Here is a 57,671-nt window from a genome sequence, read left to right as displayed (position 1 = left end):
TTACGTGTAAATTCGACAATGTTCGTTTTATCTGAAACACTTAATATTGCATTTTTCATTTTGTAAAGACTCCTTTATTTTATGATTTCTTTAATGACGCGCGGATATAGTTCATATTCTAAGTTCTGTATTCTCAGCTGTAGTGTGTCTCTTGTATCGTCTGGATAAACTGGGCAACTTAGTTGGTCTATAATTTCTCCTGTATCCATACCACTGTCTACGTAATGTACAGTTGCTCCTGTAACTCTTACACCATAATCTAGTGCTTGACCAACTGCATCTTTACCAGGAAAGCTTGGTAATATTGAAGGATGTATATTTAAAATTTTTCCTTCATATTGACTAAGTAAAGTTGGACCTACAAGTCTCATATAACCAGCTAAAATAATCCAACTCACTCTTTCTTGAGATAATCTTGTAATTAGAGCTTCCTCATATTCCTTTTTATTATCATATGTTCTAGGATCAATGATATATACAGGTAGATTAAACCTTCTTGCTCTTTCAACACAAAATGCATTCGGGTTATCTGTAAATAAAGCAGTAACTTCGATATGACTTAAATGACCATATTCAATATTTTCCATAATTTTTTCGAAATTAGAACCGTTACCTGAAGCAAAAATAGCAGTTTTTATCATAATTGAACCCCCGATAAATTCACGTTACCAGAACCTTTTGTAATTTCCCCAATAACGTAAGCTTCTTCGTTCTGTTCTTTTAATGTATTCAATACTTCATCTTTATCATTTTGATCAACTATTAATACGAAACCAATACCCATATTGAACACGTTATACATTTCAGTTGCATCAATCTCGCCTTGTTCTTGCAACCATTTAAATATTTTAGGAATTTTATAAGTATTCACATCAATATTTGCATCCATATTATCTGGAATAGCTCTTGGTATATTTTCTATAAAACCGCCGCCAGTAATGTGCGACATAGCTTTTACTTTCACTTTATTCAATACAGAAAGTACAGGTTTTACATATAATTTAGTAGGTTCTAAAAACACATCTAAATAACTATGTTGATCATCAAATTGGTCCTCTAGATTAATACCACTTGTTTTGATTAAGTTTCTTACCAAGCTATATCCGTTCGAATGAATACCACTTGAAGTTATACCAATAATGACATCATTTTCAGACACATTACTGCCATCGATATATTCATCTTTTTCAACTGCGCCTACACAGAAACCAGCTATATCATACTCACCTTCATGATACATTTCGCCCATTTCTGCAGTTTCTCCACCGATTAAAGCACAGTTTGTTTCTTTACAAGCAACAGATACACCAGAAACGATATTCTCAATCGTTTCCGGATTTACTTTGTTTGTTGCAATATAGTCAAGGAAATATAATGGCTCTGCCCCAGTTGTTAAAATATCATTTACGCACATAGCGACTGCATCTATACCTATTGTGTCATGTTTATTATTATCGATAGCTAATTTTAATTTTGTTCCTACACCATCAGTACCCGAAACTAAAACTGGTTTCTTCATATTTAATTGGGATAAATCAAACGCTGCTCCGAAACCACCTAGACCACCAAGTACCTCTTTTCTCATCGTACTTTGTACGTGAGATTTCATTCTATTAACTGCTTCATAACCTGCTTCAATATCAACACCGGATGCTTTATATGCTTTCGACATTAAGATTACCCTCTCTATCAAAGTATTGTTTGTGTTCACTTAAATATTCTTTTTGTCGTTTACTTAAGTTTTCGAAATAACGTGTTTCATAGTCATACAAACCTGCTGGATAATCACCAGTGAAACTTTCAACACATAATCCGTTGTAAGGTACGTCTAAATCTAAACCAATTGAGTCAATCAAACCATCTACGCTTAAATATGCTAAAGAATCTGCTCCTATATAGTCTCGTATTTCTTCTGGTGATTTGTGAGCAGAAATTAATTCTGATGATGTTGAAACATCGATACCGTAGAAACTCGGAAACATAAACTCAGGAGATGCTATGCGTACATGTATTTCATTTGCACCAGCATCTTTTAGCATTCTTACGATTCTTTTACTTGTAGTTCCTCTCACAATTGAATCATCTACGAGCACTATATTCTTACCGTAAACAATATCTTTTACAGCTGATAATTTCACACGCACACCCTGTTCACGAAGTTCCTGTGTCGGCTGAATGAATGTTCTTGCGACATATTGATTTTTAACTAGACCCATTTCATAAGGTAAGTGGCTTTCTTCAGCAAATCCAGTTGCTGCAGATAGAGATGAATTTGGCACCCCTATTACCATGTCTGCACCTTTTACTGGGCTTTCGTCAGCTAAACGTTTTCCTGATTCTTTACGGACTGCATGAACATTTTTACCCGCAATTGTTGAATCTGGTCTTGCAAAATAAATATATTCCATAGCTGAAATCGCTGTTGAGGTTTGTGTAGTGTAAGATTCTACTCTTATTCCGTCGTCATTAATTACAACATATTCTCCTGCATGTATATCCCTTACAAATTCAGCGCCTAATACATCGATTGCACATGTTTCACTAGCTATAATATAAGCTCCAGTTTTCATTCGACCTACCGCTAAAGGTCTAATGGCATTTGGATCAACTGCTCCATATAATGCATCTTTAGTTAGTAATGCAAACGTAAATCCGCCTTTAATTATGTTTAAACTTTCTTTTAAACTTCCTTCGAAATCAGTTGCTTTGCTTCGTCTGATTAGGTGCATAATCACTTCTGTATCTGATGAAGAGTGAAAAATCGCGCCATCTTTTTCTAGTTTTTTCCTCAAACTTTGTGCATTTACTAAGTTACCGTTATGGCAAACGCCAACACTCATATCGTAAAAATGATATAAAAATGGCTGAATGTTTTCTATTCCTTTATTGCCAGATGTCGCATATCTCACGTGTCCTATTGCATGGTTATAATCTTTGAAAGATTCTAATTGCGCATCAGAAATCGCTTCTGATAATAAGCCTAAACCACGTTCACCCTTTAATTCATTGCCATTTGACCCAACAATTCCTGCTCCTTCTTGACCTCTATGTTGTAAACTGTGTAAGCCCATATATGTTAATTGTGCTGACTCTGGATGATTCCATATACCAAACACGCCACATTCCTCATTTAGACTTTTGATTTCATGCATTGGCCAATTGCCCCTTTCAATTGTTCCCTTATATTCTTCACGTCGACAGTTAATTGTGTAGTTTGGTTCGATAGTTTAAATTGCGTATCGTCAGTTAATTTACCAATTTCAATTGCACCATCGATATCTATTGTTTCGCCTTCTTTTGCTACGACAATATATCGACCTTGTGTTTCACTAAACAATTGTGCGTTTGTAAGTTCTAAATTAACTTCAACTCCTAAATTAAAGTGTGCGCTAAGTTTAGCTAAGCCTATTGCGATTCCGCCTTTACCTAATGCTTGTACATGTGACGCTTTCCCATCTACAATTGCTTTTTTAATTGTTTCTCCTCTTTGTACTTCTGTATTCAAATCTATTTCACAATGTTCATGATTAACATCTCTATATAGAAGTTTTTCGATTTGACTTCCACCAAAGTTATTTTCAGTGTCGCCTACTAGATAAATGCGTTCTGAAGCTTGAGGTTTAAAATCATTTAAATATTCTACATCTTCAATTAAACCAACCATACCAATAACTGGTGTTGGGAATATTGAAGTACCTTTTGTTTCGTTATACAAGGAAACGTTACCTGAAACTACTGGTGTTTTGAGTATTTCACAAGCTTCTGCCATCCCTTTTGTTGAATCAGCTAATTGTTGATATATTTCTGGTTTTTCTGGTGAACCATAATTTAAACAATCAGTCATTGCTAAAGGCGTTGCACCGACTGAAATCAGGTTACGATACGCTTCTGCAACAACCATTTTTCCACCTTCATAAGGATTGTTAAAAACATATCTAGCTTCGCCATCAATAGTTGAAGCAATTGCTTTTTTAGTACCCTCTACTCTAACGACACCAGCGTGAATACCTGGTTTGCGTATAGTATTTGCCCCAACTTGTTGATCGTATTGTTCATAAGCAAATTCTTTTGAAGCTATAGTTGGATGACTAATTAATTGATTAAATACATCTTTTACATCAATATCTTCATATTTATTATCTTTTGTTTCATAGTTAGGTGTTTTACCTTCTAAAATATACACAGGTGCTTCGTCTGCTAAAGGTTCTACAGGTATATCTGCATAAACTTCATCTTCATAAGATAAAACGAAGCGGTTTGTATCAGTTACTTCTCCAATTACTGCAGAATCTAATTCATGATGTTCAAATAAATCTAAGAATTTTTGTTCTGTTCCTTTTTCAACTACAAGTAACATACGTTCTTGAGTTTCAGACAACATCATTTCATATGGTGAAATACCCTCTTCTCTTGTTGGAACTTTTTCTAAATGTAGATGAATACCACTACCACCTTTTGCTGCCATTTCAGAAGATGAAGAAGTTAAACCTGCTGCCCCCATATCTTGAATACCTACAAGCTCAGGATATGTAATTGCTTCTAGTGTTGCTTCCATTAATTTTTTACCAACGAATGGGTCGCCTATTTGTACTGAAGGTCTTTTACTTTCAGATGCTTCACTCAATTCCTCAGAAGCAAAAGTTGCACCATGAATGCCATCTCTACCAGTTTTTAAACCTACATATATTACTGGATTGCCTTTACCTTTTGCAGTACCCTTTTGAATTTTATCGTGATCGATAATACCTACACACATTGCGTTAACAAGAGGATTACCATCATATCTTTCATCAAATTCAATTTCACCAGCTACAGTTGGGATGCCTATACAGTTTCCGTAACCACCTATCCCTTTTACAACTCCGCTAAATAATCTACGGTTTGTTTTATTTGATAATTCACCAAATCTTAAACTATTTAATAATGAAATTGGTCTAGCCCCGATAGATACGATGTCACGGATAATACCGCCTACACCAGTAGCTGCACCTTGATAAGGTTCAATTGCTGAAGGGTGGTTATGAGATTCAACTTTAAATACTACTGCTTGATTATCACCAATATCTACAACACCTGCACCTTCACCAGGTCCCATTAATACGCGTTCTCCAGTTGTAGGAAACTGTTTAAGAAATGGTTTAGAATGTTTATAAGAACAATGTTCACTCCACATAACTGAGAAAATACCAATTTCAGTGAAATTAGGTTTTCTTCCTAATATGCTTATAACTTTTTGATACTCTTCATCCGTTAATCCCATATCTCTATATAAATGTTCAGTTTCGATTTCTTTAATACTCGGTTCTAAAAACTTAGACATGTTGTTCCCTCCAACTTTCGATCATAGATTGAAATAACTTAACACCGCTATCTGAGCCAAGTAATGTTTCCATAGCTCTCTCAGGATGTGGCATCATACCACAAACGTTACCTTCTATATTTGTAATCCCTGCTATATCTTTGTATGAACCATTTGGATTATCTTGGTACGTTAAAATAATTTGATTATGTTTTTTCAATTCTTCATACATTTCATCCGTACAATAGTAGTGTCCTTCGCCATGTGCAACTGGATATACTACTGTTTCATTTTCATCATATTGATGTGTAAATTTTGTTTGATTATTAACAATCGTTAATTCTTCATTTCTGCTAACGAATAAATGATCATCGTTATGCAAAAGCGCACCTGGCAATAATCCGATTTCAGTTAAAATTTGAAAACCGTTACAAACACCTAATACTGGTTTCCCTTCTTCTGCTAGTCTTTTAACTTCTTTTATAATTGGAGCAACTCTAGCCATAGCTCCTGATCTTAAGTAGTCACCAAATGAAAAACCGCCTGGTATCAGAACACCATCAAAACCTTTTAAAGATGTTTCTCTATAATCAACATACTCCGCTTCAACTCCAGAACGTGTAGCAGCATTGTACATGTCGCGGTCACAATTTGAACCTGGGAAGACTAATACAGCTAATTTCATTATGCGTTCTCCTTATCTTCTAAAATTTTAAAACTATATTCTTCAATTACAGTATTCGCAAATAATTTTTCACTAAGTGTATTAACGATATTATGGATTGTTGCTTCATCTGTTTCTTCAACTGTCATGTATATTACTTTACCTACTCTAATATTATTGACTTGCTCATAACCTAAATCGTGTACAGCTCTATTCAATGCTTGTCCTTGTGTATCTAAAACTTGTCCTTGTAATGTAATGTGCAATTCAATATTTTTCATTTTATAGTTCCTCCAATTTATTATAAAAAGTTTCATACGTATCAATTAATGATCCAGTGTCTTCTCTATATACATCTTTATCAAAGTTTTCATGAGTATCTTTATCCCATATACGGCATGTATCTGGAGATATCTCATCTGCTAACAAGATTTCGCCGTCAGCTGTATACCCAAACTCTATTTTGAAATCCACTAATAAAAGATTCATTTCTTCCATGATTTCACTTAAAACTGTGTTAACTTGTAATGCCTTATTTTTAATAACTTCTAATTGTTCTGTTGTAGCAATATTTAATAGTTCTACATGGTCATCTGTAATAAGCGGGTCATTTAATTCGTCTTTCTTATAAAACAATTCTAGTAATGGCTTTTCAAATTGATGTCCTTTTTCAAAACCAAGTCTTTTGCAAATGGAACCAGCTGCTACATTACGTACAACTACTTCTAATGGAAATATTTCTACTGCTTTTACTAATTGTTCCGTATCTGATAGTTTTTCAACAAAATGACTTTCGATGTCTCTTGTTTGCAAAATTCCAAAAATTTTAGATGTAATAAGATTATTTAAACGACCTTTACCAGTCATTTCATCTTTTTTTGCACCGTTGCCAGCTGTGACTTCATCTTTATATTCAATTCTTAAAATATTTTCTTTCTCGGTGTTAAAAACTCTTTTTGCTTTTCCTTCATATAATAGAGTCATTTAATTGTTCCGCCCTTCAAACAAATTGTTAAACATCGCTTCATCTTTATTTAAGTCTTCTGTTAATTTTGTGATATGACCCATCTTACGATTTGTTTTATTTACTTTTTTACCGTACAAATGAACGTGCCATTCCGGATGTTTGTAAAAAGTTTCATATAATAAGTTCACATCTTGACCTAATAAATTCATCATAATCGCTGGTTTCAATAATGAGATTTGCTTAGGTAAGTGCCATCCAGCCACAGCAAGAATATGTGTATCGAATTGAGAATAATCACAAGCTTCTATTGAATAATGACCTGAATTATGTGGTCTCGGTGCAATCTCATTAACAAATAAATCTTGATCGTTTGTTACAAAAAATTCGACTGTAAAAGTTCCTACAAAATGGAGCTTAGTCATAATTTTTTTAACTTCTTCTATTGCTTTGTTTTCTAAATCTACTCGTGCTGGAACAACCGTTTTGTATAATATTTGATTTCTATGTTCATTCTCTTGTAGTGGAAAATAAACTGTTTGATTGTATATATCACGTGTTGCCGTAATAGATACTTCTTTATTAAGGGAAATAAACTTTTCTACAACGCATGGTGTATCAGTGACTAATTTGCGTGCTTCTTCTAGTTCGCTCTTTTCACGTATAATTAACTGACCTTTACCGTCATATCCACCAAAACGCGTTTTGATTATAAATGGAAGTCCAATTTCATCAATAGCTTCCTCAAGATCAGATATTTCTTTAACTTCTATAAAAGGAACAATATTTACGTTTGCTTCTTGTAATGTTTGTTTTTCAGTTAATCTGTCTTGTAATAAAGCTACTGTTTCACTTCCTTGAGGAATATTAAATTGGTTAGAGAGTGTTTCTAATTGATGTGCATCAATATTTTCAAATTCGTAAGTAATTACTTTTGAAATTTCACCTAAACGTTTAAGGGCTAAATCGTCTGAATATGCCGCATTGATAAATTCATGTGCTACATATTGAGCTGGACAATCCTCGTCAGGATCTAGTATTGCAACTTTAAACCCCATTTTTTGTGCCGATTGTGCCATCATCTTTCCTAGTTGGCCGCCACCTACAATACCTATCATGTCACCTGCTTCAAGGTTATAATAAGTCATTTTGCATTTCCTCCACTTTATCAACTAAACTTTCTTCATATTTAACTAATTGATGTCTAACTTTATTATCGTGCATACCTATCATTCTAACTGCAAGAATGCCAGCATTTTTACTACCTGCTTTACCTATAGCTGTTGTAGCAACAGGAATACCTCCTGGCATTTGAACTATAGATAATAAAGAATCTAGACCTTTTAAACTTTTAGATTCTATTGGCACGCCTATAACAGGAGCAGTCGTTAATGACGCTACCATTCCTGGTAAATGAGCTGCACCACCGGCACCAGCAATAATAATATCTATGTTATTTTTTGTTGCACTCTTAGCATAATCAACCATTTTTAATGGTGTTCTATGAGCAGACACGACTTCTTTTTCATATTCAATACCAAAATAATCAAGCATGTCACATGCTTCTTTCATGATTGGCCAGTCGGAAGAACTACCCATTATTACTGCCACTTTCATCTTTGTCACCCTTTCAATTAGTTGAAATGTTAAAGTTTTATTGTGTATATTACAGATATAGCATAACAATTGATTTTGCTATTTTCAATGGAAAAACGAACATTTTTATATTTTTATACAAAAATATTTGATTTATGTTCGTATTAACGACATAATTTACTATGTAAACAATGTTAAAGTTCGATTTATAATTTAGGAGGATTTATATGTCAGCAAAAATATTAGATGGTAAAGAGATTGCAAAAGCATACAGAAGTGGTCTACAAAGTGAAGTGGAAAAATTAAAAGAACAAAATATCGTACCTAAACTATCTGTTATTCTTGTTGGAAATGACGGTGCGAGCCAGAGTTATGTTAATTCTAAAAAGAAAGCAGCTGAAAAAATTGGCATGATTTCTGAAATAGTACATATGGATGAATCATCTTCGGAAGAAGAAGTGTTAAATGAGTTAGAACGCTTAAACAATGATGATTCAGTGAGTGGTATATTAGTTCAAGTACCTTTACCAGAGCAAGTATCAGAAGCAAAAGTACTAGAAGCCATTAACCCAGATAAAGATGTAGATGGTTTTAATCCTATCAACATAGGAAGATTATATACTGGTGAGCGTACATTTATTCCATGTACTCCATTAGGTATAATGGAAATATTAAAACATGCTGATATAGACTTAAATGGTAAGAATGTTGCTGTTATAGGCAGAAGTCATATAGTTGGGCAACCAGTAAGTAAATTATTAACAGATCAAGATGCTACCGTTACTTTATTACATTCCAAATCAACAAATACAGAAGAAGTTCTAAAGCAAGCTGATGTTATCGTTAGTGCTGTTGGCCGTGTACATCTTGTTACAAAAGATTTAGTAAAACCAGGGGCAGTCATTGTAGATGTTGGTAACACACCAGATGAAAATGGAAAACTGAAAGGTGACGTAGACTTTGAAGCAGTAAAAGAAGTTGCGAGTGCTATTACGCCAGTACCAGGTGGTGTTGGTCCATTAACGATTACAATGGTATTAAACAACACACTGTTAGCTGAAAAATGGAAAAATAACATAGAATAAGAAAAAGCCTTAACGCTTTGTTGTACAGAATGATTACAACTGGCGTTAAGGCTTTTTTAATTAATTCACTTTTGCTCGTATTATACGTTTGTAATACTCATTTTTGGACCGAATGGTTCGAAGTTAACATCTGATTGACTAATATTTAATTTAGCAAATTCATCGAATATTGTATCCATAAATAATATACCACCACATAAATAAATGTCAGTATTTTCATTAATCCAATGTTGTAAAGAATCGCTTGTTAAATATCCGTCTCTTAATTTCAAATGATAAGTTACATCGACGTTATCATATTTTTCGTTAATTTCTGTAAGCTCAGTTTTAAACGGAACATCTGCTTCACTTTCATTAACATGTACAAAATGTACTTGTCTTCCTTTTTTAGCTTCATCTTCTAACATAGCAAGCATTGGTGTAACACCTGCACCAGAAGATAATAATAACAATTCTTTACCAGCTTCTGAATTCACTTTAAAGTCCCCTGCTGGTGCTGAAATTTCAATACTATCACCTATAGAAGTATTATCGTGTAATTCATGTGACACGATACCTTTTTTCTCTCCTGTACCTTCTTTTTTAACAGCGAATTTTAATGTTCCATCATTTTCTACAGAATAAAGAGAATAGTGTCTTAATGCTAGATTTTCATCATTTTCAGGCTTCACACGCACTGTTATATATTGTCCAGCTACTAATTCTGGTATTTCTAATGCAACTTCTGGTTCTACTTCAAATGATTTCATTGTCGTGCCTTGATTTAAAATATTCGTAATTTTAAACGGTTGGAAACCATCCCAAGCTGCTTTTTCATACATTTCTTTTTCCATTGAAATAAATACACTTGCTATTTCACCATATGCTTCTTCCCACGCATTCATAATTTCATCTGTAGCTGCATCTCCAAGTACTTCTTTAATAGCTTTTAATAAGTATTCCCCCACTATTGGATAATGCTCTTCTTTAACTTGTAAAGCGCGGTGTTTATGTGCAATTTGATTAACATTAGGAAAGATAGCACCTAAATTATCAATATGTTTTGCAGCCGCTAAAACTGTTTGTGCTAAAGCTGTTTGTTGTTTACCTTGTTTTTGGTTAGATTTGTTGAAAATGTTCAATAATTCAGGATGTGCTTCAAACATTCTTGTGTAAAATACTTTTGTAATTTCAGTTCCGTGCTGTTCCAATACAGGCACTGTTTGTTTTACTATTTCTCTAGTTTGTTCTGATAACATCAGAAGGCCCCCTCTTAAAGATATATTTTAAATACATCTTTAATTGTAAATAGTTTCACAATGTAATTCAATAAATTATCAGTTTGTTTACAAAATTGTCATTTTTATATTTCAATCTGAATTGTTGGTAAAGTTATAAATAATAAGTATAATAAGTATATTATAAGGAGGTCTGACCTATGAAACTCACCCAATATACGGATTATTCATTACGAGTTCTCATGTACCTTGCTCAGCAAAAGAAACAATCTCAAATAGAAGAAATAGCAAACTTTTATGGTATATCTAAGAACCATCTAACAAAAATTGTTCATCAACTTGTTAAATTAGGTTATTTAAAATCAGTCAGAGGTAGAAATGGCGGAATTACGCTTAATCTATCACCTGAAGACATAAATATCGGTACACTTGTTCGACAAACAGAAGAACATTTCGAACTAGTCGAATGCTTCAATATGGAAACGAACACTTGCCCTATCGCTCTAAATTGTGGCCTCAAAGGTGCACTCCACCACGCATTAAATGAATACCTCAAAACGCTAGATCAATATACTTTAAGTGATATCGTACCCAAAAATAATCTAAAAGATACACTCTACACTCCTTAATAGTAGATATCGGTCTTAAGGTCGATGTAAATGTTACAAGTTTGCGATAATCTTGTAACTATAAGGAAATCAACTTAAAAAAATGTTATCCTTTCCTTATAACCTTACAACAAAGGAGTACATAATATTATGATGAATAAATTAATACAATCATTAACTGTCTTAGGTGTTTCTGCAACACTTGTTACACCTTCACTAACTGCAAACGCAACTGGAAACAGCTTACCTGAAATTAAAGGTGTTGAAGGCGACGTAGTTGAAAAAGGCTCTGACTATGATTTATTAAAAGGAATTAAAGCATTTGATAAAGAAGATGGAGATTTAACTAAAAAAATAAAAGTAACTGGCGATGTTGATACTTCAAAATTAGGAAAATACAAAGTTCAATATAAAGTTACTGATTCTGACGGTGCTTATAGAACGAAATGGCACTATGTTTATGTAGTAGAAGAAGGTTCATTAAATGGGGCAAAAGATAAAGCTTCTAAAGATAAAAATAAAGAAAAAGCAGAAGTAGCATCTAATAAAGAAACTTCTAAAAAAGACTTAGATGAAAATATGCCACTAATTACTGTTCCAACTAAAGACTTAGTGTATCAAGGTGATAACTTTGATCCTATGAAAGGCGTTAAAGCTTTAGATAAAAAAGATGGTGATATAACGGATAAAGTAACTGTTAAAGGTGATATCGACACTTCAAAAACAGGTTTACAATACATTACTTATCATGTAAAAGATTCAGATGGTTACTATTACACGTATAAACGAGGCGTGTATGTTAACGACAGTGACTTAGCACCTAAACCTGAATTAACAGGTGTTAAAGATATTACAGTAAATAAAGGTGAAGACTTCGATTTACTTAAAGATGTTAAAGCAAAATCTAATTCTGGCGATGATTTAACTTCAGACATCGTTACAAGCGGTGAAGTTAACACAAATAAACCAGGTAAATATAAAGTTGGTTACGCTGTATCAGATAAAGACGGACATATTACAGCACAAGGTAGAACAATTACAGTAAAATAATATTCTAAAAAGAAAGACTTCTAAAAATTAGAAGTCTCAGAGTGTCGACAAAGTTATATACTTTGTCGGCATTTTTTATGCGCATGCTTTCCGCGGGCAAGTTCTCAGCCTGTAGTCTTCGAATCATGCTGTTCCCGCAGGAGTCAGCGCTTAAAAATGCTGAACATTGAAAGTGGAGGTCGACAGTTTGAAATTCTAACTTGGATGTCTCGGATTTTTTGTTGCTATATTTCTTTAAGTTTAGCGTTAATTTTTTTACTTTGTTGAATGTTGATGATCATAAAGATAAACCAAATGACAAGAAAAATAAGTGTAAATATGACAAGGGCACCTAATAAAGGTTCGAATTGTAATGGTACCCAATGATTAATTGTTGAAATGATGAAGAATGTTAATATACTACCACCTAAATGAATAAACAGTTTTACAGGTAATGGCATGCGCTCTGATTTATATACGATTGGTAAGAAACCACATACAGCTCCGAAAAGATAAACACTCATCACTTGTGGAATATCAATTGAAATATTGAATATGGCGATGAATATCAACATAATACTACTCCCGATTCCAATACCTTGTAATATGGATTTGAATATATCTTTCATAATATTTTCCTCCTTATATTCCTAAAATTTTTGTTAAATTTTTAACATAACGTCTAGATATTGATACTTTTTTATTATTAATCAAGGTGGCAATCAAATTACCTGAGAAAGATGGCGATACTTTTGAAATATAATCTACGTTTACAATTGAAGATTTGCTGATTTGTACAAAATGTTGTTGTGATAATTGCTGTTGTATCGATATAAGTGACATTCTTGAAGTGAATTGTTCTGTTTTAGTTATAATCGTAAGCTGTTTGTCGTATATTTCTATGAATATAATATCTGACTTAGTTACAAGGTGAACACCCTGTGTTGTTTTTATACCGATTTTATCGGAGGGTGTTTGATATTGTTGAATATAATCTAATAGTTGATTGCCGATTTTTTGTTCGTATGTGCTGATCGTTATATCTGTTGATGATGAGGTTGAATCAATGTGTAAGTGAACATTGAATTGATTTGTCATAGCTAGTACCTCCTTTGGTTATATAGTATGTGTTTTAAATAGGTTTGTCAGTAGTTATGGCATAACCGGTTTAAATGCAAGTATATGCGGTTAAAATTATACAAGACACTTCCATGATACTGATTTGTTTGAACAAATATTTGAAAGAATATTAGAAATTACGGTTAAGAATAATTTAATTGACCACTCAACATTATTTGTTAGCAATGTGGGTCGTAAAAGAGCCACATATAGCCTAGATTAAACGAAGTTTAAGTTTGAATTTAGTGAAAAATACTTTTTTATACAAAAAAACAAACTGAACTTATAACTTTAAGTACAATTTGTCCACAGTCTAAGACTTCTAAAAATTAGAAGTCTTTCTTTTTTATCCCATTTATTTATGTATTTTAATAATTTAAAATTATATATACCTTACTGAATTTACAATAAAACCATTGAAATTATCATTATAAAGTGAAAATTTATTATTTACTTATTCAATTCAAAAAGTACACAAAAATTTAACAATTAGGTTAAATAGCGTCATATCAAAGCTAGAGCAATGCATTTATTGGAAACAATGCTTACAAGGCTTTAAATAGCCTTGTAAATATGGATAAATCCTTTAAAATTAAGGTCTAGCCATATATATAGGTATATAGAAAATGGGAGGTAAAAAACGTGGCAAAGTTAAAGTCAATACTTCTCATGTCAACGCTAGGTATTTTACTTAGTGGTTGTTCAAACTTAGAAGTATTAAACCCTAAAGGACCCATGGCGGAAGATTCACATTTCTTAATTATTTTCTCAATTATTATGATGGTCTTCATTGTCGTAGTGGTCTTAATTTTGTTTTTAATATTTATCATTAAATATAGAAAAACAAAAAATGTAACATCAGGTACAATGCATCACAATCTCATTTTAGAAGCAGTATGGTTTATTATTCCTGTTATCATATTAGTGATATTGGCTGTACCTACAGTTAAATCTCTATATAACTATGAAGAAGCACCAAAATCAGAAGACGAGCCCGTCGTTATTTATGCAACGAGCGCTGGTTTCAAATGGTTCTTCAGTTATCCAGAGGAAAAAGTAGAAACAGTAAATCACGTAACGATACCAGAAAACCGTCCTGTATTATTCAAGCTACAGTCAATGGATACAATGACTAGTTTTTGGGTACCTCAACTAGGTGGTCAAAAATATGCCATGACAAGTATGACTATGGATTGGACTTTAGAAGCAAATGAGACAGGTACTTTCAAAGGTAGAAACTCAAACTTTAATGGTGAAGGTTTCTCAAGACAAACATTTAACGTAAATTCAGTAAGTAATGAAGATTACGATAAATGGGTATCTAAATCGCAAAAACGTAAAACAATAGATCAAGATACATTTGATCATCAAATTCTTCCGACAACAAAGAATCAGGAACTTACTTATAGCGGAACACACTTAGCATATGTAGATCCAGCAGCAGACCCAGAATACATCTTCCATGCTTATAAACGTTACCGTTATGAACCAAAAGATCCAAACTTCTATGATGAAAGTGAAGGTGTAACTGAAAAACCAGTTCTCCCTCCACGTAAAGTTACGGTTACTAACCCTAACTACGAACGTCATGGAATGAAACCTATGATTCTTAAAAATAACGAGAAATATGATAGTGAATTCAAGAAAGAAGAAGAACATCATATGGATGAAATGGAAAAAATATCAGAAGATGCAAAAAATGAAGATGAAAAAGGTAACAAACAATCTTCTAATAAAAACCATGGAGGTGACAAGTAATGAATTTTCCATGGCATGAACTCATCATCCAAAGTGACTGGATGATCACAATGGCACAAGTTCTACTTGTATTAACAGGTATATGCGTTGTTGGTGGTTTAACTTACTATAAAAAATGGAATTGGTTATATTCAGAATGGCTAACATCTGTCGACCATAAGAAAATTGGGATTATGTATATTATTTCTGCTATCCTAATGTTCTTCCGTGGTGGTGTAGATGCTTTGCTTATTCGTCTACAATTAATGACACCAGACAATACATTACTAGAGTCACAGCACTATAACGAAATCTTTACAACTCACGGTGTAATCATGATTATCTTTATGGCTATGCCATTCTTAATCGGTTTAATGAACGTGGTTGTTCCATTACAAATTGGTGCTCGTGACGTTGCATTCCCTATGTTAAATAACTTGAGTTTCTGGTTATTTGCTGCAGGAATGGGATTATTCAATATTTCATTCGTACTTGGCGGTGCGCCAGCTGCTGGTTGGACAAACTATGCACCATTAGCAACTGACTTCAGTCCAGGTACTGGGATTAACTATTATTTAATTGCAATACAAATTGCAGGTATTGGTACATTAATGACAGGTATTAACTTCTTTGTTACTATCCTTAAATTACGTACTAAATCAATGAAATTTATGGAAATCCCTATGTTTACAATAACGACTTTAATTACGTCATTAATAATTATTCTAGCTTTCCCTATTTTAACTGTCGCACTTGCTTTAATGACATTTGACCGTTTAATGGGAACGAGCTTCTTTGAAATAGCAAATGGTGGTATGCCTATGTTATGGGCAAACTTCTTCTGGGTTTGGGGTCATCCTGAAGTATATATTCTTGTATTACCTGCATTTGGTATGTTCTCAGAGATTATTCCAACATTTGCTCGTAAACGTTTGTTTGGACATCAAAGTATGGTTTGGGCAACAGGCGGTATTGCATTCTTAAGTTTCTTAGTTTGGGTTCACCATTTCTTCACTATGGGTAATGGCGCATTAGTTAACTCATTCTTCTCAATTTCAACTATGTTAATCGCAATACCAACGGGTGTTAAAATATTCAACTGGCTATTCACCCTATTTAAAGGTCGAATCACCTTTGAATCACCAATGTTATTCGCTTTAGCGTTTATCCCTAACTTTACTTTAGGTGGAGTAACAGGTGTTATGCTAGCAATGGCAGCAGCTGACTATCAATATCATAATACGTATTTCTTAGTGGCACACTTCCACTACGTAATTATTGCAGCTGTAGTATTCGCTTGTTTCGCTGGTTTAATATTCTGGTATCCAAAAATGTTTGGTTACAAATTAAATGAAAAGATCAACCAATGGTTATTCTGGACATTTACATTAGGCTTTAACCTATGTTTCTTACCACAATTCCTATTAGGTTTAGATGGTATGCCTCGTCGACTATATCAATATGTACCTGAAGATGGATGGTTCACATTAAACTTCATCTCAACAATCGGTGCATTCTTGATGGGTATTGGATTCTTAGCATTAATTTGGAACGTAGTATACAGCTTCGGTAGAGCAAAACGTGAAGCTACAGGCGATAACTGGGATGGCTTAGGTAGAACATTAGAATGGTCTACTGCATCAGCAATTCCACCACACTATAACTTTGCTATCACACCTGAGTGGTATGACACTGAAACGTTTGTAGAAATGAAACAAAATGGCAAACATTATCTTGATAATAGAAATTATGAAGATATTCATATGCCTAACAATACACACGTTGGATTCTGGATGGCAGTTAGTTTCTTATTCGGAGGTTTCTTCTTAGTATTTGAAACTTATATACCTGCAATTATATTCTTAATTGGAGTTATAGCATGTATGTTTTGGAGAAGTTTCCAAGAAGACTATGGCTACCACATTCATGCTGAAGAGCTAGAAGAAAATGAAGCAAAATTACGCGAATTACGCGAACAAGAACTTAAGGAAAAGGAGGACAATAAAGATGAGTAATGAGCAACATAATACAATTGATACTGTTAATGAAACAGGCCAATTAAATAAACTCGGATTTTGGGTCTTTCTTACTGCTGAAATTGCGTTATTCGGTACATTATTTGCAACATTCCTAGTCTTACAAAAAAGTGGTTCTTATGGTGGCGCTTCAACGCCTGAACTATTTGAATTACCTTTAGTCATGATAATGACATTCTTACTATTAGTAAGTAGTTACACATGTGGTATAGCTGTTTACTTTATGCGTAAAGAAAATGTTAAAATGATGATGATTTGGATGATTATTACCGTTTTACTTGGTGCAGGATTCGTTGGATTTGAATTATATGAATTTACCCATTATGTAGGTGAAGGTGTTACAGCTCAATTAGGTTCATTCTGGTCTGCGTTCTTTATTTTACTAGGAACACACGGACTTCACGTAACTGTAGGTATATTCTGGATTTCAGGAGTTTTAATCCAAATTGCTAGACGTGGTTTAAATGAACATAACGCACCTAAAATTTTCATAGGTAGTTTATATTGGCACTTCCTAGATGTTGTATGGATCTTTATCTTTACACTAGTTTATCTTGTAGGGATGGTGAGTGGATCATGAATAAAACAGTCGTAAATCATACAGTCGGTTTAATATTCTCAATTGTACTTACATTGTTAGCTGTTTACGTTATGTTATACACTGGCATGTCTCTACAAGTAAGAACTTCAATTATTGTTGGATTTGCTTTTATTCAGGCACTTGTACAATTGTTAATGTTTATGCACTTAACAGAAGGACGAGACGGTCGAGCAACTGCATTCAAAGTACTCTTCGCAGTAATCATTACTTTAATTATTGTAATCGGTACTTATTGGGTGATGGTTGGTGGACACAGCTCTCACCTATAATAAAAATCTAAGTTTAAATAAATAAAACAGTCGCAGTTCTTACTAATAAGAACTGCGACTGTTTTTTATGTAAATCAATTACATTATAAGATTTTCAAAGTCTTTACTTATTTCAGCTATTTTATCGGTATTATTTGTTTCTCTGAAATAAATAATAGCTTTCTGATACATTTCAATTGCTTTTCTCCTATTTTTCTTTGTTTTATATAATTCTGCAAATTGTAAAAATCCATTACCCATAATTTCAAAATCATATCTAACGAGATTTGCTTCAATATCTCTTAATAATATCATTGCTTCCTTATTGTTATCTGACTTAATATAATTACAAACATTTTCTATACTTTTTTTAATATACATAACCTTTACTTTTGCCCCCACTTATAATTCATTAATGCTATTATTGTAATCCCTCTATTTATAAAACTCAAGGTAATAAAACACGCCATTAGCTTTACATGCAACTAATGGCGTAATTATCTCTATTAAATAATATTTATATTAAACTTGTTTCATAATCTTCACGAGTTAATGGAGCGAATTCGTTGTAAATATCTAATAATTTAACTTTCTCATTTTCCCAATTATATATTTCTTTAGCTACTTTAGTATTTTCACTCATTTCACTTCTTAATTGAGGGTTTTTAACAAGTTTATTAACTGCTTCTGCTATTTCATTTACATTATGTGAATCTATTACAATTCCTGTATTTGTTTCTTCTACAACTTTCTGAATTTCAGGAAAGTCACAACTCACAACTGGTACATGTGCCATCATATATTCAAATAATTTATTTGAACTAGCTGAATAGTGATTAAAACATATATTTTGTAATACTTGAAAACCTAAATAAGCTTCTCTCGTATAAGAAGGTAATTGTTGAAATGGAACTTTATCAAGAAAATGTATTCTAGAGGACTGAGCCGATTGTTTACTTTGATCTTTTAACGATTGTGTTAGCTTACCTCCGCCTATAAATAGCAAATGCCCTTCTTCTATTTGATCCATAGCTTCTATTAATAGTTCAAGCCCTCTACCTTGTTGTAATCCACCTTGATATAGTAATATTTTTTCATTTTTCGAAACACCTATTAATTCGTGTAAATTTATTTTAGGTTTATTTTGAATATCATATTTTTCAGAGTAATTATATAAAGTCTTCGGATAAAAATGATATATTTTTTCGTTATATGCTGCTCTTGTATGATTCTCTACAATCATTTGATCAACAAATTTAAGCATATATGATTCAATCTTTTTAATTTTTTCTTTATTATAGCCTGTTCTATCTGATTGTACTTCGTGACTATCATAAATGAGTGGTTTTGGTTTAAACCTCAATTTAGAGCAGACAATTGCTTGTGGTAATGTATTTAAATCATTAGCATGATAAATATCGGCATTTTGTATATAGCCTTTTACAATCATTCTTATGATAATCGCACTGTTTATAAACCACTTTCTCACTTTTTTAAATTTAATCATTCCAGCCGCTAATAATAAAGACATCAAATATGCAGACATTAATGTGAAGCTGACATAAAATAAACTTGGTATTATAGCAATTTGCACACCTGCAACTACAAGTAAAAATTTCTTTCCATAATCTTGATAAGCTTGTAGTATCCAAGGATAACGTTTTACTCTATGTACTCTGAACCTTTCAGATATTTCTTCATAAGCTGTAATCATTGGGTTTTTCGGGTCATTTATTGCGATTAGATCAACATTATATCCTGTTTCAGCTAAAGTAGTACACTCTCTATTGACCCTTGCATCATTCGTAAAATGATTCCACACAAACATTGTTACTTTCTTCATTCTATTACCCCATTTAAAATTGAAATAATTAAATTATAAAATGCCTACTTGAAATAGCATAACGTATATCCAAGCGATGCTGAGCATGCCTATCATTGCTAATAAACTTATAGGTCTTTTCTCTTTATGAACATCTTTTTCATTTACTTCTTTTTCTCTTTGTTGCTGGATTTTTATACGTTTATATTCTAACTGCTCTTTTTTAGATTTCTTTTTAACTTTTTGTATAAGATTAACATATCTTTTAACTACTTCTTGTACTTCTCCATATGCAACCATTTCACCGTAATGAATCCATATTGCTTTTTTACACATTTTCTTAATTTGACCTGCAGAATGTGATACAAAAAAGATTGTTTTACCTTGTTCTTGTAATTCATGCATTTTTTCAATACACTTATTAGAAAATGTTTCATCACCTACTGATAATGCTTCATCGACAATCAAAATATCAGGATCAGTATGAATCGCTATTGCAAAGCCAAGTCTTGATTTCATACCGCTAGAATATGACTTTAAAGGTTGATAAATAAAATCATCTAATTCACTAAACTGAACGATATCATCAAATTTTTCATTGATTTCTTTTTGAGACATACCATGCATCAAACATTTATAATGTATATTCTCTTCACCTGTGAAATCGGGATTCAAACCTGCACCTATAGCAATTAAAGATGGCTTACCATTAGTATAAACTGTGCCCGATGAAGGTTCGATAACCCCACCCAATATATTTGATAAAGTTGATTTTCCTGAACCATTTAACCCTATTATTCCAACTGATGTACCTTCTTCAACTTCAAAAGAAATATCATGAAGAGCATAATATGGTTTTGATTTATAACTTAATCCAAACGTAAATAATGATAATAATTTATCTTTTCTACTAACATTTAAGTCATATACTTTAGATACATTTTCACATTTGATTTTATATGTTTGTGACATGCGTCTCACCTTTTCTTAAAAAAGCAATTAATTTTTCAATATTGTCTTCCCATATTAAGTGTTCATCCCTATATTTTTTCGCATTTTCGGATTTTTGAATTAATGATTTTTCATTACGCTTTAATGATTCTATTTCATTAACAATTGTATTAACGGAACATTGTTTTCTCGCAAATCCTAAATTATATTTTTGGATAATCGCTTCTGTAGGACCGCTAATATTAGATATAGGCGGCGTCCCCACACCGATTGAATCTATAATTTTACCTGGCATAACGTTCATAAAAACTTCAGATGATTCTAATATAGAAAGTGAAACATGATGTTTTGCTATTTCTTTTAAACACTCACTTCTACCTAAAGGTTTCTGTAATTGAATGTATGGTAATTCACGGACTGCATCTCTAAATTTAGCAGCTTGTACACCATACACGATTGCTGTTAAACTAATTTTCTTTTCATTTAACTTTTTGCAAATCTCTATTAACTGGTTTACATCTTGAGCATATCCAATATTTCCAGTATATATAACACTGAAATCACGATACTTTTCTTCTGTTTTCAATTCAGTTTTCGATAAACCATTAGGTAAATAAAATATAGGTATTTTTGTTTTTAATTTTGACTGAATATGAGATCTAAATGCTTCATTATTTATAACAATTTTGTCTGCTTCATTATACATTTTTCTTTCTAGATACTTAAGTAATGGCATAAACAGACTAATATTAACGTGTTTTAATCCATTTACACTATCTGGCCATAAGTCACGAATTTCCAGAACATAAGTTGGATGTTTACTTTTTTTGAAAAATAAAGTAGCCCAAGCTAAAAATATATTAGGACTTGATACATAGACATAGTCATAATCTTTATCATGCATTTTCAAGTAAATTCGAAGACGCATATATTGTTCAATATAATAAACCAATCTCATAATAAAGTTGCTATTTTGTTTATTACCGTGCATTTTCATTCTTATAATTTTACTATGTTCTAGTTCATTTAAATCTTCATCTGTAAAATATGAACTATCTTGAAACAAATCTCTATTTGGATATGTTGGTTCAGTTGTTAACATCGTCGGATCTGCGCCTTTAGTTTTAAAAGCTTTAAACATCATTCTCATTCTATTTGCAGCAGAACCAAGTTCAGGATAAAAATTTTGTGAAATCATAAGTAATTTCTTTGTCATTTCAAAAACACCCTATAAGTAGTCTAGTAATCTTCGTTTAAATCTTGAGTGAACAAGTGAACCAATTAATATTAATAATATTGTAATTAACCAGAAATAAATATGGTCATGCCATTGACCATATATTGAAACATTACCATGTACAAAGGCTGTTCTGTACACACCTACTAAATATGCGAAAGGATTTAAGCTCGCAATTCTTTGTAAAATACCATGTGCTTCTTCCATAGCCCAAAATATTGGTGTCATAAAGAATAGCATTCTTATAATATTTTGTAATAAGTTTTTAGTATCTCGTATAATAATAACTAAAGTACTCATTATTAATGAAATACCAAAAATAATCGCAAATGATGCAACGATAAAATATATAAACCAGAAATAATGCCACCATGGTACATAACCATTTATAACAGAAATAACAAATAATATAGACGAAGTAATCATCAGATTAATCATATTATTTGTTAAAGCTATAGAGATAAATATTGAAGATGGGAACTTCATTTTGGATAATAGACCAACATTACCTTGTATGGCAGCTGCTCCAGTATTAATTCCTTGGGATATAAACAGCCATGGGAACAAACCTGAAATTAAATGCACTAAAAAGGGAACACCTACAACTTGAGCACTTGCATCCCCTCTTAAACCTAACCCAAATACAAGATAATATACAGCTACTTGAAGCATAGGCTGTAATATATTCCAAAATACACCAAGATAATGATTAGCGTATTGACTCTTCATATTATATATCGCTAGTTTAAATATCTTGGGTAAATTATAGATTTGTTCTTTAAATATCTCTGCAACAATTTTCATGCTTAACGACCTACTTGATTGTTATATTTTTAATAGTTCTATCAATCATTTATTAAAAATGTAAAAACTATTGTATTTCTTTTTTTAAATTTTCTACATAATTGATTAAATCATTATCTTCTGGTCTCTTATATTGATCGTATAAAGCATAAATATCTAAAAATCGCTTTATAGCTTCTGTTCTTTCTTCAGGTTTTACTTTTTCTAATCGTGGTAAATACCACCCTTTAACGTAAAAATTAAATCTATTTTCTAAATAAGAATTCATTAAATCATGTTTTTCATAAAATGGTATTCTTTCAATTTCTAACGCATAATATTTTTCGAATAATTTTTTTGATACTGAATTTGTAACGGACCCTGTTACAGCAGCATAATACATATGAATAACATCTTTAACTGCTTTTACTTTATTTGAATGTATCATCAATTCTTGGAAGAATAATGTATCTTGACCTGCAGCGCCTTCAATCATTTTAATATTATTATCTTTAATGATATCAGCTTTTATAATAAGAGCCTGTATACTTTGTGCTCTTAAACCACATTTTTTCATATATTTTTTAGGATCGTTAATTAATAATTTACCATCATTATATTTTGTTACAGTACCAGCATAGTTAAAAATAGCTCGACGTTTATTGTCTTCTTTTATAATATTTCCTATTACCATATCAACGTCTTTATTATTTTCGATTTCTTCTAATAATTTAGCATATCCATCGCCCGTCGCTTCATTGTCTGGGTCAAGATAAGTAATGTATTTTGTAGAAGCTAATTCTGCACCTTTATTTCGTGGTCTAGAAGCACTTCCAGAACCATCCTCGTATGCATGATAAACAATCTCTGGAAATCGACGTCTTAATCTATCAATTATCGCAATTGTTTCTTTATCAGTACTTCCATCATTTACAAAAATAATCTCCATATTATTAAATATAGAAGAACGTCTTAAACTTCTCATACATTTATCTTCTAAATATGTACCATTATTATGAATTGGTACAATCACGCTTAATTTTTTCTGTTGATTATTTTGACCGTATAAAGAAGGCTTATAAATTTCTGACTGATCAAGGTTGTATCCATTATTTGTTTCTTTTACTTCTAAATTTGAATCTATAACATCTCTATGATACATTGTTAAATATTTATTTTGTACTTTTTCTATATATTGGTGTGGTTCAGATTGTTCATCTTTAGTAACAAAATCTACATCAACATATTTAAAAGCTGAAATTAAATCTTCTAAATAATACTCTTCATATTGTATTGAATCATTCATAAAGGTTATAAAGTCATACTTTTCTTGTTCAGCTATAGATTCATTTTGCTCAATTACATCAAAATTAACATTGAGTTGTCTTCTCAAAATTTCTTCCATCTCTGGTGTTTTTTTATCAACAACTACTAAGATTAACATTTCTTTTTGAGATGGTTTCTTATCGATATAGCTAAAGATTTCATCTAACCGGTGATAAGTTGTATGATTACGCATCACACTTCTAATACTTTTAGCTTGCATATCATTTAATTCATAATTTTTATAGCCATTCATAATAGTAGCAACGTCTGATTCATGATTTACCATGAATATATTCGGAAATTGGTTATTCACACCTACTGAGTAATTAGATAATATTAAATTACCAAATGCTTGCAATTCAAAAATTCGATTAGCAAACATTGTTTCTGAATATTTAACTGAGTTTACGTTTATAGCCCACCTATATATTTTATGTATCTTCATCAATTCTTCATGATCAATGGGCATTGTTAAAAATGGTATATACTTCGATGGGAACTGATAACGTTCTCTTCTTAAAGGTAAATTACGATCTATAATTGTTAAGTCATTATCATTTTTAATCAATTCATCAAACATTCTAGCTGATTCTTGATTTCTAACTGGATACTTTTTAGTCCAGCTACCGGCAAATATAACATCATTATTATACTTTTGATTATCCTCTTTTCGAGTATCAATAGGGTTATGATAATGAGGATTAACACCAAATTGTAAGACATGAACATTTTCATTGTTACAATAAGCTTTATAATCCTCTACGACTTCAGCTGCTGATGTTAAAATGACATCACATTCTGTTGCGATATCTTTATACAGATGGAAGTTAACAGGGTCTTCTTTAGAATAAAATACTACAGGAATATCCATGCTTTTAGCTTTGCGTATACCTTCCATTAACAGTTGTCTTTTCTCACCATTAACAGAAGCTAAACCCGTCCAGCTATCGTCTATTCCTTTCCAAGTAGTTGCTACAATTAAGACATCCATATCTTGATTTAAACCTTTAAATTCACTATTTATATAGACGATATTGCCAATATCTTTAAATGAATTATATAAAAATTCATCTGCTACTAAACCTACGTTATACTCAGACTTTTTAAATATTCTAGATTTATTAGAAGAGATAGATTGAGATAAATATTGTTTATGGTTTTCAAGAAAATCTAATTTTGATTCCACTGCTACTCTTTTATAATAATTTTGATGATTTGTATTATCTTTTACTTTCTTTAGTTTATATATTGCATGCATATAATCATTTTCAACAATTTCTAAAACTTCTTTTAATTGTTGTGTTTTGCTTTTATCATCAAAGTTTGTAAGTTCGTTTTTAGTGGTTTGAATTGGAAGGTTTTCTTTTTTTGTCGTTTTATTTATGTTCATCTCGATCTCCTCCTATTTCTCCAAGTCCAGTATTTCGTTTGGATTTTACCTAATTTTGAATTTCTTAAGTTATGGTATAACTGCTCATATCTACCTATATCTCCAGAGTTATTTGTATGTTTATATTTTTGTAAAGCAATATTTTCTTTTATAAGTTTAGTTATAGCAACCTTTGATTCATTACGCTCATCTTCGATTCTAGTAATAATATCAAGATTTTCTAATTCTTTTTCTGTATATGATTCATATGAGTAATTTTCCAAATGGTTAAATAACGTTATATCCTCAAAATCTGATATGCTAATCCAATATTTCTTTTTTTTAATTATGATTCGTGCTGACTGGGCTCTTGTAAAAACTAGATCAACTTTTACATTTTCACAATTAATACTTTCGGAGAGTAAATCTAACGTTATAGACTTGTTCAACGAACTATCTTGATAAAATGTTGTTGATTGTTTAATTGCTGTATTAGTATTACATACAATTGATCGATCAATATCTTTTGCATAAACAAAACCTGCAAACAATCCTTTATTAAACACCGCTTCTACTACTTCTCCTTCATATATATATAGTGCCCTAGATGAAAAGTTTTTCTCATTAAACAATAAATTATAATCGACTTTAAACCCTAATTCTCTATTTATTTGTGGTGTGTTAAAGTTAGATAAATCTACTCTAACTGTATCGAACGGTTTAGAAATCAATTTGATAGAATCTTTTAACTTAGTCCAACCTATCAAATTTGTACCTTGAGCAATTAAACCATAGAAGTCGTCACCAAAATGTTTTATTGAAATGACTTTCAATACTTTGTGTAAATATTGAGTTACTAAACCTACTGATATTTCTATATTATCAGCATCATAAATTTCTTGATTCTCTTTCTCTTTTAAAATTATTTGAAAACTTAATCCAGCATTAATATATGGATTATTTTTATCAATCATAATAGACCCCTCATTTTTTACTTATTGAATGAATATATATTTTCTTTACCAAAAGTATATAAATTACCGTAATTATAATATTGAGTATTATTAAAATCATTTTTAACGATATTTTTAGTATCAAATATAATTTTATCTCTCATACCTTCGAATTCATTATCTGTTAATGTTTTAAATTCAGAGTGATCGCTTAATATTAATACTAATGAAGCATCTTTCACTGCTTTTTGTACATCTTTTTCAACAAATGTCAACTCAACGTGAGGGTCATATGCTTCTATTTCTAGATTTGTTTCTTTTCTTAATTCATTGTATATATCAAACGCCGGAGATTCTCGTACATCATCTACATCTCCTTTATAAGTTAAACCAAATACAACAATTTTATTTCCATTTACTTCGTTCAATATTTTTTTAGATTCTTCTATAACGTATTGAGGCATTGAGCGATTAATCTTTCTACCTTCTTGAATTAAAGTAGTAGTTTCTGGGTCTTTCGCAATAATAAAGTAAGGATCCACCGCTAAACAATGACCGCCCACGCCTGGCCCTGGTAAATGAATATTTACTCTTGGATGTTTGTTAGCCATTTTGATAACTTCTAGTACGTTAATATCTAAGTTGTTACATACCATAGCGAGTTCATTTGCTAAAGCTATATTTAAGTCACGGTACGTATTTTCCATCAATTTACTCATTTCAGCAGTTTTAGCATTCGTTTCAATCATTTCTCCTTGAACAAATGTTCCATAAACTTTTTTACCTGCTTCAACACACTCAGGTGTCATACCACCTATTATTCTATTATTATGTACTAGTTCATGTAGTATTTTTCCAGGCAATACACGTTCTGGACAGTGTACTAAATATATATCTTCACCTATTGTAAAACCTTGACTTTCAAGGTACGGTTTCACATGATCGTCAGTTGTTCTAGGTGCTATTGTTGACTCGACTATTAAAGTATTACCTTTTTCTAAATAAGGTACGATTGATTTAACAGCGCTCATGACAAGCGTAATATCACAAGATTCATATTCGTCATTATTATTAGGTGTCGGTACTGCGATGATGAATGTATCTGCTCTTTCTGGTTCTAAACTTGCTTTAAATTTATCTTTTGCAAGAACTTCTTCATATGCTTCTTGTAAACCTGGTTCTTCAATATGAATTTGTCCGTTATTTAATTTATCTACTGCTTCTTTATTGATATCTACACCAACTACATCTACACCATGCTTTGCAAACATAATTGAAGTTGGTAAACCAATATATCCAAGACCTATAGTTGTTAATTTCATATTATAACCATCCTTTAATAATAAATTGTTAAGCTATTACTTTTGTAATGTTAAATACATTGTAACGATTATAAAAGCAATAAACAGTCGATTAACAGATACTTAAGGAAGGGTTTACAGTCTTTTATCAAACTTTACAATTGCTAAACAATATAAAGTAAATAAATCACGAATATAAATTAAAAAGACTAGGAAAGTTAAGTCCCAGTCTTTTTTAAATATTTTTCTATATCTTCTTGAATTATCGGACCAAATGTTTTTGAATAAGTATTCGTCATGTGGCCTTTATCCATGTATACGACGACATTACCGATTACGGGTACGAATTGTCCGTTTTTCTTAAAGTATTTTGTATAATCTACATATTCTGTGTTTTTAGGTTTTTCTTTTAATTGATCCCATTTTGATGTTTTCGGCAATCTGTTTTTTGCATTCATTTTTTTGATTGTTTCTTTTTCACCGACCTTTTCTAATGTTTCAGGTACATTAAATTCATATCTGGGATTATCTCTTATTGCTAAAATAGGCTTCTTAGTATCAGTTATATTATTAAATTGTTCAATTTGTAATGGATCTACTTTACCATTTATATCTGAACTGACATCTGCAGTTGTTACAACTAAGTCGATATCTTGTTTCTCAATTTCTTTTATTAAATTCTTATTCCATTCTGTACAGTCTTTATCAGCATCATTTGTTGTAAGTACACATCCTGATTTAGTCATATTTAATACTCGATAATTTTTTTCTTTTGCTGCTTGTTGTAATGCGCCTAGCCAATGTTCAGCATGTGAACTTCCGACTAATGCGATTGTTTTATCATAATTTTCTTTTTCTCCATATTCTCCAACGAGTACTTTGGATTTACCAATTGCTTGATGCACTTTATCTTTAGATGAATCAGGCGTTTCATCTCGAATATCTGAAAAGTTTGGTATATGTTCACTTTCGTTGTTACCTTGCATTTTTTTATCTATGGCCATAGCTCCTGGATAAGTCTTACTTAATGCTTCTTTTTCTTTATCAAATGGTGAGTTTAAAATGATTACGTATAACGCTGCTAATACACATATATTTACCGCTAAACCAACTCCCATTTTTTTGAATGAATTTTTATCATTTTGATTTGTTCTAATAGGTTTTTCAATATAGCGTGTCATTAAATATGACAACAGCCCTGATAGTAGAATAATGCATATTCCTATAAAAACCCCTGGTCGATTATCATTATGATATTGATAAAACGATAAAATAACCCAATGCCATAAATATAAACCAAATGATAAACCACCAATTTTAACCATTGCTGGTGAACCTAAAAATCTTTTTACACCGAATTTAGTTTCGTGATTTCCTGAAACTAATATGAATACGGCACATAACATTGGCCATAAAGCGATATAACCAGGAAACATTGTAGATACGTCAAATAATATTCCTGTTAGTATAAGTCCAAATAGACCGACCCAACCGATTATACTCGCGATATATCTATTCACTTTAATTTTGGATAAATTAATTGCTAACAAACCACCTAAAGAAAATTCCCATACCCGTGTAAAAGTATGAAAATATGCCCACGGTTGGTTTACATGGGTTAAATAAATTGAATATATGAGAGATGTTACAAATATAGTCCCTAAAAATAAATTCATGATATTAATAATATTTAAGTTTTTCTTCTTTTTATATAACAAAAACATTGCACTAAATAAAATAAACCAAATAATATAAAATTGACCTTGTATTGACATGGCCCAAAAATGTTCAACGGGTGTTTTCATCTGATCTTTATCTAAATAATCTGTACTAGATAAAGCGAGTTGCCAATTTTGATAATAAAATAAAGAAGCGAATATTTCTTTAATTGTTTTTCCTAAAATAGATTGTGGTAAAAAGAAAAAACTCAGAATTGCTGTAACACATATCACAGTTAATACCGAAGGGAATAAGCGCTTTATTAAACCTTTAATATAGGGTAAAAATTTAAATTCACCTTCTTTATTGTATCTTGAAATAATAGAGGTTGTGATTAGAAACCCTGAAACAACAAAGAAAACATCTACGCCTCCGGACACTTTACCAAACCATATATGATATATGGCAACGAGTAGAGCTGCAACTACTCTTAAACCTTCTATTTCTGGCCTGAATTTACGTTCTATGACAATCGGGTTATTAACCATATTCAAAACTCCTTAAAATATTATACAAAGGTAAGTATATCTTTAAGAAAATTGAATATAAAGGTTAATATATAAAATTTACAATATCTTAATACTAAATTAAAAATAGAACAAAACAAAAATATTTTTTCCTAACAAATATCAACAAAGCAATAAAAAAGTCCGAGACATTATTCATGTGCCGGACTTTTTTATTATTTAATATCTAATGATTTAATAAATTCTTTAACATCTTTTGACATTTCATCGTTGTTTAATGCAAATTGAATTGTTGTTTTTACAAATCCAAGTTTCTCTCCAACATCATGACGTTCCCCTTCAAAATCATAAGCAAAAACTTGATCATCTTGGTTTAATCTTTCAATAGCATCAGTCAATTGGACTTCTCCACCTGCTCCTATTTCTTGATTTTCTAAGTAATCAAAAATATCGGGTGTTAATACATATCTACCCATTATAGCTAAGTTAGATGGTGCTGTCCCTTCAGCTGGCTTTTCAACAAACTTCTTTACTTCATACAATCTGTCTTTCGTTAAAATCGGGTCTACAATACCGTAACGGTGTGTATCTTTATAATCTACTTCTTGTACACCAATGACTGATTTACCTGTTTTATTGTATTGTGTTATAAGTTGTTCGATTGCTGGTACTTCTGACTCAACAATATCATCACCTAATAGTACAGCAAATGGTTCCCCGCCTACAAATTGTTTAGCAGACCATATAGCATGACCTAATCCTTTTTGTTCTTTCTGTCTTACATAGAACATATTAGCTAAATTTGTAGCATGTTGAACTTTATGTAATAATTCATGTTTATCTTTTTCTTTCAGGTTAAGTTCTAGTTCTAACTGATTATCGAAGTGATCTTCAATCGCTCTTTTATGTTTACCAGTCACAATAATGATATCCTCTATACCTGCTCTTACCGCTTCTTCAACGATATATTGAATTGTTGGCTTATCTAATATTGGCAACATTTCCTTTGGCATTGCTTTTGTTGCTGGTAGAAATCTCGTTCCTAAACCTGCTGCTGGAATTATAGCTTTTTTAACCTTCTTAACCATAGTCATTCTCCTTTAACATCAATCAATAACTATTTTATCTCTTTTATATCTTTTATAAATTGTGTATATATAATATTTTCGTCAAACTCTTTTACTTTTTGCTCAGCATGATTGATTATATTTTGTATATTTGAATCTTCATAGTTTTGCATAATATGAGTTAAACGATTGCTAAAACTTATTATATCATTTTTATCTATTAAATAGCCATTCACTTCATTATCTATAAGAAATTCTGGACCATAACAATCGTGAAATCCTATTACTACACTCTGTTGTAACATCGCTTCCAATATAACTAACCCGAAACCTTCTACTCTCGAAGGCACTGCAGTAATTTTACTTGTAGATAATACTTTAGATAATTCATTAGTTGTTTCTTTAATCTCTACAATATCTTCAATGTTATATTCATTAATTTGTTTCAAGTATTGATTCTTTTCTTGACCTGATCCATATAAATGTAATTTATAATCCAAGTCTCTCATTGTTTGTTGTATATTATTGATACTTTCAATTAATAAATCGAAGCCCTTTTCATGTTCAAAACGTCCTGCCGCTACAATCAGATTTTCTTTTGGCATACTGTATTTATGTTCTTTTAATATATTAGGAACAATAATAACAGGTGTATGTTTCAACTCTTGTTGATAATCCAATTGATCCTCACTCGTAAGCGTCGTGACAATATCTAAGTTTTCATATCCTTGAATTAAATCATCTTGATATGCTTCTTCATGAGCATGCAAATACATATGTTCCATACCTACTTTAAGAATGTTACGAGGGGCAAATTCTGCAACAAGTAAATTATAACTTGCCCTTGTACCTATAAGAATATCTGTATCAACACGTTTTATAGCTTTTATTAATTTCTTTTCAATATAACTTGAAAACTGATAAAATCCAGGTTCATATTTATTAATAACTTTTGGTCTTATAAATGATGTATATTTATTAATTCTATTCATTACTACATTTTGTATACCTTTAATTGACCTCTTATATTCTATTACAGGTATAATTTCAATTTGTTTATTTAAATTAAAGTATGGATTTGAAGCTGCTTTAAAAACAGAAATAATCTTAACTTTATGCCCTTTTTCACTTAGTACATTTGCTAAATTCGATATTGATTTAGTTGTACCGCCCATATGATAAATATTATGCACGATAAATGTAAAAGACTTCATGTCATCACCTATTTTTATTCATATGTTTATCAATTATACTTTGCATTGTTTCATATGAATGATTATTTTTATTAATATATTTGCTATTTACTTTAATATAATGTTGATTTGATATTGCTTCAAACATTTTATTAGATTCAAAATATTGATTTTGATTAACTGTATTAAATACTTCTTCATATAAGCCACGATGATATTTATACGATTCAAAGTCAGGTGTATATAAGTATACTTTCTTATCAATCGTCAATGCATCAAATATAATCGAAGAATAATCACTTATTAACATATCAGCAACAAGTATTAATTGCTGCGTTTCATAATCTAATGGATCAATATAATTTGTTTTTTTTATATTTTTATCTTCTATATGACATTTATAAATAATATTATAATGATCAGTAATTTCTTTTGGAAACTCCAATAAATATTGCTCTTCTTTATTATCTCTCCATGTAGGCACATATAATATCGTTTGTTTATGATTATTTAATTGTAAGTCTTCTTTTATTTGACTAATCAATTGGTTATCCTCATTATGCTCTATCAAAAATTGATTTCTTGGATATCCACTGCTTATTATTTTAGTTTCTTGCATAGGAAAAGCAGTACTGAATACTGAATTAATCTCTTTAGTATCAGTAATGAAATAGTTATGTTTAATCAACTTATTATATTTACGTGCTCTATAATTATATATATTTTTATTTTGATGAAGTTCATTACTATCTAAAAATAGCTTTTTAATTGGCGTACCATGCCACAATTGTATGATAGTGCCATTTGGTTTTAAACCGTCAGGTATATAGCTTTCTAGTACTAATACTTGTGCTTGTTCAATTAAGTTTTGAGTTTCAGAATGTTGGGGAGAAACAAAACTTTCACCTTGCTGTTCATCTGTAATGAAATATACAGTAAAGTTCGTATGATTTTTTATATATTCAAATAAATATTTAGAATTTCCTCTGTAGCCATAGTCAAATCCTAAAAATACAATATAAGGTTTAATAGCATCCTTATTTTTATGATATATATTAACTGCATTTTTCTGTTTCATTAATGATTGATGATGCATCTTCAAATAAATTTTATTAGGTAATTTGAAATACGAACGGTACATTACCTTATCTATCATTCTAGCATTATTAGGTAAAGTTGTATTCTTCCTATTAAATTGCGCCTTTTGATTGTTAAGTAATAACCATTTATTTAAATAAAAATGATTAACGTAATCATCATCTTCATAATTATTTAAATCTAAATAATTATTTGAAGATTTCTCATCAAAGTCGAAAATGACATGACCATTGATGAATATATTTTCTAATTCAACAACAGCTTTAACACATATATCAAGAAGGCTCGCCCACTCATGACGGTCAAGCAACCATTTTAAATCTTCTACTTTAAAAATAATATTCGGATATAGAACATTATTACTAAACCACTTATTCGCAGTTATTTTTTCATCTCCAAAATAACGACAATCATTTATGTAATAACCATTCACGGTAAAATCTACAACAGCAGAATAATTATCTAACTTTAAAGTTTCTAGAACATCTTTGTTAATTTTAGTAGTATTTTCTTTTAATATGACATGTGAAATATCAGAAGAAAGTTTATTAATTATTTCTATGATTTTTTCATCATTGTTCAATTCAATTATTTTAATCATATTACACCTCAACCTATTTCATACTTTTAATAAAATTGACTTACTCTTAACAATGAAACACTAACTAATGAAATAATACCTTTAATTAGATGCGAGTACAAACAGGTTATACGATACACACAATAAAAAGCAGAAAAAATTCAATCAATACGAATTTTTTCTGCTTTTATTTTTAAAATAATTTTTCTACAATTCGTTTTGCTGCATTACCTTTTTCAAATGGACAGAATTTGTCGTAGAATTTATCATATTTTTCTTGATAGTTTTTATTTATTGTTTCAATGTTTTTAATAGAATCAATTAAAGTTTCATTGTCTTTTAGCAATGGTCCGGGTGCTTCATCTTCAAAATTCATATAGAATCCTCTTAAGTTATCTTTATAATGATCTAAGTCATAAGTGAAAAATAGTAATGGCTTTCTTGTATTCGCAAAGTCAAACATTACTGATGAGTAATCAGTAATACATATATCACTGATTAAATATAAATCGCTAATTTCTTCGTAATCAGCAACATTATAAATAAAGTCTTCTAATGATTTATCTATAATTATTTTATTGCTAATTATGATATGAGGTCTTAGCAATAACACGTACTCGTCACCTAGTCGTTCTTTCATTTGATGTAAATCTAATTTTAAATTGATGAGATGTTTTTTAGCAGCAGAAACTTCATCATCTCTAAATGTTGGTGCATACAATATCACTTTTTTATCTTTTGGTATAGATAATTTTCGTTTAATTGTCTTTCTCTGTTCTTCTATTAATTTTTCATCTTGGTAGAATATATCATTTCTCGGATAACCCACTTCTAACATTTCTTTATTAAATCTAAATGCTGATTTAAAGCATTCTGTAGCATATGGACTTGGAGAAACTAAATAATCCCATTTAGAAACTGACTCATTAATACGATCAATATAACCTTCGTCTCTACCTTTAAACTCGTCTACATCGTTTAACATCTTCTTAAGTGGAGTACCATGCCACGTTTGAATAAATACAGTTTGTTTTTTCTTTTTAATGTAATAAGGGAAGTTTTGATTGTTTATCCAATATTTCGCAATCGATAAGTATCTATAATAGTCTGGGCTTAACCTTTTAACTGTAATGACATTTTCATCGTCAAATGGATAAATTTTATTTGTTACCCATACAATTTTGTATCCTTTGTCTAATTGCTTAATTTGATCATAAATCATTTTCGGACTATCCGTAACTTGTTTTCCTAAATTACTTTCAATTACGATTAGCTTTTCATCAATTTTTGCAAACTTCACTAAAAACTTATTCATATATGACATTGCATCAAAATATCGTTTGTTTTTTCTAAATCTCATAAATATATGTTGTGATAATATATCATATTTAAGTATATCTTTTATTTTATTTTTACGCTTAAAATCTTTTGCTGCTTGGTAAATTCTCTTAGAGTTATCAGTATCTTTATGTTCAATAAAATTATTAGCTTTTTTAATAATAGATGCTTCATTTACGAATTTATTATCAATATATTCTTTTGTCGCTGCTATTACATCTTCTGCTTCATCATATATTCTACCAGGTAATTCTTCATCTAAATCAAGATGCGATGGTAATTCACCTATAAATCTATCTCTATCAAATGGGTAATAAATGACTGGTTTTTCTAAAAAGCTAAAATCAAATGCTACACTCGAATAATCCGTAATCATTAATTTACTTTCTTTAATTAATAATTGTACATCTACTTCACCTTGTCTAATAACTGTAATGTAATCAGGTATATTAAATAAATCAACAAATGCTTGCATGTTTGGATGTAAACAGAAAATTATATCTATATTTTGTTTGTTTGTTATCTGTTCCCATTCTGGATTGTTTAATAAATCATTATAGTATTGTAGATAATCTGATTCTAATAAACTATTGATGTTAGTTATCCAATCTCTCCATGTCGGTATAATGAGTATTTGATTCTTTTGAGTTACATTATCCTTAAACAATTCATCAAATCTAGATAAGCCTGTTGATTTAATTTGGTAGTCATCAAATAATAAATCTCTATTTACAATTTGTTTCTCTCTTGGTGAACTTGTTATAAACATATCGATATTAAAGTCTTTTAACTGTTTACCATTAATCTGAGTTAAGTTTTTAGTACCTAGCACACCATGTTGCAAGAATATACGTTTGGCTCTGATGTTTTTGATATAATTTGCTTCGTGACTTGGGAACAACAACTCTGTATGATGCGTACTGCATATTATGTCAGCTTTAACCATTAATTCAAAATGCTCTTTTGATTTAAAGTATATGACGTTACCAAATGGTTCTACATTCTTTCTTTCTTCGGAATCTTTATCTATCACGTAATAAACTTCTTCATCTGGATGTTGAGTTCTCATATATTTAAAGAAATGATAACCATTATCTTGAGCTTTATAAGACTTTTCACCAACGATCCATATTTTATTTTTGTTAAATGCATTTTTTATTAAAGTTGGATAATCGTGCATTAATTTTTTATATGCATTGTAATCTTCGATGTCATATTCATTTATTCTAAATGATAAGTTTCTACCTTTCATTGTAAAGTAAGGTACTGCTGTTTTAATCTTATCATTTTGTTCTATTGATATTTCGCCTTTAGATAATCTCTCCACGAGTATTCTAGGATTACCTAATTTAACATCAATAGATTCTCTAAATTCTTGAACTTTAATTTCTAAAAATAAATCTATTATATCTTCAGAATCAAAATCGTTAAGTAAAAATTGTTTTAAGTCGTTAATAATGTCCACTTCAAAATCATAACTTATTGAATTTAAAGACTTATAGACATTAAATACCGTTGTATTTAATGGAACTTCTATTACATTTTCACTTAATCTTGATGTGATTAATAATTTTGCTTCTTTTAATGTTGAGTTTTGAAGCGAAAATTTCCCTTTTATAAATGCTCGTTTATTATTTATTGTAACTTTATCAATATGTCTTCTTGCAAAATAAGTCGAAAGTGGTAATTGAGGTTTTTTAGTAAATTGCAATACGCCATTTTTTGTTAAGTATGGTGTTAAAGTAGCCTCTTCATTAACAACTGATTCAAAGTTATAAATCTCGTAATCATATTTTTTTACGTTTACTTTTTGAATAGATTGAGTAATACCATCTGTTTTTTCAAGTAAGAAAAAGATTGTTTCTCTATCGTATTTATCAAATACATTAAGAATTTCAAATAAGTTGATAACGAATTTGTTTTTTATTTCTGTTTGTTCAAAACTAATCTCATCAAACTCATTTTTTACATATACATTTTTAATATTATATATTGTTTGATCAAATTCTAATGTTAAAAGCTCTCCTACTTGATATATATTTAAAGTCTTCATATCAACGTAACCCCTTTTTTGTTTGTAGAGAAGCAATGATTTCATTACCAACTCTATTAGTTGCTTTACCATCATCTAAATAATTATATTTTTTATTAAAATTGATATATTTATCATCTAATGGAAGTGTTTCGTAATATTTATTTTCAATATATTTTATTAAGGCTTCGCTTTCTGTAAAAATCGGACCTGGTAACCCTTCTTCATACGGTGTATAAAATCCTCTAATATCATTTGCATACTCATCTTTGTCATATGCAAAAAATAAAATAGGATGTTTTAAATTAGCATAATCAAAATATACCGAAGAATAGTCTGTAATCAGTATATCACTCATTAAAAATAACTCGTTTATATCATTTGCATTTGATAAATCATAAATGTTGCTGTATTTATCTAACTCTAAATTTTCAGAAACTAAATAATGTGCTCGAATAATTAATATATATTCACCTCTAAGCTTTGAATTAAAATCTTCCAAATCTAATTTTAAGTTAAAGTTATACCGCCCTATTTCTTCTCGATCGTTATCTCTCCATGTAGGCGCATATAATATAATTTTTTTATCAGAAGGTATATTATGTTTTTTCTTCAATTCATTTATATAATTTTTATGATTGAAATTAATTAAGTCATCATTACGTGGGTAACCTAATGTTAAGATTTGATTATCTTTCAGCTTGAAAGCTGATTTAAATCTAGTCGTAGCAATTTCACTAGGTGATATTAAATAATCCCAACGCTCAGTTTCTTTCGTGAACCCATATAAATATTCTTCTAAAGTAACTTCCGGGATTGAGATAACATTTTGATCATTTGCTAATTTCTTCAAAGGTGTACCATGCCACGTTTGAATATAAATTTGATTAGGCTTCTTTTCTAATTGCGGAGATAATCTAATGTTAGATATCCATATTTTAGCTTTATTATACAATTTAAAATATTCTTTTGTATTTTTGTTTACCGTTTGAATATTTAACTTATTTAATTCATTTTTTAATTTCTCATCATCCACTACTACTATATGTTCATATCCTTTTAATTGGCTAGATAAATATTGATAGAGTTTTTTGGGAGAATCAGAGAATGCTTTTCCACTAAATGATTCATAAATAATTATGTTTTCTAGTTTCTGTGGAATGATCATTGCAGAATAATAATTCGATTTCAAAGAACTCAATAATTTTCTGATACGTGAGAATAAATAAGAAAAATAAAATTTGCCATGAATCATAGATTTAATTTCTAAATATTTAAAGATACTTTTCATTGGAGGTTGATATTCCATCTTATTTATTAATCGTATAAGTTGTCTTTCATTGTTAAGTATAAAATCATATTTATATGGAAAGAGAGGATTCAGTACTTTATCTAAATACGTATTTAACTTAATATTAACATTTTGGTTTATTTCATTCTTGTTATAAAATGCTATCGTTTCTCTAAAGGATTCTTCGGTCATTAAAAAAAATTTTTTGTCCATGCATACTCCTCTTATTTATGTTCAAACTGAATTTAGTATTTATATATATTATACACTTGTATCAAACACTATAAAACTAAATAACATGTAAATTCATCATTTTAAAATATAGGATTTATTCTATTTTATGTAATTTTATATTATTTAAAATTTTAACACTTATTTTTCAAAATATACAAATTGTTTACATAATTTTCTTTATGTATTAAGCTTTAATATATACTAAGCGAGGTGAAAAATAATGCGCAGAGTTATTACATATGGGACTTATGATTTATTACATTACGGTCACATTGAACTTTTGAGAAGAGCAAAGCAATATGGTGATTATTTAATCGTTGCTCTGTCTACTGATGAGTTTAATAAGCTAAAAAACAAAAAGTCTTACTATAATTACGAACAAAGAAAAATGATGCTTGAATCCATTAGATATGTTGACTTAGTTATCCCTGAGAACAATTGGGAACAAAAAGTTGATGATGTAAAAACTTTCAAAGTGGATACTTTCTTAATGGGTCATGATTGGGAAGGCGAATTTGACTTCTTAAAAGACGAATGCGAAGTTATTTATTTAAAAAGAACAGAAGGTATTTCAACTACTCAAATTAAAAAAGAATTATATGGCAACGAATAGAACACATTATGTGTTCTATTTTTAAAAGGAATATTGTAAAATATTAGAAGTAATGTATTTATAAGTAAAATAGGAGTAAGAAATGAAAAATATACTATTAATATTAATGAGTTTAATCATTGTAGCTTTAATTGTTTATATATCATTGAACATCAAATGTTCAAAAGTTGAGGAGCAACAATCAAAACCTATCGCTTCAACCCAAAAGAAAAAAACTGAAACAAAAGATAAAATAGCGTTACTAATAAAGAAAATTACAAACGAAAAGATGATGATCCAGTATATAAAGATGTCGATGCATACTTAAAATCAATAAACTTTAATGGAAATGTCATAATATATAGAAAAGATAATACAATGTTTTCAAAAGCATATGGTCAAAAAAACATAGAACATAATATACCTAATGATGAAAATTCAATGTATCTTATTGGTTCTGCAAACAAATTTTTAACTGGAATAATGCTAAGACAATTAGAAGATGAGGGTAAGATTAATATAAATGATAATGTTAATAAATATATACCTAACTTCCAGAATTACTATGCAATTACAGTTAGAGATTTAATGTTTCATCAAAGTGGTTTAGCTAAATTCTCACCTAATCCAAATAGTTTTGGTTTAGACAGTGCAATTGAAAGCATTAAACAAAAAGGTGTTTTACCAGAGAATTATCATCAATATAATTATAATGATGTCAATTACATAACAATTGCGAAAATAATAGAAGTTGCTACAAATAAATCTTTCGAACAGAATTTAAAAGAAAGAATTATTAAAAAGGCAGATTTACACTTTACTTCAAGGTATGATGATTTGAAACACGAAAAATATTTGGTGCGTGGCTATAAATCCCAGCCTGCTCAAAATATTCATACACCTACATATAATTTAGACAAATATGACGGCGCTGGTAATGTATATATGTCCACAAATGACATGACAAAGTTAATACAGGCCTTTAGAACAAATCAATTATTAAATAAATCAACTACCCAAAGTTTATTATCAGAAGATGGTAAAAATACCTATCCCAAACCTTATAGATATGGTTTTTATAAATTCGAACAGCATCAAAGAGTAAGAGGTATCTTTTTTGCTAATGATATAGTAGCTTATGCAAATAATAATTATATTATTACGTTAGCTTGTAATAAGCTTGATCAGCCTTACGATGGTAATACTGAAAAAGCATTAGAACATATTTTCACTAATATATTGAACCAACCAATATAATCATTTATAAAAAAACAGCAAAATTCTTTTATAGAATTTTGCTGTTTTTTTATAAATATTTAACATACTCTATTTTTTTACTACTTTTTTAATTTCATCACCTAAAATTGGTCCAAACGTTTCAGAATAAGTGTTCGTCATGTGGTCCATATCTCTGTATACTACAATATTACCTATTATCGGTCGGTATTTACCATTAACTTTAAAATATTCTGAAGGATCAAATTGTGGTAAATCTTTCTCTTCGTTAGATATCTGTTCCCAGAATGCCTCATCTAACTGTCTATTTCCTTTATTCATTCTCTCTATCGTATCTTTTTCACCATGTTTTTCTAATTCTTCAGATACATTAAAATCATATCTTGGAATATCTCTTATAGCCATTACTTCAATGCCATAGTTATTTTTAACTTTAAGCAGTTGATCTACCATCTGCTGTTGAATTTTTTCGCTTTCTGTATCCGAAGCTGTAACATGGCTTAAAACTAAATCAATATCATCAGCTTTTTCTAGATAATTTTCGACATTTTTCACCCAATCATCTTGCAATGTATTCTTTTTATATCCAGTTGAGAACCTTGTTCCAGACCTTGTAATATTTATGACTCTGTAGTCATTCTCTTCAGCTGCCTTTATAACAGCACCTAACCAATGCTCTGAATGTGAGCTTCCAACTAATGCAATAGTTGCTTTATAATCTTTTTGCTTACCATATTTACCTACTTTAACTTCAGATTTGCTCATACTTTGGTTACTATTATCCAAATGAGATTGTGGTAAATCATCAAAGACATTAGCAAATTCAGGTTTAGGTTTGTTTTCTTTAATTTTATCTTTATCTAAATTGATTGATAAAGCTCCTGGATAGTCTTTATTTGCAACTGCTTTCTTATCTTGTATTTTCACGTATTGATTGTGTGATACTAACCCAGTAATTAATAAGATATTAACAAGCGCGATATACCCTATACGTTTAAAAGCAAGTTTATTAAATTTTGCGTTCCTAATAGGTGTTTCAATATATTTTGTCGTTACAAAAGATAAAGCTATTGATAATAATATGATGAGCAAACCAGCTACAATTCCAGGATTTTCAGATATATTATATTTATAGAATGACAATAATACCCAATGCCATAAATATATACCAAATGATACTCCACCAAGTTTGATCATTATTGGCATAGATAAGAAGTTTTTCACGCCATATTTTGTTTCTTTATTGCCTGATAAAATTATAAGTAATGCGCAAGTCATTGGCCATAATGCAATGTAACCTGGAAACATAGTTGATACATCAAATAATGCACCTGTTAAAATAAGTCCTATTAAACCAATCCAACCTATAATTTCTGCAGCAATATTCGAGATTTTAATGCTGCTCAGATTTATACATAATAATCCACCTAAAGCAAATTCCCATACTCTAGTAAATGTAATGAAATAAGCTAATGGCTGATTTATGGCTGTTAAATAAACTGAATATATAAAAGAAACAATAAATAAAAATCCTAAGACAACATTGACCAATCTTTTACCATTGGATAAACCATATTTCTTAATAAGTAATAATATTCCTGAGAATAAAATAAACCAGATTATATAAAATTGACCTTGTATTGACATAGCCCAATAATGTTCAAATGGGCTCTTCATTTGGTTAGCATCTAAATAATCAGTGTTACTAATTGCGAGTTGCCAGTTTTGATAATAAAACATTGAAGAAAACGTCTCTTTAATTGTTTTATCAAATATTGTTGACGGTAAAAAGAATATACTAAGAATTAATACTACTAAAATAATAATAAAAGCTAATGGAAATAGCCTTTTCATTAACTTCGATATGTATGGCCAAAATTTAAATTCACCAGTTTTATTTATTGTAGAAATAATAGAAGTTGTAATCAAAAATCCAGAAACAACAAAAAATACGTCTACCCCACCAGAGACTTTACCAAACCAAATATGATATATGGCAACTAATAAAGCAGCCACTATTCTTAGTCCTTCAATTTCAGGACGGAATTTTCTCTCAATATCAATTATATTTTTGTCCATTATTTACTCCATGATTTTTTATAATTTAATATTGTAAATTATACCAAAAATATAACTATTGTAAAATTAATTTTAAAATAGTTAATTTTAAGAAATCTAGTTAATGATATACAAATAATTACATTTAAAGGATAAATAAATAATATATAATTAATACAAATTGTAACTTTATGGTTGGATGTCATATATGAAAATAAGAATTTTAATTCCTTGTTTTAATGAAGAAGCAATATTAACTCAAAGTTATCAACATATTACAAAGATTTTAGATAATGATTCTCGGAAAAATAATTATGAATACAATTTATTGTTTGTAGATGATGGTAGCAGTGATAGAACTATTGAACTTATAAAAAAACAAGCTGAAAAAGATAAACGTGTTGAGTATATTTCATTAAGTAAGAATTTTGGTAAAGAATCAGCTATGTTCGCGGGTTTAACTCATAGCCAAATCTATGATGCTGTCATAATTATTGATTGCGATTTGCAACATCCTCCAGAACTCATTCCAAAAATGATAGAAAAATTTAAAAATGGTGCTGATCAAGTTATTGCAAAAAGAGATCGCAGTGGAGAAAAAATCATACGTAAACTTTATACTAAACTTTATTATAAAGTTATAAATAAACTCGTTGATGTACCAATTGTAGATGGTATTGGTGACTTTAGATTATTAAGTAATAGAGTCATTCACTCTATAATCAAGCTGAATGAATCTCAAAGGTTTTCCAAAGGTATATTCTCGTGGGTAGGATATTCTCAAGAAATTATAAATTATAAAAACCGAGAACGTGTAGGTGGAACATCTAAATGGTCCTTTTTTAAATTGTTAGATTACGGAGTAGATGGCATTATTTCATTTAACAATAAACCATTAAGACTATTATTATATTTAGGTTTTCTAATATGTTTACTTAGCATTATTTATATTTCGTATCATTTTATAAATATTCTTATGCACGGAATAGACTTGCCTGGTTATTTCACCACTATTTTTGCTGTTTTATTTTTAGGCGGAGTTCAACTTATTTCAATCAGTATAATTGGTGAGTATGTAGGTAGAATCTATTATGAAGTTAAAGCAAGACCACACTATTTAATAAAAGATACAAACTTAAATGATTACGTTTATACAAAGGAAGTTATTAATGTTAAATAAGAAAAGTTATATTGAAATCATTAAATTTATATTTGTAGGTATCATCAATACTTTAAATGACTATATTATATATATTTTTTTATTAAACATTTTAACCGTTCATTATTTATTGAGTCATATAAGTGCTTTTATTATCAGCTTTATAATTTCATACTTCTTGAACTGTCATTTTGTTTATAAAGTAACGCCGACTTTAAAAAAGTTTATTAAATTTCCTTTAACCCAAGTTATAAATATGGGGATGCAAACTATTTTACTATATATATTTGTTCAAATACTAAAACTTAATGCAGATTTCGCACCGTTTATAGGGTTATTTATAACAATACCTATAACCTTTTTGTTATCAAAAAGAATTTTAAAAGATTAAATAACATCATATTAAGGAGTAAGTAACATGTATACAAAATTAAATAAAGATTTATATATTTATTTATCACTTTTTGTTTTTTTCTAATAATGAGCACTCTCATTCCATTAACTGGAGATGATTGGACATGGAAATCATATCTAGGAATGGAGAGGTTAAAATCTTTTTTCGAAAATTATAATGGACGTTACATAAGTAATATATTAGAAATAATCTTTGTTAGATTTACTTTAGTTAGAATATTGGGCATGGCAATTTGTTCATCACTCTTCATAATTTTTATGTATAAAATTTCAACTAATAAAAAGAACCCATTATTTATATTCTATATATTATTTTTAGTATTATTAATACCTTTATCAGTATTCAGCCAAACTTTAGGTTGGACTGCTGGATACGTTAATTATGTAATTTCTGTGACCATATTACTTTATTTTATAAGCTTATATAAACAGAAGAAATATATAAAACTAAATTACTTAAATATCATTTTATATTTTCTATTTAGTGTTATAGCTATGTTGATTGTAGAACATGTTACTTTATATTTACTTTTGATTAGTTTTCTTATAAATATATATTATTACTTAAAAAACAAAAAACTAAATATATTATATTTTGTTATTTTTATTGGTCATCTAGTTGGATTCATTATTATGTTTACTAATGGAGCGTATATATCAACACTTACGGGAAAGAATGATTACCAACAACTCAATAATCACGACAATATTATTATCAGTGCAATTAAAGTATTTAATAACGAAATGACATTGTATTTATTTACGCATAACGTATTATTAATATCGATATTAACTATACTTTGTATTTCAATCACTATTTTGTTAAGTAAACACAAAAATATTAATATCTTACTTTGTAGTGTATTCATTATTTCGATAATCGTTAGTATATTTTTCAACCAATTCAAAAATATAAATTCATTAAATAATATCATTCCATCCACACTATTAATATGCTCATTAAGCTCTTTAATTATTTTTATTGTTATTAACTTTAAAGGTACTTTGTATTACACCCGATTGTTGTTCTATGTTTTTAGTATGATTATATTAACTCTTCCATTTTTGGTTATATCACCATATGGTGGTAGATGTGCATTTGCAAGTCTTATTTTCTTAATCATGATTATTATAGAAATGTCACAATTTCTTTTAGATTTACTAGGACATAAAGGTTTACATATTCGTATTCATAAATACGTAATCACATCTTTGATGGTTTTAATAATCTTACTTTACATCATACCGTTATCGTTTAATAAGTACACTGAAATTAGTAGAGATAACTATTTAAATAATTTAGATAAATTTGAAAAAGTTATAAAAATAGAACAGATACCTTTTCAGTCATATCACCATACGCCCGATCCTATCGAAGGTATATATATGACTAAATTTTATAAAACTTTACACGGTGTACCAGAAGAAACAAAATTATTACCGAAATAAAATTAAAAAGGTTTCAAAATTAAATTTGTACATAAAAACACCCAATCCGTTTAATTAACTATGGAATGGGTGTTTTTAGAATTTTAATGAGCTGATTTACTATTTTTATTTTTCAAATCTCTTAATGTCATTTTAGTTTTTAATTTTATTGCTTTCATTTGGTAACTTCTGTATGTTTTTTTAGTATGATACATGTTTAATGCTCTAGATATACTAACAAATTTGTTATGTCCTACATGAGTAGATATTGCTAATACTATGTCTTTTAATTTCTCTTTGTGCTCGTTATCTACATCTTTAATCACTTTTAAATAATTGGTCGCTGCATCAAGTAAACTATTTAAATTCTCTGTTTTTAAGTAATTATTTCTGATTAAGAAATATATGATTAGATAATCCATTCTATAACTATAATATTGGGATACATTATCCTCTAAATTCTTTAATATATTTAGAGTTCTTTTTCTCACTTTAGTTGCATCATTTAAATACTTATCTATATTTTTATAACTTGTTGCTACGATTGAATCTTCATTTCCAATATTATATAAATAAGTTAATTCATCTATAATTGTTATCTTACTATTAGCCCAAGCTGTTAAATTAAATGTATGTTCCTCACAAAATGTGATATCTTCATCAAATCTTATATTTTCTAATACTTTCTTTTTATATAATTTGCCATATGGACCTATAGATTGAATAACTTCTGGAGAATGATTTAAATCTGTATCTGAGATTGGCTTCAAGTCATTAAATGTTTTAATAGGTCGTACTTCTTCACCTACTAGATGTGATATTTGCCCAACGACAATATCAGTATTATTTGCTTCTATTGCTTCCACCATTTTATCTATGATGCCCTCACCTAACTTATCATCAGCATCACAAAACATAATGTATTCGCCAGTCGCTATACTTATACCTTCATTTCTTGTCGCTGCAGCACCTTTATTTTCTCTATTTAACAGGACAATATTATCTTGAGATAAATCACTTATTACTTCTGCACTTTTATCTTTAGAACCATCATTAATACAAATAATTTCATGGTCATATGTACTGGAAATAGATGCTATTGTTTCTTTTATTGTATTTTCAGCGTTGTAAACAGGGATAATAATACTTACTTTCATAACATCATTCATCCTTTTGTATAAAATTTATTAACTTTTCAGTTGCATTAAACTCTGTATATTTGTGCCACATTGGTTTTATATCTTTATTTATTTTGTTTTGATTTACAAGTTCGAACAATTCGTCTTCATTAAATGTTTTGTTCATCTTTGTCATTTCATAATAATATTCATTTAAACCTCTTTTTTCATTATACATATCTTCATCATAACTATAAAAAATAATTGGTTTATCTAATAAAGAAGCTTCTACACTTAAAGAACTATAGTCTGTAATAATTAGATCAGCTATTTCAACTAAAGTTTGGATATCTCGACTGTCTGATTTCTCACTATTTATACTAGGATGTAGTTTAGTGATTAATTGATATTCAGGACACGCTTGTTCAAATGCTTGTTTATTTATAGTTACAATTTCATCTGTATAATCTCTGTATGTTGGAACATATAACGCTATCTTTTTATCTTGTTTAGGTCTCGTTATTTTATGCTTATATTGATCTAATCTTGGTAAACCAAATGGTAACATTTGCGATTCTTTAGCACCAAGGCTTCTTATAAATATATCTTTCATGATATCTGAGCTAACTAAATAATAATCTGTAAATTGATAAACGGATAAATAATTTTTAATTTGTCGTTTATTATTTTGATTAATACTTTTGTCTTCAAGCCCAAATGTTTTTAGAGCTCCAGCTGCATGCCATGTTTGAATAATTTTTTGGTTTTTATTTTTTTTAATTCCGCCTAATAATAAATAATATGTATCGATAATTACTGTTTTACTACTTTTAATAGCTTTAATTTGTTGATATAAGTATTTATTTTTCAAATTAATTACATTTTCAACATCTATTGATTCTACTTCTTTCATCCATCTTGGATGTGCAATAATCGTTATTTTATAATTTTCTTGCTTCAATGCTTTAATAATCGGTAAAACGTCTTCTTTAAATGTCATAAAAACGACCACATGGTCTTGCTTAATTTTATGATTAATAAGCTTATCCAAGCCATATAATAAATACAAATATATTTGTTTAATGATATTTCTTAACATAGTTACACAACCTACCTAACTTAAGTTGAATTTATAAAATAAGGATTACTCATTTGAGCAATCCTTATTTGAATTATTTAGATTTAAATAAAGTCAGCAAACCTTTGTCTGAATTTAACATGTAGTATCGATCCAATTACAAAGAATAAAGCAATGACAGAGACATTATAAAGGGCTAGTCTCCAATGCTCAACTATGTACCAATAATCATATAATATTGCTGCTCTATATGCTTCAGCATAAAAATACACTGGGTTAAATTTCATTAACATTTCTACTATAGACCCTTTAGGAGGGACATATAATATCGGTGATAAATAAAATAACATTCTCAGAAGAGCTTGCATTGCCATTTGAGTATCTCGAATTAAAACTCCTAAAGTTGAAGTTAACATCGAAACTGAAAAAGCAAATGCATATACCATTGGTAAATAAATAAGTATTTGAAATAGATAAACAGAAGGGAATACCCCCGTTGTCATACAAATTAAAATAATAACTAAAACTAATATAATATGTCCATAGAACCTACTTGTTAGGATATAAGCAGGAATTGCTGATAAAGGGAAATTCATTTTTGCTACTTGGTTAAACTTTGTTCCTATAGATTTGGTTCCTTCAAGAATACCTTGGTTTACAAAGAACCACATACTAATACCTACTAATAGCCAAAATATAAATGGTATGCCGTCGACTGGTTCATTTTGACGTATACCGAAACCAAATGCAAACCAATAAACACCTATTTGTAGAACGGGATTAATTAATTCCCATGCTAAACCTAGATAATTATCATGGTTAGAAATTTTCAATTGGAATCGTGCTAACCTTTGAATTAAATAAAAGTTTTTAAAGTGTTCCTTTATCACTGTTAATACAGCTTGCATTAATATCACTCTCTCGCTTTTACATTTATAACCTAATCATAAATATAGCATCATTTTACGTTAGATGATATATTTATGATGGTCAATCACAGAATTATAGAACATATATAATTTACATTATTCTCACATAATTTACAATAAATTTACTAAAGCAATAAAATAATGCATAATAGTTATGTTACTAATTTTAAGGAATGGTTACAAATGAAAGAATCAGTAGTTATTAAAAACTTAACAAAAGAATATAAAATTTTCAGAACTAATAAAGAAAGATTACAAGACGTTTTTATCCCAAACTTTAAATCAAAACGCTTTTTTGCACTACAAGATATTACATTTACCGCGTATGAAGGTGATGTCATCGGTCTAGTCGGTATTAACGGCTCAGGTAAATCAACATTAAGTAATATTATTGGTGGTTCATTACAACCCACTGAAGGTAATATAGAACGTCACGGTGATGTTAATGTTATAGCTATCAATTCTGGTTTGAATGCACAATTAAATGGTATTGATAATATTGAATATAAGATGCTTTTATTAGGATTTACTAAAAAAGAAATAAAAAAACTAACACCTGAAATTATCGAATTCTCAGAACTAGGCGAGTTTATATACCAACCGGTCAAGAAATATTCTAGTGGTATGAAATCTAAGCTTGGTTTTGCAATAAACGTCACTGTTAATCCTGATATTCTTGTAATTGATGAAGCTTTATCAGTCGGAGATCAGACATTTACTAAGAAAAGTTTAGACAAAATGAATCAATTTAAAGAATCCGGAAAAACAATATTCTTTGTAAGTCATAATATTAACCAAGTTAAAGATTTCTGTACAAAAATAGCTTGGATTGAAGCCGGTGCATTAAGAGAATTTGGTACAGCCGAAGAAGTTCTTCCAAAATACCAAGCGTTTCTACAAGATTTTAATAAAAAATCGGCTAAAGATAAGAAAGCTTTTAAAGACGAATTAGATGCTACAAGATTTTACGTTAAATAAAAAGATTTCATACTCCCACCTTAATAGCAGAGACTGAGACATAAATGAATGCCTCAGTCTCTTTTGTTATATTGGAAGTAGCTGACTGGATTAAAAATGTACTTATCTCAAGTTTTTTCAACCCTAGTCATTCTTGGCAAGACAATTCTACGAAATCTTTTAAAAAAATTTTCTGTCCCGTCCCTACTTTTTTATTAACATTTCATTATTTCTATCTTTGTTACACCTTCACTATTTGAACATCTTATTAACGTTTCTTGTTCTTCTTTATATAACTTTTCATTTATTGAAATTGGTTGTTTATATTTTATTTTGAAACTATTCCATTCAACGTTATGTAATAGCCACTCACAAACAAGTTGTCCTGGAACAATTTCATCATGTACTGGGTTTGAATCCTCAATCAATTCTAAATAGTTTTGAACCATTCGATGATCAAACTTCATTAATATTCACTCTTTTCGACAAATGTTTGTTTTATTTTTAAATAAGTTGTTTTATCTTTTGAAATCATTAAGCAAAATGTATGCAGATTATATTTTTTTAATTGCTTTGAAGTCTCTTTATATAATGTTGCATTATATGGGATGTCTACTTTTAATCCTTTGTATGAATTAACTTCAGTTTCTCTTAATAAAATTTCCTTATTAATATAGCGACTAAATATTTTGAATTTAGGCCAAACTTTTGCAATATATAATGGTGGAACATAAAGACTATCCTCGTTTATATAAACTAACATTTTATAATTTTCTACATCTTTAAGATTAAACGAAACTTCAATCTTCTCTTTTCCATCGTTTAAATAATGTCGCATGTCCCATACCGCCTCCTATACCCATAGTAGCTATGGAATATTCCATTTGCTTCATATGATATAACCTCGTTACTAGTTGTGCTCCACTAGCTCCGTATGGATGTCCTATTGCCAATGCGCCACCATAAATATTAAATTTAATATCTGGAATATTTAACAACTCTTTTGATGCTAGTACTTGTGAGCTAAATGCTTCATTAAATTCAACGACATCAATATCTTTAATTGATAAATGTTCTCTTTTTAATAATTTTTCAACTGCTGGTACAGGTCCAATTCCTAACAAATTAGGATTCACGCCAGAAACAGCACTATTCACAAATTCTAAACCTTCTTTATAGCCTAATGAAATAGCTTTCTCTTTACTCATAATAAGCAGCAATACTGCGCCATCATTTTTCATACAACTATTACCTACTGAGACCGTCCCATTTTGAATAAATGGTTTTAATCTAGATAAAGTCTTTAAATTTAATCTAGGTTTTATACTTTCATCTTTATCAACAGTTTCATTTCTTACTTTTAGTGGTAAGATTTCTTGTAATAAATGTCCTTGTTTAATAGCCTGCAAAGTCTTTTGATGGCTACTATAAGCATACTCGTCTTGAGATTTTCGAGATACATTATATACTTGTGCAACATTTTCAGCCGCTTCAATCATAGAAGGATCGGATCCTTCTGATGCAAATGAAGCTCGCTCATAAAACTGTGGAGGTTCAGTTTCATATATTGATTGTGGTCGTTTTATTCTCCAAGGAGCTCTACTCGTACTTTCAACACCTCCAGCTATATATACTTCACCAGCATTTGCTTGAACCATCCTACAAGCATATGTAACAGCTTCTAATCCCGAGCCACATTGTCTATCTACCGTTACCCCCGGTATATGTTGTGATAGTTTAGCTTCTAATAAAGATTTTCTAGCTATATTTCCACCGTTCCCTATCACATTTCCCAAAACAACCTCTTCTAAGTACTCTATTGCTTCATTATGATTATCTTTCAAATAATTATAGAGTGGTTGTAATAATTCTTCAGGTTCCAAATGTTTAAGAATGCCGCCATATTTTCCAAAAGGAGTCCTTTTTGCTTCTACAATAACTGCTTCCATTTTGCACCGCCTTCTTTATAAGCCTCTTCTATCAAATTCCTAGCTATTTTATGACTAGATGTATATAAGAATTTTTGAATTTTAATGAGTTTTGATGGAATTTCATATCGGTTTAAACCTATGCTTAGTAATGTACGTTTCAATTCCACATGAGAAAGAAATGTACTTCCTTTATATAACAAAACCGCTATTTCACCAAATTTATTATGTTTCTCACTTAAAATCATTACCTCATCAATACCATCTAATTTAACTAGTTCTTGTTCTATGATTTCTGGGTAGATGTTTCTTCCTCCTATAATTAACCGATTGCTTTCTCTACCGTATAAGTATAGTTCTCCGTTTTCAGAGAGAGAAGCCCAGTCACCAACCTTCACCCAATTTACTTCTATATTATCATCTAAATATCCGCTAAAAGTCATATCACTTTTAACGTACAATTTACCTATATTATTTTGATCTTTATCCTTTAATTTTACTTTCACGCTTGGAAATAAATAGCCTACTGAATTATATGCTGCTTTACCATCTATATTATAACTAATAAAACTAGCTTCAGAACTTCCAAAAAACTCAATTAATTTAATTTCAGGATATATTTCTTTAAATTTGTTGAACATTGGAAGAGAAAGTTTAGAACCAGAAGTAAATATAGTCTCAACTTTATTTAATTTTAGATTATGATTCATCATACTGTGTAACATTGTAGGTACTATAAACATTGCTTTTGAATCTGTATTTTGTTGTAATACTTTTGACAAAGATAACGTATCAAATTGTACCTGCCCAATAAACGCTCTACCAGTACATAGTGCATAAATCATAACATATAAAGATAATGAATGAGCATGAGGTCCTGGCGCAACTAACACATCGATATTATTATCAATTAACATATCATTGTATTCAAAAGATTTAACCCACGATTCATGATTTCTTAAATATGCTTTAGGTAATCCTGTTGTTCCTGAGGTAAATCCAATATGCAATATATTTTCTAGTTTATCTTTAAGTGGCATATTATATTTAAATACATTTGATTTATTATTGATCAATCCATCAAGGTTATATTCCTCGATTAAGCAATCCAATTTATCTTTGTTTAAATGAGGGTCAATTACACACGGTATTTGTTTATTGATTAAAATAGCAACATACCACTTTATAAATGATATTGGATTTTCTATAGCAATACCTATTTTCGCATTATTAGGAAATTGTTTTAATTTATAAACTAAATGATGTGAATCTTGCCATAATTTTTGATAGCTCACTTGGTCATTTCCAACAATCATAGCTGCATGTTTACTCTTGTTTACTACTTGTCTCTCAATTAATGATAATATATTCATAAAAGTGACTCACTTTCTAATTAAGTTAGTTTTATTTTATCACTTTCAAAAATAAATAATAAAAAATACCTTGTTATAAATTAAACTAATTAAATAGCTAATTCATATAACAAGGTATCTAAAATCACTTTGATTTATCTCGTCTTCATATAATCATGCTTGCCTTTCTTAGGCACTATACGTTTTTGAATTTGAACTTCTTTCATAAAGAGTGGTATTTTCATCGCACGTTCAACTCGTTTTAAATCTGTAATAATACGATATAACCATTCTAAGTTAAGTTTTTGAAAGACTTCAGGAGCACGTTTAACGTTACCACTAATAACATCAAATGAACCTCCTACACCCATCATAACTGTGTGTTCAAAATGGTGACGGTTGTAATAAATCCAATCTTCTTGTTTAGGGAAGCCCATTGCAACAAAAATAAAATCAGGATTGAATTTTTTTACTTTCTTCGTTACTTTATAATCTAATACATGTTTATAACCATGTTTATGATCAAATGTAATGTTAGGATATTGTTCTTCTAATATCTTTCTTGTTTCTTTAACGCCTTCTTTTGAAGAGCCGAGTAAGAACACCTTCTTACTACTAGCATTTGCGATATTCAACATTTCTTCCATTAATTCAATACCAGGTACGCGTTCTTTTAATGGTGTTTTTAAATATTTGGCAGCTTTCACAATACCAATACCATCTGGAACAATATAGTCTGCATGTTTAATGCGTCTTTGGTAATGGTTATTGTTATATGCATAGTGAGCAATCTCTGGATTTGCAGTTACGATAAAGAGATTATCAAATGTATCTTGATTGATAAAATATTTCACACGATCTAATATTTCATTTGCCGTTAGGTTTGCAAATGGCAAACCAAGCACATTAATCGTTTGTGGTTTTATAACATCGTAAGTATTATCTTTATTCAGTACTATTTGCTCACTCGCTCTACTTAAATCTTTTTCAAGCACTTTTGCCATTTGTCTCACCTCACATTCTTCACTATAATTTACACCATTTCCATAAATTTTACAACAATTTAACATTACAACAATTGGTTTCAATAAACATAATTCATTTAAATTGTTGAATTTTACTTGTAAAATCGAGTATGATGTATAATATGCAAAAATAAATAAAGACTACAGACAGAAGGGTATATATATAATATGAAGAGATTCGCAAAAATAGGCTTAATTTTAATGTCAGTCGTTCTTATGATTTTACCTGTTGTATTCGGCCTAATGCTTTATCTTGAAACTAGAGGTGCTATTAATGATTCGTTCCTAGAATCCAATAAAAGCAAATCTTCTTTAAGAGATAAACCAGTAGATCCTAGTTTAGATCATATATCAGTATTATTTTTAGGTGTCGATGATAGCTCATCAAGACGTGAAGGCGGCCAAAAAGCTAATCAATCACGCACAGATGCTATGATTTATACAACATTTAATAGAGATAAAAAACAAATTAGAATGGTCAGTATTCCAAGAGATACGTTGAGTTATGTCCCAGCAGTGAAATATTATGACAAAATCACACATGCTCATGCTATTGACGGTCCTGAAGGTTCAATGGATAGTGTAGAATCAACTTTAAATGTTCCTGTTGATTACTACGCGAGAATAAATATGGAAGCATTCGTTGAAGTAATAGACGAACTTGGCGGTGTAGAATTTAATGTGCCATTTGATTTAAATGAACCTAACACGGAGGATAAAGGTAGAATTAAAGTCAAAAAAGGTAAACATAACCTAAGCGGTGATGAAGCACTAGCTGTTGTCCGTTCTAGAAAACAAGATTCAGATTTAGAACGTGGTAAACGTCAAATGGAAATGATTAAAGCAATCATTAGAAAAGCGCAAGAAACAAATTCTATTAATAAATTAGATGACTTAGTGAAAATAGTTGGTAAAAATGCTAAACATAATTTCTCTTTCAAAGATATTCAAAATTTAGCAACAACTTATTCATCTAGTAAAGTTAAAATCAAATCTGAACAACTAGTTGGTACAGATTCTAATGTGAATGGTGTTTATTTCTTCAACCCAGATTTAGATAATTTAGTTAAACTCTCAAATAAATTGAGAAAAGACTTAAAATTGTCAACTACTAAGAAAACAGATTTTATGAATTATCTCATGATTCAAGCGTATGGTGATTTGATGCCGTATGTTGAAGTTACTAAAAAGCAATTACAAGACGGTACAGCCGATACAGATGGTAATGATACCGTTGAACCTGCTGTAGAACCGGCACCTGAAGAGTCTGTAGAACAACCACCACAAGAGCAGGAACAACAAGTACCACAACAAGAAGCAGTACCAGATCAAAATGTTCCTTCCAATGATGCACCTGCACAAGAACAGGAACAACAAGTACCACAGCAGAATGCACCAGCTCAGGAAGCTCCAGCTCAAAATAATCAAGGATTTAATCAAAGTGCAGAACCTAGCCCAGACCAATATTAAGAAAGGAGGCATAATATGACAAAGCGAAAAACATACGAAAAATATGAACAAATCAATAAAATGTTCGATGCATTAGAAAATCAAATTGTTCATGCGGGAGATTTATCACACTTCAGAAAAAATCTATATTTCGTTAATCATGAACATCGGGAAAATTATGAAGCTTTAATAGTTTATTATAGTCAAGCTGAAAATGACCCTGTTGTTGATGGCGCATGTTATGTCATTGCGATACCAGAAATATTTAATGTCATCAATATTTTTGAAAATCCACTTCCTTTTTCATGGGTGTATACAGAAACAGGCTTAACTGAAGAAATGCAATCACTAAGTGTGCACTTACAATACCTTGTAGCAGCAGCACTTGAAACAAGTCAAATTCAAATTTTTACACCAAGCGGCTATACAATGGGTGTAACAAATTGGAACATTCACCAACTAAGACTTTTTTGGCAATATACAGCTATCGTCAGAAGAGAAGCATTATAAATATAGATAAAGTTCGGAAATCTCTTTCCTTACAAAAAGCTCACAATCCACTGTTTTTCAACAATTGGATTATGAGCTTTTTTTTTATATTTCATTTTAATGTATAATAAATCCATTCACTTTTAGGAGGAAATATTATGATAAAAATAGTTGAAAATGATAAAGAGAAAAATGATTCGCTTAACATTAGAAAAGAAGTTTTTGTAAAAGAACAAGGTGTAGCTTTAGAAGCTGAAATAGATAAATTTGAAGATATAGCTAAACACGTTATTCTATATCATGAAAACCAACCTGCTGCTGTTGGTAGATATAGAGCATATGAAGATGGCTTAGCTAAAGTAGAACGAGTAGCAGTGTTAAAACCATTTAGAAGTTTCGGTTACGGCAAAGATGTGATGAATTTTATAAATGAAAAAGCAAAAGAAGATGGTTTCATTGGAACAGCATTAAATGGACAATCACATGCTAAAGTATTTTATGAAAAATTAGGATATAAAGCTGAAGGCGAGGAATTTTTAGAAGAAAACATCCCCCACTTTTACATGAAAAAGCTTTTTTAAGTTATAAAAATTATTAATACAAAATATTAAAGTTAGATTACAAATCTGTATTTTTAGGATTATTTCTTCTAATAACCTTTATACTTAGTATTAAATAATATAATACCTATTTCAAAGGAGATTGTATATGGATAAAAAATTCTATTATAAGACACCCGCAATTGTTGCCATGACGTTAGCAGGTACGACACTTGTAACTCACCAAGTTAATGCCGAAGAAACAAAGAGCAATAAAGATTCGAACATCATTGAACAACACGATAATGCAAATCAAATTCAGAAAGAAAAACAAGAATTACAAAACCAATCTTTAAATATTTCTGGTAGTAAAGAATACAAAGACCCATCAATTATTGATGACGTTGAAACTACAGAACAACAAACTTCAAATGAGACTACACAAGAAAATAATTATTCCAATGTAGCTAATAATTCTATTGAAAATTCTAGCAATCAAGAAAAGGCTCAAGATGACGCTACATCTGATAATGTTTCTGCTGAAGATAATACATCTGACGTAGAGCAAGCGGAAGATGACAATGCTTCTGATGACACTACATCTGATAATGTCACTGCTGAAGACAATTCTTCTGACGTAGAACAAGACTCTGATGTTAATGCTAATGATCAAGAGCAAGCGGAAGATGACAATGCTTCTGATGACGCTACATCTGATAATGTTTCTGCTGAAGATAATGCATCTGACGTAGAACAAGACTCTGATGTTAATGCTAATGATCAAGAGCAAGTGAAAGATGACAATGCTTCTGATGACGCTACATCTGATAATGTTTCTGCTGAAGATAATACATCTGACGTAGAGCAAGACTCTGATGTTAATGCTAATGATCAAGAGCAAGTGAAAGATGACAATGCTTCTGATGACGCTACATCTGATAATGTTTCTGCTGAAG

General features: G+C 29.9%; 54 protein-coding genes (1 of these 54 running past the window's edge). 18 read left to right on the top strand and 36 right to left on the bottom strand.

Annotated elements, in window-relative coordinates:
- The 10 genes in view from purH to purE are tightly spaced (at most 15 nt apart) and all read right to left on the bottom strand, a layout consistent with a single transcriptional unit that may run on beyond the window.
- On the bottom strand, window positions 1-59 hold the start of the coding sequence (purH, locus tag LQ615_RS10470; RefSeq protein WP_070045578.1) for a bifunctional phosphoribosylaminoimidazolecarboxamide formyltransferase/IMP cyclohydrolase. The gene continues 1,420 nt to the left of window position 1, outside the view; 59 of the gene's 1,479 nt are visible here — the first part of the coding sequence; the start codon lies at window positions 57-59; its stop codon lies off the left edge, out of view.
- 15 nt (window positions 60-74) lie between these two features.
- A complete protein-coding gene (gene purN, locus LQ615_RS10465; protein WP_064205031.1) occupies window positions 75-641 on the bottom strand; it encodes a phosphoribosylglycinamide formyltransferase in 567 nt (188 codons plus the stop codon).
- On the bottom strand, window positions 638-1,672 hold the full coding sequence (gene purM, locus LQ615_RS10460) for a phosphoribosylformylglycinamidine cyclo-ligase (RefSeq protein WP_064211311.1): 1,035 nt from the start codon (window positions 1,670-1,672) through the stop codon (window positions 638-640). Before purM ends, purN begins: the two co-directional genes overlap by 4 nt.
- The gene (gene purF / locus LQ615_RS10455) at window positions 1,656-3,152 is read right to left on the bottom strand and encodes an amidophosphoribosyltransferase (RefSeq protein WP_064205029.1); all 1,497 of its coding nucleotides are present in this window, start codon (window positions 3,150-3,152) and stop codon (window positions 1,656-1,658) included. Before purF ends, purM begins: the two co-directional genes overlap by 17 nt.
- Entirely contained in the window at window positions 3,131-5,320 is a 2,190-nt protein-coding gene (gene purL / locus LQ615_RS10450) for a phosphoribosylformylglycinamidine synthase subunit PurL (RefSeq protein WP_147641053.1), read from the bottom strand. The genes purF and purL overlap by 22 nt, the downstream gene beginning before the upstream one ends.
- Complete coding sequence (gene purQ, locus LQ615_RS10445) at window positions 5,313-5,984, bottom strand: phosphoribosylformylglycinamidine synthase subunit PurQ (protein ID WP_016999663.1); 672 nt, start codon at window positions 5,982-5,984, stop codon at window positions 5,313-5,315. Before purQ ends, purL begins: the two co-directional genes overlap by 8 nt.
- Window positions 5,984-6,244: a phosphoribosylformylglycinamidine synthase subunit PurS gene (gene purS, locus LQ615_RS10440; protein WP_064205026.1), complete on the bottom strand. Its 261-nt coding sequence runs from the start codon at window positions 6,242-6,244 to the stop codon at window positions 5,984-5,986. The genes purQ and purS overlap by 1 nt, the downstream gene beginning before the upstream one ends.
- 1 nt (window position 6,245) lies before the next feature.
- On the bottom strand, window positions 6,246-6,947 hold the full coding sequence (purC, locus tag LQ615_RS10435) for a phosphoribosylaminoimidazolesuccinocarboxamide synthase (protein ID WP_016999661.1): 702 nt from the start codon (window positions 6,945-6,947) through the stop codon (window positions 6,246-6,248).
- A complete protein-coding gene (gene purK / locus LQ615_RS10430) occupies window positions 6,948-8,075 on the bottom strand; it encodes a 5-(carboxyamino)imidazole ribonucleotide synthase (RefSeq protein ID WP_064205025.1) in 1,128 nt (375 codons plus the stop codon).
- Entirely contained in the window at window positions 8,062-8,544 is a 483-nt protein-coding gene (gene purE, locus LQ615_RS10425) for a 5-(carboxyamino)imidazole ribonucleotide mutase (protein WP_070045574.1), read from the bottom strand. Before purE ends, purK begins: the two co-directional genes overlap by 14 nt.
- A gap of 206 nt (window positions 8,545-8,750) precedes the next feature.
- Here purE and folD point away from each other — a divergent pair, with 206 nt between their 5' ends.
- Complete coding sequence (gene folD / locus LQ615_RS10420; RefSeq protein WP_070045572.1) at window positions 8,751-9,608, top strand: bifunctional methylenetetrahydrofolate dehydrogenase/methenyltetrahydrofolate cyclohydrolase FolD; 858 nt, start codon at window positions 8,751-8,753, stop codon at window positions 9,606-9,608.
- A gap of 80 nt (window positions 9,609-9,688) precedes the next feature.
- Here the strand turns inward: folD and LQ615_RS10415 are convergent, their stop codons facing one another.
- The gene (locus LQ615_RS10415; RefSeq protein WP_239703993.1) at window positions 9,689-10,846 is read right to left on the bottom strand and encodes a globin domain-containing protein; all 1,158 of its coding nucleotides are present in this window, start codon (window positions 10,844-10,846) and stop codon (window positions 9,689-9,691) included.
- 179 nt (window positions 10,847-11,025) lie between these two features.
- Here LQ615_RS10415 and LQ615_RS10410 point away from each other — a divergent pair, with 179 nt between their 5' ends.
- Together LQ615_RS10410 and LQ615_RS10405 are read left to right on the top strand one after the other, a co-directional pair.
- Window positions 11,026-11,454: an RrF2 family transcriptional regulator gene (locus LQ615_RS10410; protein WP_016999656.1), complete on the top strand. Its 429-nt coding sequence runs from the start codon at window positions 11,026-11,028 to the stop codon at window positions 11,452-11,454.
- A gap of 129 nt (window positions 11,455-11,583) precedes the next feature.
- Window positions 11,584-12,483 (top strand): immunoglobulin-like domain-containing protein, encoded by a 900-nt coding sequence (locus tag LQ615_RS10405; protein ID WP_070045568.1) that lies wholly within the window; start codon window positions 11,584-11,586, stop codon window positions 12,481-12,483.
- A 224-nt stretch (window positions 12,484-12,707) separates the two neighbouring features.
- Here LQ615_RS10405 and LQ615_RS10400 read toward each other — a convergent pair whose 3' ends face one another.
- Window positions 12,708-13,091 (bottom strand): DUF3021 domain-containing protein, encoded by a 384-nt coding sequence (locus LQ615_RS10400; RefSeq protein WP_070045566.1) that lies wholly within the window; start codon window positions 13,089-13,091, stop codon window positions 12,708-12,710.
- A gap of 13 nt (window positions 13,092-13,104) precedes the next feature.
- Complete coding sequence (locus tag LQ615_RS10395) at window positions 13,105-13,560, bottom strand: LytTR family DNA-binding domain-containing protein (protein WP_070045564.1); 456 nt, start codon at window positions 13,558-13,560, stop codon at window positions 13,105-13,107.
- Between the two features lie 663 nt (window positions 13,561-14,223).
- Between LQ615_RS10395 and qoxA the strand changes: the two genes are divergently transcribed.
- From qoxA to qoxD, 4 genes are read left to right on the top strand one after another with little or no spacing between them, the layout of a single operon-like run.
- Window positions 14,224-15,339, top strand: coding sequence for a cytochrome aa3 quinol oxidase subunit II (qoxA, locus tag LQ615_RS10390; protein WP_016999654.1), 1,116 nt, complete (start codon window positions 14,224-14,226; stop codon window positions 15,337-15,339).
- Window positions 15,339-17,333, top strand: a complete 1,995-nt coding sequence (qoxB, locus tag LQ615_RS10385) for a cytochrome aa3 quinol oxidase subunit I (RefSeq protein ID WP_016999653.1) — start codon at window positions 15,339-15,341, stop codon at window positions 17,331-17,333. Before qoxA ends, qoxB begins: the two co-directional genes overlap by 1 nt.
- Complete coding sequence (gene qoxC, locus LQ615_RS10380; RefSeq protein WP_016999652.1) at window positions 17,326-17,934, top strand: cytochrome aa3 quinol oxidase subunit III; 609 nt, start codon at window positions 17,326-17,328, stop codon at window positions 17,932-17,934. Before qoxB ends, qoxC begins: the two co-directional genes overlap by 8 nt.
- Window positions 17,931-18,224: a cytochrome aa3 quinol oxidase subunit IV gene (gene qoxD, locus LQ615_RS10375; protein WP_016999651.1), complete on the top strand. Its 294-nt coding sequence runs from the start codon at window positions 17,931-17,933 to the stop codon at window positions 18,222-18,224. Before qoxC ends, qoxD begins: the two co-directional genes overlap by 4 nt.
- Window positions 18,225-18,302: 78 nt before the next feature.
- Here the strand turns inward: qoxD and LQ615_RS10370 are convergent, their stop codons facing one another.
- The 14 genes from LQ615_RS10370 to LQ615_RS10305 form a co-directional block, all read right to left on the bottom strand.
- The gene (locus tag LQ615_RS10370; RefSeq protein WP_016999650.1) at window positions 18,303-18,584 is read right to left on the bottom strand and encodes a hypothetical protein; all 282 of its coding nucleotides are present in this window, start codon (window positions 18,582-18,584) and stop codon (window positions 18,303-18,305) included.
- A gap of 136 nt (window positions 18,585-18,720) precedes the next feature.
- Window positions 18,721-20,046 carry a glycosyltransferase gene (locus LQ615_RS10365; protein ID WP_070045562.1) on the bottom strand — a complete coding sequence of 442 codons (1,326 nt, stop codon included), beginning with the start codon at window positions 20,044-20,046 and terminating at the stop codon, window positions 18,721-18,723.
- A gap of 33 nt (window positions 20,047-20,079) precedes the next feature.
- Window positions 20,080-20,997: an ABC transporter ATP-binding protein gene (locus tag LQ615_RS10360; RefSeq protein WP_070045560.1), complete on the bottom strand. Its 918-nt coding sequence runs from the start codon at window positions 20,995-20,997 to the stop codon at window positions 20,080-20,082.
- Window positions 20,981-22,192, bottom strand: coding sequence for a glycosyltransferase family 4 protein (locus LQ615_RS10355; protein WP_070045559.1), 1,212 nt, complete (start codon window positions 22,190-22,192; stop codon window positions 20,981-20,983). The genes LQ615_RS10360 and LQ615_RS10355 overlap by 17 nt, the downstream gene beginning before the upstream one ends.
- A 12-nt stretch (window positions 22,193-22,204) precedes the next feature.
- Window positions 22,205-23,017 (bottom strand): ABC transporter permease, encoded by an 813-nt coding sequence (locus LQ615_RS10350; RefSeq protein WP_016999646.1) that lies wholly within the window; start codon window positions 23,015-23,017, stop codon window positions 22,205-22,207.
- Window positions 23,018-23,084: 67 nt separating this feature from the next.
- Window positions 23,085-25,712 (bottom strand): glycosyltransferase, encoded by a 2,628-nt coding sequence (locus LQ615_RS10345; RefSeq protein WP_070045557.1) that lies wholly within the window; start codon window positions 25,710-25,712, stop codon window positions 23,085-23,087.
- Window positions 25,709-26,665: a hypothetical protein gene (locus tag LQ615_RS10340; RefSeq protein ID WP_070045556.1), complete on the bottom strand. Its 957-nt coding sequence runs from the start codon at window positions 26,663-26,665 to the stop codon at window positions 25,709-25,711. The genes LQ615_RS10345 and LQ615_RS10340 overlap by 4 nt, the downstream gene beginning before the upstream one ends.
- 17 nt (window positions 26,666-26,682) lie before the next feature.
- Window positions 26,683-27,966, bottom strand: coding sequence for a nucleotide sugar dehydrogenase (locus LQ615_RS10335; RefSeq protein WP_239713578.1), 1,284 nt, complete (start codon window positions 27,964-27,966; stop codon window positions 26,683-26,685).
- A 197-nt stretch (window positions 27,967-28,163) separates the two neighbouring features.
- Window positions 28,164-30,152 (bottom strand): acyltransferase family protein, encoded by a 1,989-nt coding sequence (locus tag LQ615_RS10330; protein WP_070045553.1) that lies wholly within the window; start codon window positions 30,150-30,152, stop codon window positions 28,164-28,166.
- A 194-nt stretch (window positions 30,153-30,346) separates the two neighbouring features.
- Window positions 30,347-31,219 carry a UTP--glucose-1-phosphate uridylyltransferase GalU gene (gene galU / locus LQ615_RS10325; RefSeq protein WP_070045551.1) on the bottom strand — a complete coding sequence of 291 codons (873 nt, stop codon included), beginning with the start codon at window positions 31,217-31,219 and terminating at the stop codon, window positions 30,347-30,349.
- A gap of 29 nt (window positions 31,220-31,248) precedes the next feature.
- Complete coding sequence (locus LQ615_RS10320) at window positions 31,249-32,412, bottom strand: glycosyltransferase (RefSeq protein ID WP_070045549.1); 1,164 nt, start codon at window positions 32,410-32,412, stop codon at window positions 31,249-31,251.
- 4 nt (window positions 32,413-32,416) lie between these two features.
- On the bottom strand, window positions 32,417-34,090 hold the full coding sequence (locus LQ615_RS10315) for a CDP-glycerol glycerophosphotransferase family protein (protein WP_070045548.1): 1,674 nt from the start codon (window positions 34,088-34,090) through the stop codon (window positions 32,417-32,419).
- Between the two features lie 172 nt (window positions 34,091-34,262).
- Window positions 34,263-37,460 carry a CDP-glycerol glycerophosphotransferase family protein gene (locus tag LQ615_RS10310; RefSeq protein ID WP_070045546.1) on the bottom strand — a complete coding sequence of 1,066 codons (3,198 nt, stop codon included), beginning with the start codon at window positions 37,458-37,460 and terminating at the stop codon, window positions 34,263-34,265.
- Window position 37,461: 1 nt separating this feature from the next.
- The gene (locus LQ615_RS10305) at window positions 37,462-38,943 is read right to left on the bottom strand and encodes a CDP-glycerol glycerophosphotransferase family protein (RefSeq protein WP_084819079.1); all 1,482 of its coding nucleotides are present in this window, start codon (window positions 38,941-38,943) and stop codon (window positions 37,462-37,464) included.
- Between the two features lie 241 nt (window positions 38,944-39,184).
- Between LQ615_RS10305 and tagD the strand changes: the two genes are divergently transcribed.
- The 3 genes from tagD to LQ615_RS10290 all read left to right on the top strand — a co-directional run bounded on the left by tagD (window position 39,185) and on the right by LQ615_RS10290 (window position 40,813).
- On the top strand, window positions 39,185-39,577 hold the full coding sequence (tagD, locus tag LQ615_RS10300) for a glycerol-3-phosphate cytidylyltransferase (protein WP_016999637.1): 393 nt from the start codon (window positions 39,185-39,187) through the stop codon (window positions 39,575-39,577).
- 82 nt (window positions 39,578-39,659) lie between these two features.
- Window positions 39,660-39,884, top strand: a complete 225-nt coding sequence (locus LQ615_RS10295; protein ID WP_070045544.1) for a hypothetical protein — start codon at window positions 39,660-39,662, stop codon at window positions 39,882-39,884.
- Between the two features lie 50 nt (window positions 39,885-39,934).
- On the top strand, window positions 39,935-40,813 hold the full coding sequence (locus tag LQ615_RS10290; RefSeq protein ID WP_070045543.1) for a serine hydrolase domain-containing protein: 879 nt from the start codon (window positions 39,935-39,937) through the stop codon (window positions 40,811-40,813).
- A 69-nt stretch (window positions 40,814-40,882) separates the two neighbouring features.
- Here the strand turns inward: LQ615_RS10290 and LQ615_RS10285 are convergent, their stop codons facing one another.
- A complete protein-coding gene (locus LQ615_RS10285; RefSeq protein WP_103269303.1) occupies window positions 40,883-42,871 on the bottom strand; it encodes an acyltransferase family protein in 1,989 nt (662 codons plus the stop codon).
- Window positions 42,872-43,058: 187 nt separating this feature from the next.
- Between LQ615_RS10285 and LQ615_RS10280 the strand changes: the two genes are divergently transcribed.
- The 3 genes from LQ615_RS10280 to LQ615_RS10270 are packed head-to-tail and all read left to right on the top strand — an operon-like array spanning window position 43,059 to window position 45,872.
- The gene (locus tag LQ615_RS10280; protein ID WP_070045541.1) at window positions 43,059-44,030 is read left to right on the top strand and encodes a glycosyltransferase family 2 protein; all 972 of its coding nucleotides are present in this window, start codon (window positions 43,059-43,061) and stop codon (window positions 44,028-44,030) included.
- A complete protein-coding gene (locus tag LQ615_RS10275; RefSeq protein WP_070045539.1) occupies window positions 44,020-44,400 on the top strand; it encodes a GtrA family protein in 381 nt (126 codons plus the stop codon). The genes LQ615_RS10280 and LQ615_RS10275 overlap by 11 nt, the downstream gene beginning before the upstream one ends.
- Window positions 44,401-44,453: 53 nt before the next feature.
- Window positions 44,454-45,872, top strand: coding sequence for a DUF6056 family protein (locus tag LQ615_RS10270; protein WP_338107654.1), 1,419 nt, complete (start codon window positions 44,454-44,456; stop codon window positions 45,870-45,872).
- Window positions 45,873-45,955: 83 nt separating this feature from the next.
- On the opposite strand, the gene LQ615_RS10265 is transcribed toward LQ615_RS10270, so the two are convergent.
- The 3 genes from LQ615_RS10265 to LQ615_RS10255 form a co-directional block, all read right to left on the bottom strand.
- The gene (locus LQ615_RS10265) at window positions 45,956-47,008 is read right to left on the bottom strand and encodes a glycosyltransferase family 2 protein (protein ID WP_016999631.1); all 1,053 of its coding nucleotides are present in this window, start codon (window positions 47,006-47,008) and stop codon (window positions 45,956-45,958) included.
- A gap of 4 nt (window positions 47,009-47,012) precedes the next feature.
- Window positions 47,013-48,068: a CDP-glycerol glycerophosphotransferase family protein gene (locus tag LQ615_RS10260; RefSeq protein ID WP_070045536.1), complete on the bottom strand. Its 1,056-nt coding sequence runs from the start codon at window positions 48,066-48,068 to the stop codon at window positions 47,013-47,015.
- 83 nt (window positions 48,069-48,151) lie between these two features.
- Window positions 48,152-48,955, bottom strand: a complete 804-nt coding sequence (locus LQ615_RS10255; RefSeq protein WP_016999630.1) for an ABC transporter permease — start codon at window positions 48,953-48,955, stop codon at window positions 48,152-48,154.
- A gap of 204 nt (window positions 48,956-49,159) precedes the next feature.
- On the opposite strand from LQ615_RS10255, the gene tagH reads away from it, so the two are divergent.
- Complete coding sequence (gene tagH, locus LQ615_RS10250; protein WP_016999629.1) at window positions 49,160-49,954, top strand: teichoic acids export ABC transporter ATP-binding subunit TagH; 795 nt, start codon at window positions 49,160-49,162, stop codon at window positions 49,952-49,954.
- 194 nt (window positions 49,955-50,148) lie between these two features.
- Here tagH and LQ615_RS10245 read toward each other — a convergent pair whose 3' ends face one another.
- The 5 genes from LQ615_RS10245 to LQ615_RS10225 form a co-directional block, all read right to left on the bottom strand.
- On the bottom strand, window positions 50,149-50,400 hold the full coding sequence (locus tag LQ615_RS10245; RefSeq protein WP_070045535.1) for a hypothetical protein: 252 nt from the start codon (window positions 50,398-50,400) through the stop codon (window positions 50,149-50,151).
- The gene (locus LQ615_RS10240) at window positions 50,400-50,771 is read right to left on the bottom strand and encodes a hypothetical protein (RefSeq protein WP_070045533.1); all 372 of its coding nucleotides are present in this window, start codon (window positions 50,769-50,771) and stop codon (window positions 50,400-50,402) included. The genes LQ615_RS10245 and LQ615_RS10240 overlap by 1 nt, the downstream gene beginning before the upstream one ends.
- Entirely contained in the window at window positions 50,734-51,882 is a 1,149-nt protein-coding gene (locus LQ615_RS10235; protein WP_070045532.1) for a thiolase family protein, read from the bottom strand. The genes LQ615_RS10240 and LQ615_RS10235 overlap by 38 nt, the downstream gene beginning before the upstream one ends.
- Window positions 51,864-53,234 carry an AMP-binding protein gene (locus LQ615_RS10230; RefSeq protein WP_103269496.1) on the bottom strand — a complete coding sequence of 457 codons (1,371 nt, stop codon included), beginning with the start codon at window positions 53,232-53,234 and terminating at the stop codon, window positions 51,864-51,866. Before LQ615_RS10230 ends, LQ615_RS10235 begins: the two co-directional genes overlap by 19 nt.
- 134 nt (window positions 53,235-53,368) lie before the next feature.
- A complete protein-coding gene (locus tag LQ615_RS10225; RefSeq protein ID WP_016999624.1) occupies window positions 53,369-54,217 on the bottom strand; it encodes a WecB/TagA/CpsF family glycosyltransferase in 849 nt (282 codons plus the stop codon).
- Window positions 54,218-54,406: 189 nt separating this feature from the next.
- Between LQ615_RS10225 and LQ615_RS10220 the strand changes: the two genes are divergently transcribed.
- From LQ615_RS10220 to LQ615_RS10205, 4 genes are all read left to right on the top strand, one after another.
- Entirely contained in the window at window positions 54,407-55,708 is a 1,302-nt protein-coding gene (locus LQ615_RS10220) for an LCP family protein (protein ID WP_103269497.1), read from the top strand.
- A gap of 15 nt (window positions 55,709-55,723) precedes the next feature.
- On the top strand, window positions 55,724-56,197 hold the full coding sequence (locus LQ615_RS10215) for a DUF2538 family protein (protein ID WP_016999622.1): 474 nt from the start codon (window positions 55,724-55,726) through the stop codon (window positions 56,195-56,197).
- 137 nt (window positions 56,198-56,334) lie between these two features.
- On the top strand, window positions 56,335-56,757 hold the full coding sequence (locus tag LQ615_RS10210) for a GNAT family N-acetyltransferase (protein ID WP_239703990.1): 423 nt from the start codon (window positions 56,335-56,337) through the stop codon (window positions 56,755-56,757).
- A gap of 127 nt (window positions 56,758-56,884) precedes the next feature.
- The coding region (locus tag LQ615_RS10205; RefSeq protein ID WP_239713576.1) for a midas domain-containing protein at window positions 56,885-57,671 on the top strand (787 nt) is incomplete at its 3' end.

Origin of the sequence: Mammaliicoccus sp. C-M13 (genome assembly GCF_022386845.1) — a bacterium.
GTDB classification, from domain to species: Bacteria; Bacillota; Bacilli; order Staphylococcales; family Staphylococcaceae; genus Mammaliicoccus; species Mammaliicoccus lentus.
The sequence above is the reverse complement of the archived record's forward strand: the minus strand, read 5'-3'. Positions and strand labels throughout refer to the sequence as shown.

Coding starts and splice junctions, on each gene's coding strand:
- LQ615_RS10365 (WP_070045562.1), bottom strand. CDS start 20,046: ATGAAGAAAGTAACAATGTTTGTGTGGAATCATTTTACGAATGATGCA.
- LQ615_RS10215 (WP_016999622.1), top strand. CDS start 55,724: ATGACAAAGCGAAAAACATACGAAAAATATGAACAAATCAATAAAATG.
- LQ615_RS10330 (WP_070045553.1), bottom strand. CDS start 30,152: ATGGTTAATAACCCGATTGTCATAGAACGTAAATTCAGGCCAGAAATA.
- LQ615_RS10405 (WP_070045568.1), top strand. CDS start 11,584: ATGATGAATAAATTAATACAATCATTAACTGTCTTAGGTGTTTCTGCA.
- LQ615_RS10415 (WP_239703993.1), bottom strand. CDS start 10,846: ATGTTATCAGAACAAACTAGAGAAATAGTAAAACAAACAGTGCCTGTA.
- galU (WP_070045551.1), bottom strand. CDS start 31,219: ATGGTTAAGAAGGTTAAAAAAGCTATAATTCCAGCAGCAGGTTTAGGA.
- LQ615_RS10290 (WP_070045543.1), top strand. CDS start 39,935: ATGTTTTCAAAAGCATATGGTCAAAAAAACATAGAACATAATATACCT.
- qoxC (WP_016999652.1), top strand. CDS start 17,326: ATGAGTAATGAGCAACATAATACAATTGATACTGTTAATGAAACAGGC.
- LQ615_RS10275 (WP_070045539.1), top strand. CDS start 44,020: ATGTTAAATAAGAAAAGTTATATTGAAATCATTAAATTTATATTTGTA.
- purL (WP_147641053.1), bottom strand. CDS start 5,320: ATGTCTAAGTTTTTAGAACCGAGTATTAAAGAAATCGAAACTGAACAT.
- LQ615_RS10230 (WP_103269496.1), bottom strand. CDS start 53,234: ATGAATATATTATCATTAATTGAGAGACAAGTAGTAAACAAGAGTAAA.
- LQ615_RS10265 (WP_016999631.1), bottom strand. CDS start 47,008: ATGAAAGTAAGTATTATTATCCCTGTTTACAACGCTGAAAATACAATA.
- LQ615_RS10315 (WP_070045548.1), bottom strand. CDS start 34,090: ATGATTAAAATAATTGAATTGAACAATGATGAAAAAATCATAGAAATA.
- LQ615_RS10235 (WP_070045532.1), bottom strand. CDS start 51,882: ATGGAAGCAGTTATTGTAGAAGCAAAAAGGACTCCTTTTGGAAAATAT.
- qoxD (WP_016999651.1), top strand. CDS start 17,931: ATGAATAAAACAGTCGTAAATCATACAGTCGGTTTAATATTCTCAATT.
- tagD (WP_016999637.1), top strand. CDS start 39,185: ATGCGCAGAGTTATTACATATGGGACTTATGATTTATTACATTACGGT.
- LQ615_RS10360 (WP_070045560.1), bottom strand. CDS start 20,997: ATGTCACAAACATATAAAATCAAATGTGAAAATGTATCTAAAGTATAT.
- LQ615_RS10260 (WP_070045536.1), bottom strand. CDS start 48,068: ATGTTAAGAAATATCATTAAACAAATATATTTGTATTTATTATATGGC.
- LQ615_RS10305 (WP_084819079.1), bottom strand. CDS start 38,943: ATGGACAAAAAATTTTTTTTAATGACCGAAGAATCCTTTAGAGAAACG.
- LQ615_RS10370 (WP_016999650.1), bottom strand. CDS start 18,584: ATGTATATTAAAAAAAGTATAGAAAATGTTTGTAATTATATTAAGTCA.
- LQ615_RS10220 (WP_103269497.1), top strand. CDS start 54,407: ATGAAGAGATTCGCAAAAATAGGCTTAATTTTAATGTCAGTCGTTCTT.
- LQ615_RS10335 (WP_239713578.1), bottom strand. CDS start 27,966: ATGAAATTAACAACTATAGGTCTTGGATATATTGGTTTACCAACTTCA.
- LQ615_RS10355 (WP_070045559.1), bottom strand. CDS start 22,192: ATGACAAAGAAATTACTTATGATTTCACAAAATTTTTATCCTGAACTT.
- LQ615_RS10255 (WP_016999630.1), bottom strand. CDS start 48,955: ATGCAAGCTGTATTAACAGTGATAAAGGAACACTTTAAAAACTTTTAT.
- LQ615_RS10345 (WP_070045557.1), bottom strand. CDS start 25,712: ATGAACATAAATAAAACGACAAAAAAAGAAAACCTTCCAATTCAAACC.
- LQ615_RS10310 (WP_070045546.1), bottom strand. CDS start 37,460: ATGAAGACTTTAAATATATATCAAGTAGGAGAGCTTTTAACATTAGAA.
- LQ615_RS10225 (WP_016999624.1), bottom strand. CDS start 54,217: ATGGCAAAAGTGCTTGAAAAAGATTTAAGTAGAGCGAGTGAGCAAATA.
- LQ615_RS10350 (WP_016999646.1), bottom strand. CDS start 23,017: ATGAAAATTGTTGCAGAGATATTTAAAGAACAAATCTATAATTTACCC.
- LQ615_RS10400 (WP_070045566.1), bottom strand. CDS start 13,091: ATGAAAGATATATTCAAATCCATATTACAAGGTATTGGAATCGGGAGT.
- LQ615_RS10320 (WP_070045549.1), bottom strand. CDS start 32,412: ATGAAGTCTTTTACATTTATCGTGCATAATATTTATCATATGGGCGGT.
- purQ (WP_016999663.1), bottom strand. CDS start 5,984: ATGAAATTAGCTGTATTAGTCTTCCCAGGTTCAAATTGTGACCGCGAC.
- purS (WP_064205026.1), bottom strand. CDS start 6,244: ATGAAAAATATTGAATTGCACATTACATTACAAGGACAAGTTTTAGAT.
- purF (WP_064205029.1), bottom strand. CDS start 3,152: ATGCATGAAATCAAAAGTCTAAATGAGGAATGTGGCGTGTTTGGTATA.
- folD (WP_070045572.1), top strand. CDS start 8,751: ATGTCAGCAAAAATATTAGATGGTAAAGAGATTGCAAAAGCATACAGA.
- LQ615_RS10210 (WP_239703990.1), top strand. CDS start 56,335: ATGATAAAAATAGTTGAAAATGATAAAGAGAAAAATGATTCGCTTAAC.
- purM (WP_064211311.1), bottom strand. CDS start 1,672: ATGTCGAAAGCATATAAAGCATCCGGTGTTGATATTGAAGCAGGTTAT.
- LQ615_RS10395 (WP_070045564.1), bottom strand. CDS start 13,560: ATGACAAATCAATTCAATGTTCACTTACACATTGATTCAACCTCATCA.
- purC (WP_016999661.1), bottom strand. CDS start 6,947: ATGACTCTATTATATGAAGGAAAAGCAAAAAGAGTTTTTAACACCGAG.
- purK (WP_064205025.1), bottom strand. CDS start 8,075: ATGACTTATTATAACCTTGAAGCAGGTGACATGATAGGTATTGTAGGT.
- LQ615_RS10295 (WP_070045544.1), top strand. CDS start 39,660: ATGAAAAATATACTATTAATATTAATGAGTTTAATCATTGTAGCTTTA.
- purE (WP_070045574.1), bottom strand. CDS start 8,544: ATGAAAGTGGCAGTAATAATGGGTAGTTCTTCCGACTGGCCAATCATG.
- qoxB (WP_016999653.1), top strand. CDS start 15,339: ATGAATTTTCCATGGCATGAACTCATCATCCAAAGTGACTGGATGATC.
- purN (WP_064205031.1), bottom strand. CDS start 641: ATGATAAAAACTGCTATTTTTGCTTCAGGTAACGGTTCTAATTTCGAA.
- LQ615_RS10285 (WP_103269303.1), bottom strand. CDS start 42,871: ATGGACAAAAATATAATTGATATTGAGAGAAAATTCCGTCCTGAAATT.
- LQ615_RS10245 (WP_070045535.1), bottom strand. CDS start 50,400: ATGAAGTTTGATCATCGAATGGTTCAAAACTATTTAGAATTGATTGAG.
- LQ615_RS10280 (WP_070045541.1), top strand. CDS start 43,059: ATGAAAATAAGAATTTTAATTCCTTGTTTTAATGAAGAAGCAATATTA.
- LQ615_RS10340 (WP_070045556.1), bottom strand. CDS start 26,665: ATGATTGATAAAAATAATCCATATATTAATGCTGGATTAAGTTTTCAA.
- LQ615_RS10410 (WP_016999656.1), top strand. CDS start 11,026: ATGAAACTCACCCAATATACGGATTATTCATTACGAGTTCTCATGTAC.
- LQ615_RS10240 (WP_070045533.1), bottom strand. CDS start 50,771: ATGCGACATTATTTAAACGATGGAAAAGAGAAGATTGAAGTTTCGTTT.
- tagH (WP_016999629.1), top strand. CDS start 49,160: ATGAAAGAATCAGTAGTTATTAAAAACTTAACAAAAGAATATAAAATT.